The organism is Fictibacillus arsenicus, from assembly GCF_001999465.1.
GTDB classification, from domain to species: Bacteria; Bacillota; Bacilli; order Bacillales; family Fictibacillaceae; genus Fictibacillus; species Fictibacillus arsenicus.
Genome location: NZ_MQMF01000007.1, coordinates 1 through 57,010 on the forward strand (window position 1 = coordinate 1; position 57,010 = coordinate 57,010).

At 40.4% G+C, this 57,010-nt stretch carries 58 protein-coding genes and 1 tRNA gene; 58 read left to right on the plus strand and 1 reads right to left on the minus strand.

The features are described from left to right. The first annotated feature begins 757 nt into the window (after positions 1 to 757). The 11 genes from UN64_RS18470 (at position 758) to rsmI (ending at position 8,351) form a co-directional block, all read left to right on the plus strand. Positions 758 to 952 carry a sigma factor G inhibitor Gin gene (locus UN64_RS18470; protein WP_066285362.1) on the plus strand — a complete coding sequence of 65 codons (195 nt, stop codon included), beginning with the start codon at positions 758 to 760 and terminating at the stop codon, positions 950 to 952. 114 nt (positions 953 to 1,066) lie between these two features. Continuing rightward, on the plus strand, positions 1,067 to 2,512 hold the full coding sequence (locus UN64_RS18475; RefSeq protein WP_425590131.1) for an aminotransferase class I/II-fold pyridoxal phosphate-dependent enzyme: 1,446 nt from the start codon (positions 1,067 to 1,069) through the stop codon (positions 2,510 to 2,512). Further along, positions 2,509 to 3,153, plus strand: coding sequence for a dTMP kinase (tmk, locus tag UN64_RS18480; protein ID WP_077365560.1), 645 nt, complete (start codon positions 2,509 to 2,511; stop codon positions 3,151 to 3,153). Before UN64_RS18475 ends, tmk begins: the two co-directional genes overlap by 4 nt. A 15-nt stretch (positions 3,154 to 3,168) precedes the next feature. Further along, the gene (locus UN64_RS18485; protein WP_077365562.1) at positions 3,169 to 3,498 is read left to right on the plus strand and encodes a cyclic-di-AMP receptor; all 330 of its coding nucleotides are present in this window, start codon (positions 3,169 to 3,171) and stop codon (positions 3,496 to 3,498) included. A gap of 31 nt (positions 3,499 to 3,529) precedes the next feature. Continuing rightward, positions 3,530 to 3,970, plus strand: a complete 441-nt coding sequence (locus tag UN64_RS18490) for a YaaR family protein (RefSeq protein WP_066285370.1) — start codon at positions 3,530 to 3,532, stop codon at positions 3,968 to 3,970. Between the two features lie 15 nt (positions 3,971 to 3,985). Next, positions 3,986 to 4,972 (plus strand): DNA polymerase III subunit delta', encoded by a 987-nt coding sequence (gene holB / locus UN64_RS18495; protein ID WP_077365564.1) that lies wholly within the window; start codon positions 3,986 to 3,988, stop codon positions 4,970 to 4,972. A gap of 4 nt (positions 4,973 to 4,976) precedes the next feature. Next, a complete protein-coding gene (locus tag UN64_RS18500; RefSeq protein ID WP_066285372.1) occupies positions 4,977 to 5,810 on the plus strand; it encodes a PSP1 domain-containing protein in 834 nt (277 codons plus the stop codon). A 14-nt stretch (positions 5,811 to 5,824) separates the two neighbouring features. After that, positions 5,825 to 6,181: a DNA replication initiation control protein YabA gene (gene yabA / locus UN64_RS18505; RefSeq protein ID WP_077365566.1), complete on the plus strand. Its 357-nt coding sequence runs from the start codon at positions 5,825 to 5,827 to the stop codon at positions 6,179 to 6,181. 287 nt (positions 6,182 to 6,468) lie between these two features. After that, entirely contained in the window at positions 6,469 to 7,218 is a 750-nt protein-coding gene (locus UN64_RS18510) for a tRNA1(Val) (adenine(37)-N6)-methyltransferase (protein ID WP_077365568.1), read from the plus strand. Next, the gene (locus UN64_RS18515) at positions 7,202 to 7,492 is read left to right on the plus strand and encodes a GIY-YIG nuclease family protein (RefSeq protein ID WP_077365570.1); all 291 of its coding nucleotides are present in this window, start codon (positions 7,202 to 7,204) and stop codon (positions 7,490 to 7,492) included. The genes UN64_RS18510 and UN64_RS18515 overlap by 17 nt, the downstream gene beginning before the upstream one ends. Then, positions 7,467 to 8,351, plus strand: coding sequence for a 16S rRNA (cytidine(1402)-2'-O)-methyltransferase (gene rsmI / locus UN64_RS18520; RefSeq protein WP_077365572.1), 885 nt, complete (start codon positions 7,467 to 7,469; stop codon positions 8,349 to 8,351). The genes UN64_RS18515 and rsmI overlap by 26 nt, the downstream gene beginning before the upstream one ends. A 56-nt stretch (positions 8,352 to 8,407) precedes the next feature. Here rsmI and abrB read toward each other — a convergent pair whose 3' ends face one another. After that, positions 8,408 to 8,692, minus strand: coding sequence for a transition state genes transcriptional regulator AbrB (gene abrB / locus UN64_RS18525; RefSeq protein WP_066285380.1), 285 nt, complete (start codon positions 8,690 to 8,692; stop codon positions 8,408 to 8,410). Positions 8,693 to 9,587: 895 nt separating this feature from the next. On the opposite strand from abrB, the gene metG reads away from it, so the two are divergent. From metG to lysS, 47 genes are all read left to right on the plus strand, one after another. Beyond that, complete coding sequence (gene metG, locus UN64_RS18530) at positions 9,588 to 11,558, plus strand: methionine--tRNA ligase (protein WP_245802084.1); 1,971 nt, start codon at positions 9,588 to 9,590, stop codon at positions 11,556 to 11,558. A 177-nt stretch (positions 11,559 to 11,735) separates the two neighbouring features. Then, entirely contained in the window at positions 11,736 to 12,503 is a 768-nt protein-coding gene (locus UN64_RS18535; RefSeq protein ID WP_077365576.1) for a TatD family hydrolase, read from the plus strand. 215 nt (positions 12,504 to 12,718) lie between these two features. Further along, positions 12,719 to 13,921, plus strand: coding sequence for a resuscitation-promoting factor (locus UN64_RS21425; RefSeq protein ID WP_077365578.1), 1,203 nt, complete (start codon positions 12,719 to 12,721; stop codon positions 13,919 to 13,921). 189 nt (positions 13,922 to 14,110) lie between these two features. Next, positions 14,111 to 14,677 (plus strand): ribonuclease M5, encoded by a 567-nt coding sequence (gene rnmV, locus UN64_RS18545; protein WP_077365580.1) that lies wholly within the window; start codon positions 14,111 to 14,113, stop codon positions 14,675 to 14,677. A 6-nt stretch (positions 14,678 to 14,683) separates the two neighbouring features. Continuing rightward, positions 14,684 to 15,559, plus strand: a complete 876-nt coding sequence (rsmA, locus tag UN64_RS18550) for a 16S rRNA (adenine(1518)-N(6)/adenine(1519)-N(6))-dimethyltransferase RsmA (RefSeq protein ID WP_077365582.1) — start codon at positions 14,684 to 14,686, stop codon at positions 15,557 to 15,559. An 87-nt stretch (positions 15,560 to 15,646) separates the two neighbouring features. Then, positions 15,647 to 16,513: a sporulation peptidase YabG gene (gene yabG, locus UN64_RS18555; protein WP_077365584.1), complete on the plus strand. Its 867-nt coding sequence runs from the start codon at positions 15,647 to 15,649 to the stop codon at positions 16,511 to 16,513. Between the two features lie 533 nt (positions 16,514 to 17,046). Then, complete coding sequence (veg, locus tag UN64_RS18560; RefSeq protein ID WP_066238125.1) at positions 17,047 to 17,307, plus strand: biofilm formation stimulator Veg; 261 nt, start codon at positions 17,047 to 17,049, stop codon at positions 17,305 to 17,307. 128 nt (positions 17,308 to 17,435) lie between these two features. Then, positions 17,436 to 17,609, plus strand: coding sequence for a small, acid-soluble spore protein, alpha/beta type (locus tag UN64_RS18565; RefSeq protein ID WP_077365586.1), 174 nt, complete (start codon positions 17,436 to 17,438; stop codon positions 17,607 to 17,609). 145 nt (positions 17,610 to 17,754) lie between these two features. Continuing rightward, positions 17,755 to 18,618: a 4-(cytidine 5'-diphospho)-2-C-methyl-D-erythritol kinase gene (gene ispE, locus UN64_RS18570; protein ID WP_077365588.1), complete on the plus strand. Its 864-nt coding sequence runs from the start codon at positions 17,755 to 17,757 to the stop codon at positions 18,616 to 18,618. Between the two features lie 60 nt (positions 18,619 to 18,678). Next, entirely contained in the window at positions 18,679 to 19,509 is an 831-nt protein-coding gene (gene purR, locus UN64_RS18575) for a pur operon repressor (RefSeq protein ID WP_066285396.1), read from the plus strand. Further along, positions 19,506 to 19,883, plus strand: a complete 378-nt coding sequence (locus UN64_RS18580; protein ID WP_171978971.1) for a RidA family protein — start codon at positions 19,506 to 19,508, stop codon at positions 19,881 to 19,883. The genes purR and UN64_RS18580 overlap by 4 nt, the downstream gene beginning before the upstream one ends. A 281-nt stretch (positions 19,884 to 20,164) precedes the next feature. Continuing rightward, on the plus strand, positions 20,165 to 20,455 hold the full coding sequence (spoVG, locus tag UN64_RS18585) for a septation regulator SpoVG (protein WP_066238133.1): 291 nt from the start codon (positions 20,165 to 20,167) through the stop codon (positions 20,453 to 20,455). A 228-nt stretch (positions 20,456 to 20,683) separates the two neighbouring features. Continuing rightward, positions 20,684 to 22,063 carry a bifunctional UDP-N-acetylglucosamine diphosphorylase/glucosamine-1-phosphate N-acetyltransferase GlmU gene (glmU, locus tag UN64_RS18590; RefSeq protein WP_077365592.1) on the plus strand — a complete coding sequence of 460 codons (1,380 nt, stop codon included), beginning with the start codon at positions 20,684 to 20,686 and terminating at the stop codon, positions 22,061 to 22,063. A 31-nt stretch (positions 22,064 to 22,094) separates the two neighbouring features. Continuing rightward, positions 22,095 to 23,045 carry a ribose-phosphate diphosphokinase gene (locus UN64_RS18595; RefSeq protein WP_077365594.1) on the plus strand — a complete coding sequence of 317 codons (951 nt, stop codon included), beginning with the start codon at positions 22,095 to 22,097 and terminating at the stop codon, positions 23,043 to 23,045. Between the two features lie 370 nt (positions 23,046 to 23,415). Further along, a complete protein-coding gene (locus tag UN64_RS18600) occupies positions 23,416 to 24,069 on the plus strand; it encodes a 50S ribosomal protein L25/general stress protein Ctc (RefSeq protein ID WP_077365596.1) in 654 nt (217 codons plus the stop codon). A gap of 105 nt (positions 24,070 to 24,174) precedes the next feature. After that, positions 24,175 to 24,735, plus strand: a complete 561-nt coding sequence (pth, locus tag UN64_RS18605) for an aminoacyl-tRNA hydrolase (RefSeq protein ID WP_077365598.1) — start codon at positions 24,175 to 24,177, stop codon at positions 24,733 to 24,735. Between the two features lie 64 nt (positions 24,736 to 24,799). Beyond that, positions 24,800 to 25,030 (plus strand): anti-sigma-F factor Fin, encoded by a 231-nt coding sequence (fin, locus tag UN64_RS18610; RefSeq protein WP_077365600.1) that lies wholly within the window; start codon positions 24,800 to 24,802, stop codon positions 25,028 to 25,030. A gap of 102 nt (positions 25,031 to 25,132) precedes the next feature. Then, complete coding sequence (gene mfd / locus UN64_RS18615; RefSeq protein ID WP_077365602.1) at positions 25,133 to 28,672, plus strand: transcription-repair coupling factor; 3,540 nt, start codon at positions 25,133 to 25,135, stop codon at positions 28,670 to 28,672. 145 nt (positions 28,673 to 28,817) lie between these two features. Next, positions 28,818 to 29,354: a stage V sporulation protein T gene (spoVT, locus tag UN64_RS18620; protein WP_077365604.1), complete on the plus strand. Its 537-nt coding sequence runs from the start codon at positions 28,818 to 28,820 to the stop codon at positions 29,352 to 29,354. Between the two features lie 455 nt (positions 29,355 to 29,809). Further along, the gene (locus tag UN64_RS18625) at positions 29,810 to 31,396 is read left to right on the plus strand and encodes a putative polysaccharide biosynthesis protein (protein WP_077365606.1); all 1,587 of its coding nucleotides are present in this window, start codon (positions 29,810 to 29,812) and stop codon (positions 31,394 to 31,396) included. Continuing rightward, a complete protein-coding gene (gene yabN / locus UN64_RS18630) occupies positions 31,393 to 32,835 on the plus strand; it encodes a bifunctional methyltransferase/pyrophosphohydrolase YabN (protein WP_077365608.1) in 1,443 nt (480 codons plus the stop codon). Before UN64_RS18625 ends, yabN begins: the two co-directional genes overlap by 4 nt. 126 nt (positions 32,836 to 32,961) lie before the next feature. Then, positions 32,962 to 33,234 carry an HU family DNA-binding protein gene (locus UN64_RS18635; protein WP_066285421.1) on the plus strand — a complete coding sequence of 91 codons (273 nt, stop codon included), beginning with the start codon at positions 32,962 to 32,964 and terminating at the stop codon, positions 33,232 to 33,234. A 2-nt stretch (positions 33,235 to 33,236) separates the two neighbouring features. Further along, the gene (locus UN64_RS18640; RefSeq protein ID WP_077365610.1) at positions 33,237 to 33,503 is read left to right on the plus strand and encodes an RNA-binding S4 domain-containing protein; all 267 of its coding nucleotides are present in this window, start codon (positions 33,237 to 33,239) and stop codon (positions 33,501 to 33,503) included. Positions 33,504 to 33,830: 327 nt separating this feature from the next. Continuing rightward, positions 33,831 to 34,142, plus strand: a complete 312-nt coding sequence (yabP, locus tag UN64_RS18645) for a sporulation protein YabP (protein ID WP_066285426.1) — start codon at positions 33,831 to 33,833, stop codon at positions 34,140 to 34,142. Beyond that, positions 34,139 to 34,738, plus strand: a complete 600-nt coding sequence (gene yabQ / locus UN64_RS18650) for a spore cortex biosynthesis protein YabQ (RefSeq protein ID WP_077365612.1) — start codon at positions 34,139 to 34,141, stop codon at positions 34,736 to 34,738. The genes yabP and yabQ overlap by 4 nt, the downstream gene beginning before the upstream one ends. Positions 34,739 to 34,758: 20 nt before the next feature. Next, positions 34,759 to 35,118, plus strand: a complete 360-nt coding sequence (locus tag UN64_RS18655) for an FtsB family cell division protein (RefSeq protein WP_077365614.1) — start codon at positions 34,759 to 34,761, stop codon at positions 35,116 to 35,118. Positions 35,119 to 35,209: 91 nt separating this feature from the next. Further along, positions 35,210 to 35,650, plus strand: coding sequence for a S1 domain-containing RNA-binding protein (locus tag UN64_RS18660; protein ID WP_066285431.1), 441 nt, complete (start codon positions 35,210 to 35,212; stop codon positions 35,648 to 35,650). Positions 35,651 to 36,023: 373 nt separating this feature from the next. Continuing rightward, positions 36,024 to 36,100: transfer RNA gene (locus UN64_RS18665), tRNA-Met, on the plus strand. A 323-nt stretch (positions 36,101 to 36,423) separates the two neighbouring features. Then, complete coding sequence (gene spoIIE, locus UN64_RS18670; RefSeq protein WP_077365616.1) at positions 36,424 to 38,919, plus strand: stage II sporulation protein E; 2,496 nt, start codon at positions 36,424 to 36,426, stop codon at positions 38,917 to 38,919. Between the two features lie 291 nt (positions 38,920 to 39,210). Further along, positions 39,211 to 39,963, plus strand: a complete 753-nt coding sequence (locus UN64_RS18675; protein ID WP_077365619.1) for a vWA domain-containing protein — start codon at positions 39,211 to 39,213, stop codon at positions 39,961 to 39,963. Further along, a complete protein-coding gene (locus UN64_RS18680; RefSeq protein ID WP_077365621.1) occupies positions 39,926 to 40,909 on the plus strand; it encodes a serine/threonine protein kinase in 984 nt (327 codons plus the stop codon). The genes UN64_RS18675 and UN64_RS18680 overlap by 38 nt, the downstream gene beginning before the upstream one ends. Positions 40,910 to 40,975: 66 nt before the next feature. Continuing rightward, entirely contained in the window at positions 40,976 to 42,370 is a 1,395-nt protein-coding gene (gene tilS, locus UN64_RS18685; protein WP_245802085.1) for a tRNA lysidine(34) synthetase TilS, read from the plus strand. Between the two features lie 15 nt (positions 42,371 to 42,385). Continuing rightward, entirely contained in the window at positions 42,386 to 42,925 is a 540-nt protein-coding gene (gene hpt, locus UN64_RS18690; RefSeq protein ID WP_066285441.1) for a hypoxanthine phosphoribosyltransferase, read from the plus strand. Between the two features lie 50 nt (positions 42,926 to 42,975). Then, a complete protein-coding gene (ftsH, locus tag UN64_RS18695; RefSeq protein WP_077365625.1) occupies positions 42,976 to 44,883 on the plus strand; it encodes an ATP-dependent zinc metalloprotease FtsH in 1,908 nt (635 codons plus the stop codon). Positions 44,884 to 45,566: 683 nt separating this feature from the next. After that, positions 45,567 to 46,337 (plus strand): type III pantothenate kinase, encoded by a 771-nt coding sequence (locus tag UN64_RS18700; protein ID WP_077365627.1) that lies wholly within the window; start codon positions 45,567 to 45,569, stop codon positions 46,335 to 46,337. Between the two features lie 14 nt (positions 46,338 to 46,351). Further along, positions 46,352 to 47,236 (plus strand): Hsp33 family molecular chaperone HslO, encoded by an 885-nt coding sequence (gene hslO / locus UN64_RS18705; RefSeq protein WP_077365629.1) that lies wholly within the window; start codon positions 46,352 to 46,354, stop codon positions 47,234 to 47,236. Between the two features lie 157 nt (positions 47,237 to 47,393). After that, entirely contained in the window at positions 47,394 to 48,320 is a 927-nt protein-coding gene (cysK, locus tag UN64_RS18710) for a cysteine synthase A (RefSeq protein WP_077365631.1), read from the plus strand. A 432-nt stretch (positions 48,321 to 48,752) separates the two neighbouring features. After that, positions 48,753 to 50,183, plus strand: a complete 1,431-nt coding sequence (locus tag UN64_RS18715; protein ID WP_077365633.1) for an anthranilate synthase component I family protein — start codon at positions 48,753 to 48,755, stop codon at positions 50,181 to 50,183. Between the two features lie 28 nt (positions 50,184 to 50,211). Then, entirely contained in the window at positions 50,212 to 50,805 is a 594-nt protein-coding gene (gene pabA, locus UN64_RS18720) for an aminodeoxychorismate/anthranilate synthase component II (RefSeq protein ID WP_077365635.1), read from the plus strand. Further along, positions 50,790 to 51,638 carry an aminodeoxychorismate lyase gene (gene pabC, locus UN64_RS18725; RefSeq protein ID WP_077365637.1) on the plus strand — a complete coding sequence of 283 codons (849 nt, stop codon included), beginning with the start codon at positions 50,790 to 50,792 and terminating at the stop codon, positions 51,636 to 51,638. The genes pabA and pabC overlap by 16 nt, the downstream gene beginning before the upstream one ends. A 25-nt stretch (positions 51,639 to 51,663) precedes the next feature. After that, entirely contained in the window at positions 51,664 to 52,518 is an 855-nt protein-coding gene (folP, locus tag UN64_RS18730; protein WP_425590130.1) for a dihydropteroate synthase, read from the plus strand. Beyond that, positions 52,511 to 52,873 (plus strand): dihydroneopterin aldolase, encoded by a 363-nt coding sequence (gene folB, locus UN64_RS18735; protein ID WP_077365639.1) that lies wholly within the window; start codon positions 52,511 to 52,513, stop codon positions 52,871 to 52,873. Before folP ends, folB begins: the two co-directional genes overlap by 8 nt. A gap of 9 nt (positions 52,874 to 52,882) precedes the next feature. Further along, positions 52,883 to 53,407 (plus strand): 2-amino-4-hydroxy-6-hydroxymethyldihydropteridine diphosphokinase, encoded by a 525-nt coding sequence (folK, locus tag UN64_RS18740; protein ID WP_077365647.1) that lies wholly within the window; start codon positions 52,883 to 52,885, stop codon positions 53,405 to 53,407. Beyond that, positions 53,359 to 53,556 (plus strand): helix-turn-helix domain-containing protein, encoded by a 198-nt coding sequence (locus UN64_RS18745; protein ID WP_066238222.1) that lies wholly within the window; start codon positions 53,359 to 53,361, stop codon positions 53,554 to 53,556. Before folK ends, UN64_RS18745 begins: the two co-directional genes overlap by 49 nt. Before the next feature lie 47 nt (positions 53,557 to 53,603). After that, entirely contained in the window at positions 53,604 to 54,593 is a 990-nt protein-coding gene (dusB, locus tag UN64_RS18750) for a tRNA dihydrouridine synthase DusB (RefSeq protein WP_281249490.1), read from the plus strand. A 107-nt stretch (positions 54,594 to 54,700) separates the two neighbouring features. Beyond that, entirely contained in the window at positions 54,701 to 55,114 is a 414-nt protein-coding gene (locus UN64_RS18755) for a GreA/GreB family elongation factor (RefSeq protein ID WP_077365641.1), read from the plus strand. A 16-nt stretch (positions 55,115 to 55,130) separates the two neighbouring features. After that, positions 55,131 to 56,624, plus strand: a complete 1,494-nt coding sequence (gene lysS / locus UN64_RS18760; protein WP_077365643.1) for a lysine--tRNA ligase — start codon at positions 55,131 to 55,133, stop codon at positions 56,622 to 56,624. Positions 56,625 to 57,010: the final 386 nt, after the last annotated feature.

A 57,010-nucleotide genomic window follows, 5' to 3' on the forward strand; every position in this document is an offset into this window, starting at 1 on the left:
AAAAAGAAAGAAAAGTGCCTTTTTCAAGATTAAAACAATAAAGATTAGCTGCTGTCTGTAGATTTCAAGCTGGTTGTTCTAAGAATTACTGCATATAGACCTATTTTTGTTATAAATGAAGAGCGTGGCGTGACATGGATATGCAAGTTTGAGCGAACAGGTATCATTCTGAGCGTAGGTAAGGAATCTTGAGCGTAAAACGAGGATTCTCAGCGTAACTTGAAGGTTTTGAGCGAAGAGAGGGTAAACTTGAGCGAACGTGTAACAAATAAAAGAACACGTACCGTAAAAGTATTTTGTCGAAAAGTCAATAAATGAAAATTCATAGCATAAAAAGCAAGAATTACAGCTTATAAATATAAATTACAGTCTAGAAATCCAAATTATAGCTTAGAAAATAAAATTACAGCTTAAAACCCATTTCACCTCAAAAAAACCACTAGCAAAAACCCCATGAAACACCTTATTCAGTCCACAAACCAATCATCCACACCAACTAAAATCTAATCACTGTCCACCCAATCTTCAGATAAAAACTTTAACTCTTAAAAGCAGCACATTGAACTGTTTTAAATCCTGCTGTAGCGGGGATTTAAGGAAACATGAGGACGCATACTCGGTTTATTTTACCGAATGGAATAAAGACAGACACAACGAGAGCCAGAGTCTCATACATTTTAAAAGAACATTTAAATAATCTGAAAAAACGTATATGAATAAACAATTCTGGCAACAATGGCATTATGGAGGTGGAAGAATGAAAAACACACGACAGTACGGGGAAACGTGTATGGTTTGTGAGGAACAAAAGGATCGGGGATTACACATTCTTCATCAATTTATTTGCCGGGAATGTGAGCAGAAAATCCTTACTGCCAAAACAAATGATGACTATTATAAACATTACTTATCCCAATTAAGAAAATTAAAATTAGTAAATGCGTCTTCATAAAAACAGGCTGATTAAACAGTCTGTTTTTTTATTTGAAAAATTCTTTGGGGAAGAAACATGTGATAGAATAGATGTATACGAAAAGATGAAAAACGTTTGAAAACAAAAGGGTTTTTGACTATGAAACATGCACCGCTATATGAAGCGTTAATTAAACATACAAAGAATAATAAATGGTCTTTTCACGTGCCTGGACACAAAAATGGTCATATTTTTGAAAAGACTGCAGAACCTTTTTTTCAATCTGTCTTGCCCTTAGATGCAACTGAACTTACAGGGCTTGATGATCTTCATCATCCAGAAGGGGCAATCTTGGAAGCGCAGGAGTTGCTGGCTTCATTTTATAAAGTGAAGAGAAGTTATTTCCTTATTGGAGGGAGTACTTCTGGGAATCTCGCTATGATTCTTTCTTCATTTATTCAGGGTGATATCGTTCTTGTTCAGAGGAACTGCCATAAATCAGTTCTGAACGGACTTGAGCTTGCTGGGGTGGAACCTGTATTTTTATCACCAGAAATAGATGAAGACGGAGGATTTCCTTTAGGTGTCAGCCTCGACACAGTAAAGGAAGCAATAAAATGTTATCCCGAATCTAAAGGAATTATTTTAACAAATCCTACTTACTACGGCATACAGCAGGGTATAGAAGATATAGCAGAAATAATTCACGCTCATAACGGCATCGTTTTGGTCGATGAAGCACATGGAGCACATTTCGGGCTTAAGAATATGCCCCATAGTGCGATACATAGAGGAGCAGATATTGTTGTGCAATCTGCCCATAAAACACTTCCGGCTTTAACGATGGGTGCTTTTTTACATGTAAACAGTGATCAAGTTGATGAGTATCGCTTATCACAATCTCTTCAGATGGTTCAATCTTCTTCTCCTTCTTATCTGATTATGGCTTCACTGGATTTGAGCCGTTTGTATATGGAGAACTTATCTCAAGCGGATTTAGAAAAGATTATTCTTCAAGCTGAAGAGTTTAGAGTATTTATCAATTCGCTGAATCATCTTCATACTGTTAAAACTCCTGCAGGTTACATTTTAGATCCTCTCAAGATAACACTTCAGTCAGATAAAGATATATCAGGGTTTGAACTGCAGCATCTTTTTGAAGATGAAGGTTTGTTTACAGAGCTTGCCGATGACAGGAATGTACTTTTTATTTTGCCGCTCGGAGCAATTAATGGACTGAGTGAGCTTAAGAAAGTTTTTTATAAAATTTCAGATATACTTTCGTCATATAAAAATAGTATAGAAGAAGTTCAAACGATATCTGAGTTTCCTCTAATCAGTAAGTTAGAACTTTCTTATCAAGACATGAAGAGAATTCGCGTCAAACATGTTCAAATTGAGAAAGCTGAGGGATATGCGGCAGCAGAAGCTGTAATTCCGTATCCTCCAGGTATTCCTTTGATTGCAAAGGGAGAAAAAATCACATCAGAATCCATCCGTCATTATTTATACCTTAAGGAGAAGGGTGCTCGATTCCAGGGAATTAATGAGCAGAATAAGATGCATGTATTTGATATTAGTAAGGAGCAGCAATTGTGAAAGGCTTATTTATTACACTAGAGGGTCCAGACGGATCAGGCAAAACCACACAGGTCGCAAGGATTGCCGAATACTTAACACAAAATAAAATCGACTTCATTCAAACACGGGAACCAGGCGGTACTCGTATCAGTGATAAGATCCGCGCACTGATTTTAGATCCGGAGCATAAAGAAATGCACGACCTAACTGAAGTTCTTCTTTATGCTGCATCAAGGGCACAGCATGTCCATGAAAAAATCCTGCCTGCCCTTGAAAGTGGCAAGGTTGTATTATGTGACCGTTTTGTTGATGCCTCACTCGCTTATCAAGGCTTTGGACTCGGTGTGGGAGAAGAGCCAGTGCTTCTGGTAAACCGGATTGCAACTAGCGGACTGGTTCCTGACCGCAGTTATTTTATTGATGTCTCTCCAGAAGTGGGACGAGAGCGACTGACAGCGCGATACGGAACAGGCAATCTCGACCGCATTGAGCAAAAAGATCTTTCGTATCATGAGCGCGTAAGGGAAGGATTCCAGCATATATTTAGTAAACAGGAAAAACGTATTCATCGCGTTAACGGTGAGCAGGATCCTAAGACGGTGTTTGCAGAGATCGTAAAGGATTTAGATAGGCTTTTAGCGAATCATAAGGAAAAGTAAAAGGAGGCATTTGCCATGAAAATGATTATAGCCGTTGTTCAAGATAAAGACAGCAGCCGGTTGCAGGATGCGCTTGTTGAAAAGAATTACCGTGCCACAAAACTCGCAACAACAGGCGGTTTTCTCAAAGCTGGAAATACAACGTTTATGATTGGTGTGGAAGATGCTCAGATTGATGAAGTCATGGATATTATCCGGGAGAACTGCAAAAGCCGTAATCAGATGGTTGCTCCGGTTTCTCCGATGGGCGGAAACGCGGATGCTTATGTGCCGTATCCTGTTGAAGTAGAAGTTGGCGGTGCAACGGTATTCGTACTGCCTGTTGAAAGCTTCCAGCAATTTTAATAAATTTAAGCTTCAAAATTGAGGGGTTATTATGAAAATCGGACAGGACATAAGACCAGTTCTTGATACAAAGCAAAATGAGGGGAAAATGGGAAAGAAAACATCCCTTTCATTTGGTGAGACGGTATCCAAGCAGAGTGAGAAACTTCACTCTGAACAGCTGACAAGGCTGTTAGGAGATATCGAGACACAAGGAAAAAGATTGCTGCAGTCCCAAACTGTACGAGACCTGCAGTTATATAAAAATTTGGTTCAGCGCTTCGTAAAAGAAGCCGTTAACTTCGGTATGCAGTTAAAACAAAACAAAAGCTGGAATGAACAAGGACGATCACGTACACTCAAACTTGTTAAAGAAATTGATGAACAGCTGATCCAAATTACAGAGGCAGTATTAAGCCAGGAAAAAGACTCTATATCCTTATTAGATAAGATTGGTGAAATCAAAGGATTATTAGTGAATTTATATACGTAGCAGGTGAAATGTATGATGAGCTGGGAAATAAGCAGCCAGACGCAGCCTCGTGTTGTGAAACTATTAAAAAACAGTATAAAAAAGCAGCGCCTTGCTCATGCATATATTTTCGAAGGTGCACACGGTACAGGAAAGATGGCAGTTGCAACAGCACTTGCTAAAACCTTTCTATGCCGAAATGCTGAGGATGGGAATCCGTGCGAGAACTGTACCAACTGCAAAAGAATCACTTCAGGCAATCATCCGGATGTGCATATCATCTCACCCGATGGGCAGTCGATAAAAATCGACCAGATCAGAGGGCTGCAAAAGGAATTTGCATACAGCGGAATGGAGTCCTCTAAAAAGGTTTATATTGTGGAGCACGCTGATAAGATGACCGTTCAAGCAGCAAACAGTCTGCTGAAGTTTTTAGAAGAGCCAGGTTCAGATACGATTGCTATTTTATTAACCGAACAGGTTCATAGTTTGCTTGATACCATCCGTTCGCGTGCGCAGACTCTTTCTTTCTCGCCTCTTGCTCCTGAAGGAATTTTACAAAAGCTATTAGAGGAAGATATACCAAAGCCGATTGCAGCTTTGGCTTCCTCTCTCACGTCAGATTATGCAGAAGCACTCGAAATTTGTAGGGAAGAGTGGTTTGCACAAGCAAGAGCCAAAGTGATACAATTGACGGAGGAACTGCGGCTGCGGCCTGATTATTGCCTTGTTGTTCTGCAAGACCAATATTTAAGCTTTTTTAAAGAGAAAGAACAGCTGCGTTTAGCTTTAAACTTACTTTTGATCTGGTATCGGGATCTTTTATCTATACATTTATCACAGTCGGAAAAAGTTGTGTTTTTCGACCAGCTTCAAGCATTAGAGCAGCAGGCGCTTCAAACGTCTCAAAAGAAAGCAGGAGAAGCTCTGCAAGCTATACTGACTGCTCAAGCCAGATTAAGGAGCAACGTCAGCCCCCTTATGGTGATGGAGCAGTTGGTTTTACGATTACGGGAGGGATAAAACCTTGTATGAGGTAGTGGGCATCCGCTTTAAGAAAGCGGGTAAAGTATATTATTTCGACCCCGGCGACCTTGAAGTGAAAAAAGACGCGTTCGTTATTGTGGAAACAGCGCGTGGAATAGAATATGGCAAGGTAGTTATCGATAAGAAACTAGTCGGGGAGAACGATGTAGTTCTTCCTTTAAAAAAAGTCGTTCGGCTCGCGACACAGAAAGATATCCTATCTGTTGATGAAAACAAAGCGGCCGCTAAGGAAGCGTTTCAAAGTTGTGAGGAAAAAATCATTGAACACCAGCTGGACATGAAGCTGGTCGATGTTGAATATACGTTTGACAGAAATAAAATCATTTTCTATTTTACAGCAGACGGAAGAATAGATTTCCGTGAACTGGTTAAAGATCTTGCTTCTATTTTTAGGACAAGGATAGAACTAAGACAGATTGGTGTCAGAGATGAAGCGAAAATGCTCGGGGGAATTGGACCATGCGGCCGTATGCTTTGCTGTTCAACATTCTTAGGAGACTTTGAGCCCGTTTCAATCAAAATGGCAAAAGATCAGAACCTCTCATTAAACCCAGCTAAGATTTCAGGATTATGCGGACGTTTAATGTGCTGTCTAAAATACGAAAATGACTATTACGAAGAAGCAAAAGAAGAAATGCCTGATGTTGGTGAAGAAATTATGACCCCTCATGGTGTTGGTCGCGTTGTCGGCTTGAACTTGCTTGAAAAGCTCATTCAAGTAAACATTCCTTCAATGGAAAGAACGACAGAGTTTACATTGGACGAGCTGGCAGAAGGCAAGAAAGAGGAATTATTCAGTCAGGCCACAGAGTAAAAGAGGTGGAATTCGTGGAAAAGAAGACTATATTTTCCCGCGTGGTGCAGATGGAAGAACAAATCACGGAGTTGTCACAGCAACTAGAAGATTTCAAGACCCATTTGGCTGCATTAATTGAAGAAAACCACCATCTCGTGATGGAAAATGAAAATCTTCGAAACAAGCTGAACTCTGAGGGGACACGAGTTTCTGCTAAAAAATCTCCAGCTTCTAAAGGGAAAAAAGAGCCTGCAGTCGATATCGGCGAGGGCTATGATAACCTGGCACGTCTCTACCAAGAAGGATTCCACATTTGCAACCTTCATTATGGCAGCGTACGTTCAGAGGGAGATTGTTTGTTTTGTCTTTCATTCTTAAATAAGAAATAAACGCCTTTCCTGAGGGGAAGGCTTCTTTTTATATGGTTGATTTTGTGATCTAAACATCTAGTAGAAGAGGTTGATTTCCGCTACAGGTGCTCCCTTTCCGCGGGGCGTGCGGTGAGCCTCCTCAGCACTATGTGCCCTTAGGAGTCTCACCTGTCCCGCTGATCCCGCAGGAGTCTCGCACCTTTCGCTCCAATCAACTTGTCCACGAAGGTTATTCACAAAAACTGTTCGAAACAAAAATCTTTTAGAAAAGAGCTTTTTATATAGAAGAAAGTGAGGGAATTACAATGACTGAGCTTCTGCCAGATGAGCGAATTGATTACTTAGTCCATGAAGACTTAAAAATAATCCAAAGTCCCTCTGTATTCTCGTTTTCACTTGATGCGGTTCTTTTAAGCCGTTTCGCTTGGGTTCCTATCCAAAAAGGAAAAATTATTGATTTGTGCAGCGGTAACGGAGCAGTAGCTCTTTTACTGAGCAAAAGGTCCAAAGCCCGTATAACCGGGGTTGAAATTCAAGAAAGACTCTACAGTATGGCAAATAGAAGTGTTGTGCTCAACAATCTAGATGATCAAATACATATGGATCTCGCAGATTTAAAAGATGCCCCTTCAAAATACGGTCATGGCACATTTGATGCTTTAACGTGTAATCCCCCGTATTTTGCTTCAATTCATGAAGAAGATTTCAATCAGAATGAACATCTCGCCATTGCACGCCATGAAATTCATTGTTCTTTAGAAGATGTGATTCGTGTAAGCAGCCAGCTTGTAAAGCAAGGCGGAAAGGTTGCGATGGTACATCGTCCGAACCGTCTAATGGAGATCTTAGCATTTATGCGCCAGTATAAGCTTGAACCTAAAAAACTGCAGCTGATTTATCCAAAAGCCGGAAGTGAAGCTAACATGCTTTTAATAGAAGGAATGAAAAACGGAAAGCCTGATCTGCATATTCTTCCACCGCTTACGGTTTATGGAGAGAATGGAGAATATACGGCTGAGCTAAAAAGGATGTTCTACGGTGAACAAGAGCAATAGCCATTTTGTGTATATTTTGGAATGCGGTGACGGAACTTACTATACAGGCTATACAAATGAGATCTGTCAGAGACTGCGTAAACATGAAGAAGGAAAAGGGGCTAAGTATACGAGAGGAAGAGGACCTCTTAAGCTTGTATTTCAGCAGTCTTTTTCTACGAAACAAGAAGCAATGCGCTTAGAATTTGCCATTAAGAAACTGAACAGAGCCGCAAAAGAGAGAATAATAAAAGAAGGAAGTGTTTCATATGTGGCAGCAAAAGAGCTACCATGACGAGAGAGGGACTGGTGCATTATATCTGGTTCCTACACCGATTGGAAACTTAGAAGATATGACGTTCCGTGCTGTTCGCATCTTAAAAGAGGCTGATATGATAGCAGCAGAAGATACGCGGCAAACGAAGAAGTTATGCAGCCATTTTGAGATTAGTGCACCATTGACGAGTTATCATGATCATAATAAAATGCAAAGAGGACAAAAGCTGATAGAAGCATTAAAAGAAGGAAAACAAATAGCATTAGTAACTGATGCGGGGATGCCGGGGATTTCAGATCCTGGGTATGAGCTGGTCGTCCAATGTGTAGAAGAAAAAATACCTGTCATACCTCTGCCTGGAGCAAATGCTGCTTTGCCTGCACTGGTTGCTTCCGGATTAAATACGGAGCTTTTCACATTTTATGGTTTTCTTCCACGAGGTAAAAAAGAAAAGAAAGCTGAATTAGAAAGGTTAAAGCTCTTTCCATCAACGCTTTTATTTTATGAAGCCCCTCATCGTCTAAAAGAAACACTACAGGCTATGAATGGAATATTTGAAAACCGGAGAATAGCAGTGGTCAGGGAGTTAACAAAGAAATATGAAGAAATTATACGCGGTACACTTAATGAAGTAACTGATTACATAAATCAAGGAGATGCTGAGATCAGGGGAGAATTTTGCTTAGTCGTTGAGGGGAGCGGGAATGCAGATTTCGAAACTGAACCAGCAGAGCAATGGTGGGAACCTCTTTCGGTGACTGAACATGTGGATCATTATGTAAATCAAGGTGAGAAGCCAAAAGAAGCGATTAAGTTAGCTGCTGTTGACCGGAATGTTCCAAAGCGTTCCGTTTATCAGGAATATCATGGTCTGTAATTTTTCAATACAAAGGGAAAGAGCCTTCTAAATGAAGGCTCTTATTGTTTATGTTCTTATTTTGATGTTTGAAGCTGCTTTTGAAGCTCGTCCATAACTTCTTTAGCACCTTCACGGCTAAGAATAATTTTTCCGCCTGCTACAGTATAGTTATCATCTGAAACTTCCCCAGTTACTGCACAAGTCATGTTTGGCTTGTATTTCTTAAGAATGATGCGGTCGTCATCAACGTAGATTTCTAAAGCATCCTTCTCTGCAATTCCTAAAGTACGGCGTAGTTCGATTGGAATAACCACACGTCCTAGTTCATCAACCTTACGTACAATTCCTGTAGATTTCATAATAAAATCTCTCCTCCCGAATATATAAAAAAATTTCCCTATCTATTTAAATCGTCAGAATTCGACAAAATCCTACGAGAACATCTTACCAAGATTTCCAATTGTCGTCAATAGTTTTGACTTAAACATTTTAATTTCTTTTACCAATTGAATTCTCTAGTATATACCCGTTTTATAATACTTTTGAAACCGGTAAATGGAAGATATATTCATATATTGTCATAAAAAATTCAAATAAGTGTAAAAGATGAAAAAAATTAACTGGAAATATGGTTTAGATTAATCGTCAAATTTCGACAAAACTAACAATGAAAAAATACTATCCATGTTCTCCTCTTAAACCTTTAGCTTCTACACCTTGACACACTTTCAATGGATTAGGTATATTTTGAAGGAAGAAAAGAGAATAATGAAAGTATTTACATAGAAATCTTTCGCTTGCATTTTTACTTTTATGTCCTAGAGTAAACAGTTTTTTATAGTTTTTGTAAAAAAGATACATTTTCCGGAACAGTTAAATGTTCCCTTTAATTTAAAAAGGCTGTTTTCGTTTAAACTTTGTTGTTTTTGGAAGATGTTGATTTCCGTTTCAGGTTGCTCGCTTTCCGCGGGGCAGGCGGTGAGCCACATTCGCACGTTTCACTTTTAAGTTTCTCACCTGACCGCCAGTCCCGCAGGACAAGGAAGGCTTCGGCAGCGATACATCGCACGAAGAAAATGTAATTTTCATTTTCGAGGAGTCTCGCACCTTCCACTGAAATCAACTAATCAATGAAGAACTTCAAAGCCCACTGAGGAAACAATCTTTTAGAAAAGAGCCATTTAAAAAGACAAACAGTCCCTAAATGGAGGGGCTTTTTTCCTTATTACAGAATACTTTGAGGAGGCGGTATTAGTGGCAAAACCAACATTTTATATTACAACACCAATTTATTATCCAAGCGGAAAGCTTCACATCGGCCATGCGTATACAACGACAGCTGGGGATGCGATGGCAAGATACAAGCGTTTAAAAGGATTCGATGTTATGTATCTCACTGGATCTGATGAGCATGGGGAGAAAATACAAAAGAAAGCAAACGAACAAGGTCTTCATCCGCAAGAGTATGTAGACGGAATCGTTGATGATATTAAAGCTCTTTGGAAGAAGATGGACATATCTTATGATGACTATATTCGTACAACTGATGATCGTCATAAAAATTCTGTCGAAAAAATCTTTCAGCAGCTTTTAGACCAGGATGATATTTACTTAAGTGAATACGAAGGCTGGTACTGCACGGACTGTGAATCATTTTTTACAGAGCGACAGCTAGAAGACGGTAAGTGCCCAGATTGTGGACGTGAAGTGAAAAAGGTGAAAGAAGAAAGCTACTTCTTCCGCATGAGTAAATATGCTGACCGCTTACTTGCTTATTATGAAGAAAATCCATCCTTTATCTATCCAGAGTCTAGAAAACGTGAAATGATCAATAACTTTATTAAGCCTGGCTTAGAGGATCTTGCGGTTTCCCGTACATCTTTCGACTGGGGTGTGAAAGTTCCAGGAAATCCAAAACATGTGATCTATGTTTGGATTGATGCGCTTTCAAACTATATTACGGCACTTGGCTATGGCAGTGATAACGATGAGAAGTATAAAAAATACTGGCCAGCAGATGTTCATCTAATGAGTAAAGAGATTGTACGTTTTCATACGATTTATTGGCCGATTATGCTTATGGCACTGGGGCTTCCTTTACCGAAACAAGTTATAGCGCACGGCTGGCTTTTAATGAAAGACGGAAAAATGTCTAAATCTAAAGGAAATGTAGTAGATCCTAATGTGCTGATCGACCGCTATGGCCTAGATCCGCTTCGTTACTACTTACTTCGTGAAGTGCCATTTGGCTCTGATGGTGTGTTTACACCTGAAAGCTTCGTTGACAGAGTAAATGCTGATCTCGCAAATGACTTAGGAAATCTTTTAAACCGTACGATTGCCATGATCGGCAAATACTTTGACGGCAAGATTCCAGCTTATGAAGGCCGTGTTACAGAGTTTGATGGAACACTTGAAGATTTTGCGATAGAAACAGTAAGAAAAACAGAAGAAGCGATGGAGAACCTTGAGTTTTCAATCGCGCTTTCAACAATTTGGCAGCTTGTCAGCCGCACAAATAAATACATTGATGAAACCCAGCCATGGGTACTTGCGAAAGATGAAGCAAAACAAGCTGAACTTGCAAGCGTTATGTATCACCTTGCAGAGTCAATCCGCATTGTATCTGTGCTGATTCAGCCGTTCATGACAGAAACTCCAGCAAAAATCTGGAGCCAGCTTGGATTGAATGACTCTAAACTGACAGACTGGAATTCTTTAAAAGAGTTCGGTACCATACCGGGAGATACATCAGTTTTAAAAGGGGATCCGATCTTCCCGCGACTTGAAACAGAAGTTGAAGTGCAGTTCATCAAAGATTCTATGGGAAGCACTTCTGCACCAGCAGAAGCCCCAAAAGAAGAAGTGAAGCAAGAAGCCCCATCTGCAGATGATCAAAAACCTGAGATCACTATTGATGACTTCATGAAGGTAGACTTAAGGGTCGCTACGGTTATAGCAGCTGAACCAGTAAAAAAAGCTGATAAACTGTTAAAGCTTCAATTGGATCTTGGATATGAAAAACGCCAAGTCGTTTCTGGAATTGCCCAGTATTATAAGCCGGACGACCTTGTTGGGCAAAAAGTGATTTGCGTAACGAATCTGAAACCTGTGAAATTGCGCGGAGAGCTTTCAGAGGGAATGATTTTAGCAGGTTCTTCTGATGGTCAATTAACATTGGCGACAGTTGATCAATCACTTCCAAATGGTTCAAAAGTTAAATAATGAGAAAAAGCGGGGAAGATATCCCTGCTTTTTTAGTGCCTAAGATAGAGGAAAAACTTGTAAATACCCAATAAATATAGGTCTTATTACCCACAATGTAATTATATTGTAATGCTACTGTTACCCGAATGAATGGAAAATGTGATAAGATTTGTAAAGTTGAAAGGATTGTACACTATGTTTGATACACATGCACATCTGAATGCAGCACAATTTGAAGAAGACCGTCAGGAAGTTATCCAGCGGGCTTTAGATGAAGGAGTTCATCACATCGTGGTTGTCGGCTTTGACCGGGAAACGATCAAAGGTGCTATGGAACTTGCTGAAGAATATGACTTCATTTATGCTTGCGTAGGCTGGCATCCAGTCGATGCAATCGACATGACGGAAGAAGATTTGGCCTGGATTGAAGAACTTGCAGCGCATCCAAAAGTTGTCGCTCTTGGCGAAATGGGATTGGATTATCATTGGGATAAGTCGCCTGCTGATGTTCAGAAAGAAGTATTCAGACGCCAGATACGCCTTGCGAAAAAAGTGAAGCTCCCTATCGTTATTCATAACCGGGAAGCGACACAAGACGTTGTTGACATACTTAGGGAAGAAGAAGCCCATGAAGTTGGCGGCATCATGCATTGCTACAGCGGTAGTATAGAGGTAGCCCGCCAATGTATGGAAATGAATTTCTACATAAGTTTTGGTGGACCAGTAACATTTAAGAATGCAAAAAAGGTTAAGGAAGTTGCGAAAGAGATTCCTATGGACCGGCTTTTGATTGAAACTGACTGTCCTTATCTTAGCCCTCATCCGTTAAGAGGCAAAAGAAACGAACCATCTTATGTAAAGTATGTAGCAGAATCTTTATCAGAGATAAAAGATCTTCCACTTGAAGACATCATAAAGAAAACTTCCGACAATGCATTTCGAATTTTTAACATATCTCGATAGGATATGTTGTCGGAAACATACGAAGCATGAAGAATATCGCGTTAATCTTTCAAGAAATGACAAAAGGGACAGGAAAATTGTCAAACGTTTTTTCTTCCCTTTTTCCTTCTTATCCGTTCATAATTAGCCTTGGGTCAATTAATGACGAAAAAGGAGGGATTTGACAGAGAGAAAAAAGATATTTATAATGCAGTCCTTGTAGGGGAGGAAATTGGATGTATAAGAATATTACAGCTTTGTTCTCGAGTTTTACGAGAAAGAAACTTTATCTTTCTTTAGCCGCTCTTTTCGTTTTAGCGGTAACTACTGGATTCGTAGGTTATGAAACTACGAAAGCAGAAGTAACACTGATGTTTGACGGAAAGAAAACGGAAGTCAAAACACATGCTAGCACTGTAAGAGAATTTTTAAGCGAACAAAATATAAAACCTAACCAGCATGACGTTGTAAAACCTGGGCTTTCTGCAAAGGTTGAAGATAACATGCAGGTTGATTATTTAAAGGCTAAGGAAATTGTCCTTACCGTAAATGGCAAAGACCAAAAAGTATGGACGACAGCAAAAACTGTTGAGCAATTCGTAAAAGAACAGCAGCTTTCGCTGAAAGAGCATGATGTCATTAAGCCAAATCTGACTGCTGATATTCAAGATCAAGGCAAGATTAAGATCGAATCAGCATTTCCGGTAAAGCTTGTTGTAGGCGGAAAAGCACAGCAAGTTTGGACCACTTCGACTACCGTCGCTGACCTTTTGAAGCAACAAAAGGTATCATTAGGTGAAATAGACCGAGTATCACCTGCCAAAACAGAAAAAATTACTGGCAAAACGCAGGTTGAAGTCATCAGAGTAGAAAAGGTCACCGATGTAGTGGAAGAAGAAACACCATTTGCTGTTGTTAACCGTAAAGACGGCGGATTAACAAAAGGCAAAGAGCGTGTCGTGCAAGATGGCAAGAAAGGCAAGCTTGAAAAACGCTATGAAGTTGTAATGGAAAACGGAAAAGAAGTTTCCAGAAAACTTGTAGGCGAAAAAACATTAAGCGATAGCACAGATAAAATTGTTGCCATCGGTACAAAAGCAAAACCGCAGCCTGTAGTATCACGTAGCAAAGCGCCGAGTAATTCTGGCGGAAGAGAGCTGACTGTAACAAGTACGGCTTATACTGCTAACTGCTCAGGATGTTCCGGGATCACGGCTTCAGGCTACAATTTAAAAGCTAATCCGAATGCGAAAGTAATCGCAGTCGATCCTAGTGTTATTCCTCTTGGCACAAAAGTATATGTTGAAGGGTATGGATATGCCATTGCATCAGATACTGGAGGAGCTATAAAGGGTAACAAGATTGATGTATTCTTTGCTTCTCAATCACAGGCAGAGGCTTGGGGAAGAAAAACAGTTAAGATTCGCATCATAAACTAATTTGTTCTAATAAAGCATGGGGATGATTCCCTGTGCTTTTTTTGCGCCTAGAACCGAATCACTTAGAAGTTAAGGCTAGCCAATCCTAGACTTTCTTGACGCCTGGGGTATACTAGTAAAAGATGTTTTTTCGTTCAAATTATTAGACGCTGCAATGCCTAAAAAGGTTTCACCGTTTTGGAGGAAATCATGAAAAAAATAAAAGAAATTATTATTGTTGAAGGAAAGAGCGATACACTCGCAATAAAACGCTCGGTTGAAGCGGATACGATTGAAACAAATGGTTCAGAAATAAGTATAGATACGTTGAATCGGATCAAGAGAGCGCATGACATCCGGGGGATTATTGTATTCACGGATCCTGATTTTCCTGGAAAGAGAATTCGGCAAATCATTTCTGAGTTTGTTCCTGGCTGTAAGCATGCATATTTAGCAAAACAAGACGCCATTGCTAAAGGTGATAAAGGTGTAGGAGTAGAGCATGCATCTAAGGAAGCTATCATTGAAGCTCTTTCACATGTGAGAGAAGAAATGCTCGAATCAGAAGAGAGTGAATTAATAGCATGGGAAGATCTCATAGCAGCGGGTTTAACCGGAGGACCAGATTCAAAAAGAAGACGTGAAATAATCGGTGCAGAACTCCGTTTAGGCTATATGAATGCAAAGCAATTATATAAACGTTTAAATATGTTTCGCGTCACTCAGGAAGAATTTCAGAAAGCTCTGCAGGCGCTCTACAGAAATGAGGAGGACTAGATAGTAATGAGAAAAGATATCTCAACCCCGCAATCCACAAAGGCCATACTTGAAAAACATGGTTTTACGTTTAAGAAAAGTCTGGGACAAAATTTTTTAATCGATCGCAACATACTTAATAACATTGTTAATGCTGCTGATTTAACGGAGGACTCAGGAGTTATTGAAATCGGACCAGGAATTGGTGCGTTAACAGAGTTTATCGCGAGGGCTTCTAAGAAAGCTGTAGCTTTTGAGATCGATCAGAGGCTGCTGCCTATTTTACAAGAAACACTGGCTCCGTACCCGCATGTGGAAGTTATTCATTCTGATGTGTTAAAAGCTGATATCCATCAAGTGATCAAGGAACATTTTGAAGAAGGCCAAGACTTAATGGTAGTTGCAAACCTGCCTTATTATGTAACAACACCTATCATTATGAAGCTTCTTCAAGACAAACTTCCTATACGCGGTATCGTTTGTATGATTCAGAAAGAGGTTGCCGACCGCCTGGCTGCATCCCCAGGTACAAAAGATTATAATTCCCTGTCTATAGCCATTCAATATTATGCAACAGCTGAGACGATGATTAAAGTGCCTAAAACTGTTTTTGTTCCAGCACCTAATGTGGATTCGTCCGTTATTAAACTTACGATTCGTAAAGAACCTGCGGTAAAAGTAAAAGATGAAGTGTTCTTTTTTGAGGTAGTCAGATCTTCTTTTGCACAAAGAAGAAAGACGCTATGGAACAACCTGACAAGCCAGCTTGTTTCTAAAGAAAAGAAAGATGAACTGCTAGCTATTTTAGAGAAGTTGGATATCGATCCTAAACGCCGTGGAGAAACACTGACAATTGAAGAATTCGGCAAATTGGCAGATTCTCTTCTGCCGCTTGTAAAATAAACCTCATTTTTCCCCCTATCCTCTCATACTCTTATAAAAGGAACATTGGGAGCAGTGGAGCTTGTTACTCCAAATAGGGGGAGTAAAATGAAACTAGAGATTGGATCAATTGTAACCAGGAACTCTTACAAACGGGATCTACTTTTTCGTATTGTAGGATTTAGTGAAGATCGTACCATTGCAGAACTTGCAGGAGAAGAGCTCAGACTCTGGGCTGATGCTCCGGTGGACGATTTATTTGTCGTGGACGACAAGCAAATGTCTGAACACAGGCAAGTAGTAAAGGAAAAGGAAGATTCCTCACTAAAATTATTCAGACAGGATTACTATCTGCTAAGACAAAAAAGGGAATACCTCTCAACAAACGGCTATCAATACGATCAATCGTATTTTGAACTGCCTGGAAGAGTGCTTCATATTGACGGAGATCCCTTATATTTAAATAAATGCCTTGAGCTTTATAAAAAGCTGGGTGTACCTGTTTATGGCATTCATATGAAAGAAACCGAGATGCCTGAAAAAGTTCCAGCACTTGTAGATGAAGTTAGACCAGACATTCTGGTTATTACAGGTCATGATGCTTACATGAAATCAAAAGGCGATGTGTCAGATGTGAATGCATATCGCCATACAAAATACTTCATCAGGACGGTCCGTGAAGTGAGAAGGAAGTATACGAATCTTGATCATCTGATGATCTTTGCCGGTGCTTGCCAGTCTCATTTTGAATCGCTTATTAAGGTTGGTTCAAACTTTGCGAGTTCTCCTGCCAGAATAAACATTCATGCTCTCGATCCTGTCTATATCGTGTCAAAGATCAGTTTAACGTCATTTATGGACCGTGTGAATGTTATGGATGTTTTAAGAAACACTTTGACTGGAAAAGAAGGATTAGGCGGTGTAGAGACGAGAGGGTTTCTCCGGACAGGAATGCCCATCAAAACCAAGCCTTAAAATAGAACTCCGGACTGCCGGAGTTTTTTTGTTTTTAGTTGATTTAAGGCGATATTCTAAAAAACAAAGACTCTTTTCTAAAAGATTTGAGTTATTTTGTTACTTTTCTTCATTGATAAGTTGATTGGAGTGCAAGGTTCGAGACTCCTCGAAAATGAAAACCACATTTTCTTCGTGCGATGTCAAGCTGTCGAAGCCTTCCTTGTCCTACGGGATCAGTGGGACAGGTGAGACCCCTAAGGACGCAAAGCGTAAGGAGGCTCACCGCCCACCCCGTGGAAAGCGAGAATCCTGGAGCGGAAATCAACCACTTTCAAGAGCACAAAATTTACGAAAACGGCCAAAACAAAAGATTATTTGTATCATTTACTCACTTTATAAATATCTTCCAGAAAAAAAGGCATACTAAAAAAAGCAAAAAAAGGATATTTGGTCATTGACATGAAAATGCTTTGCTTGCTATAATGAAAATTTTAATTTGACAAAAAAGCACGATTTGTGTTATAATTTGTCTAAGTGAGGTGGAGCCTAAAATGGGTAAAACAATAGTGGACATTAGACGCTCTTTAGAGTCCAACGTGGGTAGAAGACTTTCTTTACGTGCAAATGGCGGTCGACGCAAAACGATCGAACGTTTAGGAACACTGGAAGAAACATACCCAGCAGTTTTTATTATCAAATTAGATCAGGACACCAACGCTTTCGAACGTGTTTCTTATAGTTACGCGGATGTACTCACAGAAACAGTAGAACTTACATTCTTAGAAGATACACAAGCAGCAATCGGGCAGTAAGAACTTTTTACTGCTATTTTTTTTACCCTCTGGGGCTGGATTTAAACATACATATACGATATACAGCAAGAATTGACCCCTTTTGGAGATACTATAACGTATCGCATATGAAAGGGGTTTTCATCATTATGGGAAGAAGCAAGCATGGAATGATGTCTGAAGGATTAAAGACTGAAATTGCCAAAGAGCTGGGTTTTTACGATAAAGTTCAGCGTGATGGATGGGGCGGTATTTCTTCAAAAGACGCAGGGAATATGGTTAAGCGCGCACTTGAATTAGCTGAGCAAAGATTAAACAAATAAATATGCGATAGAAATAAAGCCGGAGGTGTTAAGTCTCCGGTTTTCTCCTACCCTGAGATGAACGATTTTAACTATATTTAAGTGTTCATACTGTGTTACTATTAAAAATATCAAAATTGTGTAAGATTTTTAGGCAGGGATAAAGATGATTAATAATAAAGTATCCATTAAAGCACCGGCTAAAATCAATCTGTCTCTTGATGCATTGAGGAAAAGAGAAGACGGCTTTCATGAAGTAGCCATGGTCATGACCACGGTTGATTTAGCTGACCGCATCGAACTGACTTTATTAGAAAAAGATGAAATTAGAATAGAAAGCTCAGGCGGCTTCGTGCCTTTGGATGAACGGAACTTGGCATATCAGGCTGCATTGCTTCTTAAGAAGACGTACGGAATTAAACACGGTGTTTTTATACATATTTCAAAACATATTCCTGTCGCTGCAGGACTTGCTGGAGGAAGCAGTGACGCTGCAGCAGCATTAAAAGGGCTGAATCAGCTTTGGAACTTAGGCTTGTCACTGGACGAACTCGCAGAACTCGGAGCAAAGATCGGGTCCGATGTCTCGTTTTGTGTATACGGCGGAACTGCACTGGCAACAGGCCGCGGTGAAAAAATCCATCACATTTCTTCTCCGCCTCCATGCTGGGTGCTTTTGGCCAAGCCTCCAATCGGAGTTTCGACAGGTGAAGTATACCGGAACTTAAAGCTTTCAGGAATCGAACATCCTGATGTAGAAGGAATGGTTAAAGCTATTGAAGATAAAGACTACGACCAGATCTGCAGCCTTCTCGGCAACGTGTTAGAAACCGTGACCCTTAAAATGTATCCTGAAGTAAAACATATTAAGGAACAGATGATGAAACTTGGGGCTGATGCTGTTTTAATGAGTGGAAGCGGACCGACAGTTTTTGGACTATTTCAGCATGAATCGAGGCTACAGCGGGTTTATAACGGTTTAAGAGGTTTTTGCAATGAAGTCTATGCAGTAAGACTATTAGGGGAATGATTGATAAAATCCGTATAAAAATGTTATATTAACTTCAAACATTCGGTTTTGGAGGAAAATATGAAATTAAAAAGAAGCGGAAGAATGGTGGATTTGACAGCCTACCTACTTCATCACCCCCATCAGCTTATTCCTTTATCTTATTTTGTAGAACGCTATGAATCGGCTAAATCATCTATTAGTGAAGACCTTGCTATCATCAAGGAACATTTTGAACAGCACGGATTAGGACAAGTTCAAACCGTTCCAGGGGCAGCGGGCGGTGTAAAATACATCCCGGGCATCGATCAGGCAGAAGCGGAAGCAACAGTTGAAGAACTTGTTCAGCTTCTCGAAGACCCAAGCCGCATATTGCCTGGAGGCTATCTGTACGTTACGGATGTGATCGGCAACCCAAGGCTGGTTAATCAGATCGGCAGATTATTTGCTTCTATCTTCTCTAAACGAAAAATAGATGTTGTTATGACGATCGCAACTAAAGGTATACCGCTTGCTTACGCGGTAGCTACTCATTTGAACGTTCCTGTAGTGGTTGTTAGGAGTAACAGCAGGGTAACTGAAGGGTCCACCGTAAGTATCAATTATGTTTCCGGATCCACAAAGCGAATTCAAACGATGGCTCTTGCAAGACGAAGCATCAAACAAGGATCCCGTGTACTAATCATTGATGATTTTATGAAAGCTGGCGGTACGATTAAAGGCATGATCAGTTTAATCGAAGAGTTTCAGGCACACATCGAAGGAATCGGCGTACTCGTGGAAGCGCAGGAAGTATCCGAACGCCTTGTAGATGATTATGTTTCGATCGCACGCCTTTCTCAAGTAAACGAAAAAGAAAACCGTATTGAAGTAGAAAAAGGCAATTATTCTCTAAACGGAGGTCATTCATAATGAAAAAGGTTCATACTACAGAAGCTCCAGCAGCAATCGGGCCGTACTCCCAAGGAATCGTCTACAACAATCTGTTTTTCAGTTCTGGCCAGATTCCTTTAACAAAAGAAGGCGAAATGGTCGATGGAGATGTGAAAGAACAGACACATCAAGTATTCAGCAACTTAAAAGCAGTTCTAAATGAAGCGGGCTCATCTCTTGAGCAAGTAATCAAAGCAACTGTTTTTATTAAAGATATGAATGAATTCGCTGATATCAATGAAGTTTATGGCCAGTATTTTTCAGATCATAAGCCAGCACGCTCTTGTGTAGAAGTAGCACGTCTTCCTAAAGATGCTAAAGTTGAAATCGAAGTTATTGCAGTTGTTAAATAAGCTCCTTATGGGGGCTTATTTTTTTACCTCATTTATTAAGGAGCGGCTCAAAAAAATTAGCTTATAGACTATTCGACAAAAACGAGCTGGAACCCAGTAATCGATAAGTTATCATTTTATTTTACTCATACACAATATATAGCCAAAAAACCCAAAAACACTTCTAGAAATGCATTTTTATAAATTTTTTAAAAATTTTTATTTTTCAAAGAAGGATTTTGTAAAATGTTGAAGAATTGTAGTATTACGTTCTTATTATTGGAAAAAGGTGGTGTTTGTAAGTGGAAGTGACTGACGTAAGATTACGCCGTGTAAATACAGAAGGCCGTATGAAAGCGATTGCCTCCATTACAATCGATCATGAATTTGTTATTCATGATATCAGAGTAATTGATGGCAATAATGGAATGTTCGTAGCTATGCCAAGCAAACGAACACCAGATGGGGAATTCCGAGATATCGCACATCCGATTACTTCAAGTACTCGGGAAAAAATTCAAAATGCGGTATTAACAGAATATCACCGTATGGGAGAAATGGAGTCTGCTTTGGAAGAAGCAGGAGCTTCTTAATATCCTAATAAGAATCAAGAGCCTGGTCGCAAATGATTAGGTTCTTTTTATTTGCCTATTTTTATAATAATCTGAAACTTATGCAGAAAAATCAGCTCTTTTCCCCCATATTTTTCTCTATTTATATCAAACCATTGACAATCCCGCGTCACTTCTTGAAATGCCCCCGCGTTTAAGATATATTCGTAATGGTATATTAAGAATTAGGAAAATGGATGGAGGTTCACTATGACAAATCGCTATGCGGTCATTCTTGCTGCGGGTCAAGGAACAAGGATGAAATCCAAATTATATAAAGTATTACATCCTGTATGCGGTAAGCCGATGGTTCAGCATGTTGTTGACCAAATCAGCTCACTTCAAATGAAGCAAATGGTGGCTGTAGTTGGCCATGGAGCAGAAAAAGTTCAGGAACAACTGGGCGATCACATTCAGTATGTCCTTCAAGAAGAACAACTTGGAACTGCTCATGCTGTTATGCAGGCAGAAGAGGTTCTGGCTAACGAAGAAGGAGTTACTCTTGTGGTGTGTGGTGACACTCCGCTTATTACATCTGAAACAATGGAAAAGCTTATTGCTGAACATGAATCACTTGGGGCAAAGGCTACTATCCTTACAGCTCAGGCAGATGATCCAACAGGCTATGGCCGTATCATTCGCAACAGTGAAGGTACGGTTGAGAGAAATGTTGAGCACAAGGATGCATCTGAGGAAGAGCGTAAAGTTACTGAGATTAATACAGGAACATACTGTTTTGATAATAAAGCGTTGTTTGAAGCTTTAAAGAAAGTAAGCAATGACAATGTACAGGGCGAATATTATTTGCCTGACGTAATCGAAATCTTGAAAAAAGCCGGCGAGGTAGTAGCGGCATATCAAACTCCTGATTTCAATGAAACGCTCGGTGTAAATGACCGAGTTGCCCTTTCAAAAGCGGAAAGCTTTATGAAAAAGAGAATTAATGAGCGTCATATGAGAAATGGCGTTACATTAATTGATCCAGAACAAACGTATATTTCCGATGATGCGGAAATCGGAAGTGATACAGTTATCTACCCTGGGACTGTTATTTTAGGGAACACGAAGATTGGTGAAGAGAATATCATTGGTCCTCAATCTGAAATCAAAGACAGTGTGGTGGGGAATGGGAACACAATCCGGCAGTCTGTTATCCATGACAGTGAAGTTGGCAATGAAACAGCAATCGGGCCATTTGCTCACATTCGTCCTAAGTCTGTTCTTGAGAATAATGTGAAGATCGGAAATTTTGTCGAAATTAAAAAATCTGTTATGAGTACAGGAAGCAAAGCTTCACATTTAAGCTACATTGGAGATGCCGAAATTGGCAAAGATGTTAACTTGGGCTGTGGATCTATTACTGTGAATTATGATGGTAAGAATAAGTTTCTGACAAAAGTAGAAGATGGTGCATTCATCGGCTGTAATTCCAACTTAGTAGCACCTGTTACAGTTGGGAAAAACGCTTATGTTGCAGCAGGTTCTACCATTACGAATGATGTTCCGGCTGAGTCACTGTCCATCGCAAGATCGCGCCAGACCGTTAAAGAAAACTACGTTCAAAAGCTTAACGAAAAACAAAACCAATAATTATTAAGAGTGGGGAAGGATGAAGCCATCAATGAGTACGTATGTAGATCCTACATTAAAAGTTTTCACTTTAAATTCCAATAAGGAACTTTCAAAAGAGATTGCCGAGCATATTGGAATTGAGCTTGGAGAAAGTTCAGTAACAAAATTCAGTGACGGGGAAATTCAAATTAACATTGAAGAAAGTATCCGCGGATGTGAAGTATATGTTATTCAATCCACTAGCGACCCTGTCAACCAGCATTTAATGGAACTTTTAATTATGATTGATGCTTTAAAACGTGCATCTGCTAAAACGATTAATGTCGTTATTCCTTACTATGGCTATGCACGCCAAGACCGAAAAGCGCGTGCACGTGAGCCGATTACTGCAAAGCTTGTTGCAAACTTGCTTGAAACTGCAGGAGCTACTCGTGTCATTGCAATCGATCTTCATGCAACTCAAATTCAAGGCTTTTTCGACATTCCTGTAGACCAGCTGCTTGGTGTGCCGATTCTTGCTAACTATTTCTCAAATAAAAATTTAGACGACATCGTTATCGTATCACCAGATCATGGTGGTGTAACAAGAGCACGTAAAATGGCTGACCGTCTTAAAGCACCGATCGCCATTATTGATAAGCGCCGTCCTCGTCCGAATGTTTCAGAAGTAATGAACATCGTAGGGAACATTGAAGGCAAAACAGCAATTTTAATCGATGACATTATTGATACAGCGGGTACGATTACACTGGCTGCTAATGCGCTTATTGAAAACGGAGCGAAAGAAGTATACGCATGCTGTACGCATCCAGTACTTTCTGGGCCAGCTATGGACCGAATCCAAAACTCTTCTATTAAAGAACTAGTTGTGACAAACACGATCGTTCTTCCTGAAGAAAAGAAAATAGACAAAGTTACACAGCTATCAGTAGCGCCATTATTAGGTGAAGCGATCATCCGTGTTCACGAGCAGTTATCTGTTTCTAAATTGTTTGATTAAAATTTTTGCAGCTCTTCTATAAAATTGTCGCTTTTGCGTTTGTTCATTTCTCTTCATTGAAGAATTGATTGTAGTGTAAGGTGCGAGACTCCTGGGGGATCAGTGGGACAGGTGAGACTCTTAAAGGCACAATGTGCCAAGAGGCTCACCGCCCACCCCCCGGAAAGCGAGCAACCTGAAACGGAAATCAACGCTTTATGCAACAAGTATTGCTAAGACAGTTTTTTAGAAGATGCTAAAGTTAATATCTTAATCAAATCATTTTCGCTAAAGAAGAGCTTGCTAAACCGATTTCTAACTTCACGTTTTAAAATCTTCCACTTCGGGTAATCCTTTTAAGAGACTCGAAATAGGAAAGGTGGATCTCAATATGGCAACGAATCTAACAGTCGAAAAACGAGATACTGAAAAACGTTCATTTTTGACGGAGTTAAGAAATAAAGGACATGTTCCGGCAAACCTTTATGGTTATGGAACAGAGTCTGTTGCACTGTCCGTTGATGAACCTGAATTTATTAAAGCTTATAGAGAAGTAGGTAGAAACGGCGTACTCAAACTTAAAGTGGATGGAAAAGATTATTCTGTCATGGTGCAGGAAATGCAAGTACATCCATTAAAGAATGCTGTTACTCATATTGATTTTATTGCGATTGATCTAAATAAAGAAACAGAAGCTGAAGTGCCAGTTGTATTAACAGGCGATTCTGCCGGAGTTAAGGAAGGCGGAGTTCTGCAGCGAGTACATGCAACTGTAAACGTAAAAGCACTTCCGTCAGACTTCCCGGAGCAATTGGAAGCTTCTGTAGAAGACTTAAACATTGGTGATTCCTTGTATGTTAAGGACTTGCCGACTGGCAGCAAATACGAAATTCTTCATGAAGAAGATGAAGTAATAGCAAGTGTTGTACCACCTAAACTTCAAGACGAAGAAACTGACCCAGAAACAGAAGAAGCGGATGAAGCTGGAGATGCTCCAGAGTCCTCTGAATCTGTAGCTGACGATGGTCAAGAAGATCAGAAGTAAGACGAATAGGTATATATAAAACGCAGCCTCCGCTGCGTTTTATTCTGTTTATAAGAATTGATGTATAATGGTCATATGATATTTTAAAGGTTAGGTGAACCAAAAGTGAAATTGTTTATAGGACTCGGGAATCCTGGATCAAGATTTGATGGAACCCGACATAACATTGGGTTTGAAGTAATCGACAGACTTTCCGATTCTTTGAACATTCAAATGCAGCAGACAAAATTTAAGGGAATATACGGCACAGTCAACGTTGGCGGAGAAAAAATTTATTTACTTAAACCCCTGACGTATATGAATTTGTCTGGTCAATGTATACGTCCATTCATGGATTATTTTCAAATACCTGTTGAGGACATTCTTGTGATTTATGATGATCTCGATACTCAGCCAGGCAAACTGAGACTGCGAACGAAAGGCAGTGCTGGCGGTCATAATGGAATTAAGTCTATGATTGCCCATCTTGGAACACAGGAATTCAAGCGGATCCGCTTCGGAATCGGCCGTCCGCAAAATCAGCAGCCTGTTCCTGATTTTGTGCTTAACCGTTTTACTAAAGAAGAACAGCCTGATGTGGAGAGTGGAATTGAACGTGCTGTTAAAGCCAGTGAGGCTTTTATCGATACATCATTTGATAAGGTGATGAATAAGTTTAATGGGTAAAGAATAGATTACACATGTTCCGCTCATAATGGTTAGTAGAATGCTAACCGAAAGGGGAACGTATATGGCTATTCATTACCGGTGCAGGCATTGTAAAACACATGTTGGCACCATTGATCACCATACTGTAAACTCAGCGAACCTTGGATTTGAAACACTAACTGCAGAAGAACGGCAGGATTTACTCTCCTACAAAGAGAATGGAGATATAGAAGTAACGACTACTTGTGAAGATTGTCAGGATACACTAGAACGGTATCCTGAATTTCATACACTGAAATCTTTTATTCAATAAGGTATTGCTTTGGCCGCAGGCTATTAATGCGGTCCAAAGCCTTTTTCTGTTTACATGTCATAGTCTACAGCTATGAACGGCGTTTGAGAGGGGGAGAAAGAATTGCTCGGATTAAAGAGATATTTTAGTCAGGGAGAAGATTTTGATTCTATTTTAAATGGTATAAATGTCGGACTGAAAGAACAATTAGTTGCGGGTCTTTCAGGTTCTGCACGGACAATGCTGATCAGCAGCCTGCATGAAAAAACGGGTAAGCCTCAACTGGTTGTCACACATAACTTATTTCAGGCACAAAAGTTGTATGAAGATTTAATTTCTCTTTTACCTGAAGATGAAGTTTATTTATATCCGGTTAACGACTTAATCTCTTCAGAAATGGCAATATCAAGTCCGGAATTAAAAAGTCAGCGCATAGATGCTCTGAACTATTTAAGCAAGTCTGCTTCGGGTGTCATCATTACACCGATTGCGGGGTTAAGAAGATATTTGCCGCCTATTGAAACTTGGAAACAAGCAGGACTTTCTTTTCGTATGGGAGATGAGATCGATCCTGATCAAATATTAAATAAGCTTGTTGCCATGGGGTATGAAAGGACATCAATGGTTCAAACTCCTGGCGAATTTAGTGTGCGCGGGGGAATTATTGATATTTTCCCTTTAACTCTTAAGAACCCTGTTCGTATTGAACTATTTGATACAGAAATCGATTCAATCAGGTACTTCGAAGCAGAAACGCAGCGTTCAAAAGATAAAGTACAAGAGATTTCCATCGTTCCTGCAGAAGAACTCATTTTGTTTAATGAGCATTACGAACAAGCTGCCGAGCGGATTGATGCGAGGCTAGCAGACACACTAAAAAATATTAAAGATGATTCACTAAAAGAGATGCTTGTTGAAAATATCAGCTATGAAACAGGACGATTAAGAGAGCATCAACAGTTCCAAAGTATGTATAAGTACGCTTCTTTGTTTTATGATAATCCGGCAAGCCTTTTGGATTATGTTTCTCCTGACTGCTTAATCATTATGGATGAGATCGGACGGATACAGGAAACGAGCCAGCAGCTGGATAAGGAAGAAGCAGAGTGGCAGACAGCTCTATTGGAACATGGTGAGCTTGTCCGGGGTCTCACGATATCGCCTGATACAAACGTAATCCTAGGTGACAAAAAGAGTTTCCCGATTATTTATCTATCTCTTTTCTTAAGACATGTTCCTCATACCCAGCCGCAGAACATTTTAAATGTAGAATGCAAAAGTATGCAAAACTTCCATGGGCAGATGAATGTACTAAAAGGAGAAATGGATCGCTGGAAAAAACTTGGATTTGCGATCGTTTTTGTTGCGCTGAACAAAGAACGTGCAAACCGTCTGGAAAGAGTTCTGGCTGACTATGAGATGGATGCCGGAATTATAGATGACAATAAAGATATTCACCCCAAGACAAGCCAGATATTGCTTGGAGACCTTGCAAGTGGTTTCGAGTCCACAAAACAAAAGCTTGTTGTCATAACAGAAGAGGAAGTTTTTACGAAAAAAGCGAAGCGTCCTGCCCGCAAGCAGAAGATGACAAATGCTGAACGAATAAAAAGCTATTCAGAACTAAAGGTGGGCGACTATGTTGTTCACGTTAACCACGGGATCGGAAAATATTTAGGCATTGAGACGCTCGAAATCAAAGGTGTGCATAAGGATTATCTGCACATTAAGTATTCTGGCAATGACACGCTTTACGTACCTGTAGATCAGATCGACCAAGTGCAAAAATATGTCGGCTCTGAAGGTAAAGAGCCGAAGATCTACTCATTAGGCGGAAGTGACTGGAAAAAAGTAAAAAGCAGAGTTAAGTCTTCTGTACAGGATATCGCAGATGATTTAATTAAGCTTTATGCGGAACGTGAAGCAAGTAAAGGATATGCGTTCTCAGAGGATGGCGCTGAACAGAGTGAATTCGAAGGAAGCTTTCCGTATCAAGAGACAGAAGACCAGCTTCGTACGATCGAAGAGATTAAAAAAGACATGGAAAGCATTCGTCCTATGGACCGGCTGCTCTGCGGAGATGTTGGCTATGGAAAAACAGAAGTGGCGATCCGTGCTGCTTTTAAAGCGATTATGGATGGAAAGCAGGTAGCTTTTCTCGTGCCGACAACCATTCTTGCTCAGCAGCACTTCGAAACGTTCCGTGAGCGGTTTTCAGAGTTTCCAATTACGATTGGCAGCTTAAGCCGTTTCCGTTCAAAAAAAGAACAGAACGAAGTAATAAAAGGCTTAAAAGCAGGCACTGTAGATATTGCGATCGGTACGCACCGTCTTCTTTCAAAAGATGTTCAATATAAGGACCTCGGATTATTGATTATCGATGAAGAGCAGCGTTTTGGAGTCACCCATAAAGAAAAGATTAAAACGCTCAAATCGAATGTGGATGTACTTACATTAACTGCAACACCAATACCGCGCACACTGCACATGTCCATGCTTGGAGTGCGTGATCTGTCGGTTATAGAAACACCTCCTGAAAACCGTTTTCCAATCCAGACGTATGTCATGGAGTACAACGGTTCCCTTGTCCGTGAAGCCATTGAAAGAGAGATGGGACGCGGCGGCCAAGTATATTTTCTGTACAACCGGGTCGATTCCATAGAGAGGATGGCTGAACAGATCTCTATGCTTGTTCCTGATTGCCGGGTGGCGTATGCACATGGTCAAATGTCAGAGAACGAGCTAGAAACAGTCATGCTTGAGTTTTTAGAAGGAAACTATGATGTGTTAGTATCCACGACGATTATTGAAACAGGTGTCGATATACCGAATGTAAATACCCTTATCGTCTATGATGCGGATAAAATGGGATTATCTCAGCTTTATCAGCTTCGCGGACGTGTAGGACGATCCAATCGTGTTGCTTATGCGTATTTTACGTATCAGCGTGACAAAGTTTTAACAGAAGTCGCTGAGAAACGACTGCAGGCAATAAAAGAATTCACAGAGTTAGGTTCAGGCTTTAAGATTGCAATGCGCGACCTGTCTATCCGAGGTGCTGGAAACCTTCTTGGTGCTCAGCAGCATGGATTTATTGATTCTGTAGGTTTTGACCTTTATTCGCAGATGCTTGAAGAAGCTATCGAGGAACGCAAAGGAACGAAACCAAAAGAAGTGGAAGAGGAAATGGACTTCAACATAGAAGTGGATGCTTATATTCCTTCCAGTTACATTGGTGATGAGAAACAAAAGATCGAAATGTATAAGCATGTACGAGCTGCTAAGTCACTAAAAGATATTTCTGATTTGCAGGAGGAATTCATCGATCGTTTTGGCGATTATCCTGTTGAAGTCGAATGTTTGCTGCTGGCTGCAGGAATAAAGCTGCGTGCTAAGCGTGAAGGCATTCAATCGATCGAACAAAAGCAAGACACGATTAATATGCTTCTCACCGAAAGTTCGACGGCTTCAGTTGATGGAGGAAAAATGTTTGAGATCGCAAACAAGATCGGAAGACATGTGAACCTTGGGATGCAAAATAACTTTATGAAAGTGGTTATTAACCGAAAACGCCTAAAAGACTTAGAGCTCTTAAAACAAATTGATCTTTTCCTAAAAGAAATAAAGCATGCAAGGAAAGAAAAGACAACAAATACACGCTAAAATTTAATAAGCCCTCTCATTCGTGAATAGAACAGGAGATGTAACAAATAATAAACCTAGAAAATGGAACATTCTTTCTGAGAAGGAACCATTTTGTTGTTACATCAGTGCACTATCATCATCCGAAAGAGAGGGCATTATTTATATGAAAGCGACTGGTATCGTTCGACGTATTGATGACCTTGGGCGCGTTGTTATTCCTAAAGAAATCCGCAGAACACTGCGAATTCGAGAGGGAGACCCGCTTGAGATTTTTGTAGACAGAGATGGAGAAGTCATCTTAAAAAAATATTCTCCGATTAATGAGCTTGGCGACTTTGCGAAAGAATATGCAGAAAGCCTTGCAGACAGTACAGGTCATGTAGTTTTAATTGCTGACCGCGATACATATATTGCGGTAGCTGGCGGATCCAAAAAAGACTATCACAATAAAGCCATAGGCAAAGTAGTGGAATCTTCTATGAGTGACCGGAAGACACTGGTTGAATCAAACGGAACAGAAGCCGAGCTTATTGATGGTATTAAAGAAAATACATCTCATGTGATCGCTCCAATCATAGCGGGCGGCGATCCAATTGGAGCGGTCGTTATGATCGGAAAAGAAGGAAAGAAGCTTACTGAACTGGAGCAGAAACTTGCTGAAACTGCTGCAGGATTTTTAGCCAGACAGATGGAGCAATAAGAAAGGGCTATCTTCGCCCTTTCTTTTTTTGTTTTTGCAACACATGTATATCGCCGGGCGATACGTTACCACAAAGGCACGAGCGTTACTTTCAATTGTGGTATAATACGTTGAATTAAAAAGAATTATAAAAAGATGTGTCGACATGTGTCGTCCCGGGAAATATTAATCTGAATGGGTTCTTTTAAAGAGAGTCTCTTCTCTTAAAGAATGATGCCCTTCAGCTCTTTTCATTCTCTCCATTGCAAGTTGATTGGAGAGCAAGGTGCGAGACTCCTATGGGACAAGTGGGACAGGTGAGACTCCTACGGGTGCAAAGCGATAGGAGGCTCACCGCCCGCCCCAAGGAAAGCGAACAACTGGAGCGGAAATCAACCACTTTCAAGAGCTACAAGGTTTACGAAAACAGTATTTGAAAATTGATGGAAAACGTTAAGGATTTTTGAGGTACTAGAATGAACACAAAAAAGTCTTCTGTTTGGGAAGGTGCTTTGCTGCTTACTGCAGCAGCCCTTGCTGTAAAATTATTAAGTGCCGTCTACCGGATTCCCTATCAAAACATGACAGGTGATTTCGGTTTTTATGTATTTCAGCAAGCCTATCCTTTTTATGCGATAGCCGCTGCTGTTGCTTTTACAGGATTTCCGATGGCTCTTTCTAAAATGATCGCATCTGAAAAAAGCAACAATGACCATCTTATAAAGACGTCAATTTGGACATCCTTTTTGTTAGGGATTATTTCTTTTCTATCTTTGTTTATAACTGCACCATACATAGCAAATTTGATGGGTGACAGCCATCTTGTACTGCCTATCCGTGTTATTTCCGCACTGTTCTTATTTATACCGCTGTCTGCATTTCTCAGAGGTACCTATCAAGGATATGGTGATATGCAGCTTACTGCTGTTTCACAGCTGCTCGAACAAACCGTTCGGGTTTCAGGTATATTATTAATTTCATTTTATTTTGTTAAAGAAGGCTATTCCAGTTATGAGACAGGAGCAGGCGCATTATCAGGGTCGGTTTTAGGAGCTGCAGCTTCAGGATTGTTTCTTTTGTTCTTCTGGAGAAAAGGAATTACTCCCGCCTATCATCCTCAAGCCAAAATAAGGATTGCATATGGAACGGAACTTCTGAAGTCGAGTATTTATCTTTCTTTAAGTGCACTTGTTCTAGCATTGATGCAGCTGGTTGATGCTTTCCTTTTTGTAAATGTGTGGGTGAATAGCGGTATGCAGGCGTATGACGCTAAACTGTTAAAAGGGGTATTTGATCGAGGTCAGCCTCTTCTTCAATTGGGAACTGTAGCCGCAGCATCTGTAGCCCTTGCTGTCGTTCCAGAAATGGCTCATTTAGTACAGCAAAAAAGAAATGCTGATATTCAGTCACTTACAAAGCTGTCAGTAAAAATTTCTGTTGTTTTTGGCGGTGCAGCAGCAGTCGGGCTCATCTGTATTATGGAACCGCTAAATACTATGCTTTTTAGGAATGCAGAGGGATCATCTGCACTTGCTGTATTGTGTTTGTCCATTGTTTCAGTATCTATTATTTATACTTCTACAGGCCTTTTGCAGGGAATCGGTCATGGAAGATATGCAGCGTTATCCATCCTGGCTGCAATGCTCGTAAAAGTAGCAGGAAACCTGATATTGATACCGCACTTCGGAATGGAAGGAGCAGCACTTTCAACTGTTATTGCTACAAGTATTTCTGCAGTGCTCCAATTAATAAAACTCCAAATGGCTACGAAATTTTTGAGCAATGTAAGGGCAGTTAACCTATTCTCTTATCTATTTTCATTAGGTGTTATGGCTGCCAGTGTTATGTTGTGGGTAATGATTGCCGAAAATATTTTTGAAGGTGTTTCTAGGTTAGATGCTATGTTTATCAGCTTAACTTCTTCGGTGCTTGGCGGAATGATCTACCTTACAGTCATTATAAAATTTAAAATATTTTCTCAAGGTGAGTGGGAATCAGTATTCCACTCTATCGACACAGTTAAAAAGCTAGTAGAACGGCTGAAAAAAAGGAGGCCAAAATGAATAAAAAAATTACGATTATAGGCTTAGGAGCAGGGAACTTAGATCAAATGACGATCGGTATATATCGGTTGCTCGAATCAGCAGAAACAATATATGCGAGAACGATCCATCACCCTGCTGTAGAAGAGCTGATCTCACAAGGTAAAACATTTAAAACATTTGATGATATCTATGAAAAGCATGATCAGTTCGAGCCTGTATATGAGGAAATTGCAGAACTTTTATTTAAGGCTGCTGAAGAAAAAGGACATGTCATTTATGCCGTGCCAGGCCATCCTTTAGTTGCTGAGCAGGCAGTTCAGCTTTTACTGCATAATGCTGATCAAAATAATACAGAAGTCTCTGTAGCTGGCGGTAAAAGTTTTCTCGATGAAATGTATACGGCGTTAAAGATTGACCCGATTGAAGGGTGCCAAATACTTGATGGGACATCATTAAAAAAAGAAGAGATCCAAATTCGTCATCATCTTGTTATCGTTCAAGTGTACGATTCTTTTATCGCATCGGAAGTAAAGTTGACACTCATGGAGAAGTACCCAGATGATTATGAAGTGGCTGTTGTAACAGCAGCTGGAAGCTCAAGTGAGACAATCAAAAGAGTTCCGCTATATGAATTGGATCAGTCTGTAACATTAAACAATCTAACCGCTGTATACGTACCTCCTGTCAAAGAAGAAACGTTGATGTACAGAGATTTTGCATTTTTAAAGAGTGTTATTGAAAGATTGAGAGGTCCTGGAGGCTGTCCGTGGGATCAAAAGCAAACACACGTCAGTCTGAAGAAATACTTAATTGAAGAAGCGTACGAAGTACTGGAAGCGATCGATGAGGAAGATGATGAGACTTTAGCTGAAGAGCTTGGCGATATTTTGCTGCAAGTGCTTCTGCACGCTCAGATTGGCGAGGAAGAAGGTTTTTTTGCGATAGATGATGTAATCTTTGTCTTAACCGAGAAGATGATCCGCCGCCACCCTCACGTGTTTAGTGATGTGAATGCAGAAGATGCCGATGAAGTCGTTGCAAACTGGGAAGCTATAAAAGCACAGGAAGCGGGTAAGGAAAAAAGGGAGTCTCTATTGGACGGGGTGCCTAAAGGTATGCCGGCTATTCAAAAAGCCTTTCAATTTCAGAAAAAGGCCGCCAAGGTTGGATTTGACTGGAAAGATACAGAGCCGGTTTATGATAAGATTCTAGAAGAACTAAAAGAATTTCAAGAAGCTGAAGGTGAAGAACAGCTGAAAGAGCTTGGTGATCTGCTGTTTTCTGTAGTGAATTTAGCCCGTTTCTACAAAATAGATCCTGAAGAAGCTCTTAATGCAACGAACAGAAAGTTCTATAAGCGTTTCCGTTATATTGAGACTGCACTAAAAGAGAAGAATCTATCTTTTGAAGATGTAACAATGGAAGAAATGGACAGGCTTTGGGTCGAAGCAAAATAATTTTTTTTTCAACAAAGAAGGATTATAGTGAGAAATAGAGAATATTTTCTCGAGAAATATCATGAACCCTTAATTATAAAGGGTTTCTAGCGAATTCTTTGAAAGAAACTTTAGGAGGTAATAAAAATGAACAAAAATGAATTGGTAACAAATATCTCAGAAAAGTCAGGTCTTACTAAGAAAGATGTAGAAACAGTCGTTAATGGCGTAATCGATGAAATCACTTCTGCTCTTAAAGGCGGAGAAAAAGTACAGTTTGTTGGATTTGGAACTTTTGAAACTCGCGAGCGTTCTAGCCGTACTGGCCGCAACCCTCAAACAGGTAAAGAAATTCAAATCCCAGCTGCTACTGTTCCAGCATTTAAAGCAGGAAACAAGCTGAAAGAAGCTGTTAAGTAAGCATGCGCTTAGACAAATTTCTGAAAGTCTCCCGTCTTATTAAACGGAGAACCGTGGCGAAGGAGATTTCAGATCAAGGCCGTATCACGATAAACGGATTGCAGGCGAAAGCTTCTTCTGATGTAAAAGTTGGGGACGAGCTTACAATTCGTTTTGGCCAAAAGCTTGTAAAGGTGAAAATCAACGAGCTTAAGGATACGACCAAAAAAGAGGACGCTGACAACATGTATACCGTCCTCGAAGAAAACCGCATCGAAACGACTGAGTAAAGAACCTGAATTCTTCAGGTTCTTTTCCTTTTGTTGTTTTAGCATGGTTGTTCTATATGAGTTGTTGATTTACGCTCCAGGTCCTCGCTTTCCATGGGGCGTGCGGTGAGCCTCCTGCCGCTTTGCGCCATTAGGAGTCTCCACCTGACCGCTCGTCCCATAGGAGTCTCGGACCTTGCGCTTCAATCAACTTACATGGAGGATAAAAAGAAAACATCCAAAACAAAAATACTACTGACTCAAAAAACAACTCTTTTGATTCATCATAGCTTGTTCTATTCCCCCAGCTTGTTTCATACATTTGTATAGAATAGAGGAGGGGAATGTATGGACCAACGATATGATTTTAATAACAACTATAATCAAAAAGTAAGCACTCCAAATCATGATGTAAGAATGATAGGCCGTAAGAATCTGGAGATCACAGGTGTTAAGCAGGTTGAAAGTTTTGATAATGAAGAATTTCTTCTTGAAACAACGATGGGCTTCCTGGCGATACGCGGGACAAACTTGAAGATGAAAAACCTTGATGTCGAATCTGGTGTAGTGAATATCGAAGGGAAAGTATTCGATCTTGTCTACCTTGACCAGCAAACCGGTGAAAAGAATAAAGGTTTCTTCGGCAAATTGTTCAAATGACGTTAACCGTACAGTTTCAAACAATGCTGGCTATGGTTTTCATGGGGATATGGATCGGCATGGCTGTTGATACTTACAGCCGGTTCATTCATGAAAAGCGAAAGTGGCACTGGCTTCATTTCTTAAATGACCTTCTTTTTTGGCTGGTACAGGCTTTGCTGGTTTTTTATGTTCTTCTTCATGTTAATCACGCGGAGATTCGCTTTTATATTTTTATAGCTTTAATTTGCGGTTATGCTGCTTATCGTGCACTTTTAGAAAACCTATATAAAAAGGTACTAGAATGGTTTGTTTCAGCAGCTGCAGCAATTTTCCGCTTTTTATACAATCTGTTTAACAGTTTACTTGTGGTGCCGATAAAATGGTTGATTATGATTATTACGGGTATTCTTTTATATGTATTAAAGCTTTTACAAAGAATAGCCGTTGTTTTATTAAAAATTCTTTTTTCTCCTTTTAGATGGATCGGAAGGCTTGTATGGCGTTTCATTCCAAAACAAAAATGGTATAATTTAAAAGAGAAATATTTAAAAGTTGCAGGGTTTTTTAATTCGATGAAGAATAAAGTCAGCAATTGGAAGGGAAAAAAGAAGTAAAGGAGGGGAAGAGCGAACAAATGCGCCAAAAGAAGATAACAGAGATTCACTCACAATACATCCAGAATAAAGAACGCCATGAGAAGGTGATCGCTAAACGTAAACGCGGACTATACAGGCGTTTAACGGGGGCTTTTATCGTATTTTCCTTTTTTGCTTTTTTAATTATTACGGGTATTGCAGAGCAACTCTCCCTTTTAAATGAAAAACAGACGGAACAAAAAGAGCTGACTGAAGAATATAAAGCTCTTTTACAAGAAAAGTCACAACTTAAAGATGAAGTGAATAAACTAAAAGACGAAGAATACATTGGGGAAATCGCCAGACGCGACTTTTTTATGTCAAAGCCTGGTGAAACAATCTTTAAACTTCCAGAATAAAGCAAGAAGCGTTCATTGACACGCAGATTTTTTCGAATGTATAATAAGTATTGATATCTTTTGAGATTTTTTAAGGAGGAGCATTTTTTGCATGTCAATTGAAGTAGGCAGCAAGTTGCAAGGGAAAGTTACTGGGATTACTCATTTTGGAGCGTTTGTTGAGCTGCCAGGGGGTACTACAGGACTCGTGCATATTAGCGAAGTTGCGGATAATTACGTAAAGGACATCAACGAATTTCTTAAAGTTGGTGATCAAGTCGAAGTAAAGGTTATGAGCATCGAGAAGGACGGAAAGATCGGTCTATCTATTAAGAAAGCAAAGGAAAATGTTGCTTCCACTAGACCTGCACCATCCAGAGGCGGATTCAACAAATCTCGCAAAGGTCCAAATCGCGGCGGAAATAATCATCCTACTGCATTATCTTTTGAGGATAAGATGAGTAAGTTCCTTAAGGATAGTGAAGACCGACTCACTACTTTAAAGCGTAGTACTGAATCAAAAAGAGGGGGCCGCGGCGGCCGAAGAGGATAATTGATGCATTTTTAATGCTCATTCATCTATATATGGCTAGCATCCTATTCATTAGGGTGCTTTTATTTTTTACATTTTTTTCTAGAGGTTGTGCATTTGAATCGTTTTTTAACTTCGTTGACAAGTTGATTGGAGCGTAAGGTGCGAGACTCCTACGGGATCAGCGGGACAGGTGAGACCACGGCAGGCTTGTTTAGCCTAGGGGGCTCACCGCACGCCCCGTGGAAAGCGAGCATCCTGAAGCGGAAATCAACTACCTTCTTTGTTTTTGTTTAAACTACAAGAATAAAAAAACTTTTTCGACAAAAATTGAAAAGAACCGTTGACAGTTATATAGGATTCTTGTAATATACTACTTGTGTCTTTTACAAATGGCGGTGTAGCTCAGCTGGCTAGAGCGTACGGTTCATACCCGTGAGGTCGTGGGTTCGACTCCCTCCGCCGCTACCATTTTTTGACACTTACATATAAAATATTCAAGAGCGCCCGCATGTGGCGCTCTTTTTTTATGCCTAAAAAATATATTCAAATAAAATCCCCGTTTTATTTAATAATTAACCATTTATTTTTCATCATAATTCTTCTTAATCTCTTTTAATTCAAGATTTAAGCTTTTATTTTTATACGAATGCTGTCCTCTTTTGCTTTTCTTTCGTGAAATGGTGGGGAAGACCGTCGAGAAGTTTTTCTAGCAAACATTGTTCTTTTGACAAAATCTTTGTTCTAAACCTGTTTATAATGGTTACACAAATTGGAAACGGGTGGTGTATGGGATGTGGCAGAAGGTAGAACAAGAAGTACTCGAACCGATTAGAGGCATGGTGTGGGTAGAAAAAGGTCAGCAGGCGGTTTATAAGACAAGTAAGAGGTGGCTTCAGATTTTGAACCAGAGCATTTTTAATTGGAGAATGCTGTTGTTTGGAATTGGCTTTTTGTTAGGACGAGCTATGATTTTAGCTGAAATGGCTCCATTTGCATTGCCTTTTGCAGCGAGTGTATTTGTCTTAAGAAAAGAAAGGACAGGCATTGCCGTATTTGCCGTACTGGCCGGCGCGATGACACATCAGCCGATCAATGCCTTGTTTTTCATAAGTGCCCTGCTTGTATATGCGTGTCTGCAAAGAGGAACAGATCTATTTATAAAAAATAGAATTCAAAGTTTGCCGCTATTGGTATTCGGATCAAGCTTGATATCCCGAACGTTATTTTCTTTATTTGGGGAAGGGGGACTTGAACGGGTCGACACCATGCTTGCTCTTGTCGAGGGAGGACTGAGCTTAGTCCTCACATTAATCTTCCTTCAATCCATTCCTTTGTTAACGTATAAGAAGATTCCTCAGTCACTGAAGAATGAAGAGATCGTATGTTTGATGATCCTTCTCGCCTCGGTAATGACAGGAACAATCGGCTGGCAAATTAATGATGTCTCTGTTGAACATGTCGTATCCCGTTATCTCGTACTTTTGTTTGCTTTTGTTGGCGGCGCAGCTATTGGTTCTACCGTTGGTGTAGTGACTGGTTTAATTCTTAGTCTTGCTCAAGTAGCTAGTCTGTCTCAAATGAGCTTGCTGGCGTTTTCCGGTTTGCTGGGAGGACTTTTAAGAGAAGGGAAGAGATTCGGGGTAAGCTTAGGGCTTATCATCGGAACTGTATTGATCGGATTGTATGGTGAAGGCAGGGCAGAAATTACGTCTACTTTGATGGAATCTGGTTTTGCGATTCTTCTATTTCTATTAACACCAAAAACAGCGATAAGCAATATTTCAAAATATGTTCCGGGTACAAGAGAGCATTCCATGCAGCAGCAGCAATACTTAAAAAAGATTCGTGATGTGACAGCAAGCCGTGTTGAAAGATTTTCTTCTCTATTCCAGGCGCTGTCCCATTCATTCGGTTCAGTTGGCTTATCTTTGAATGAAGAAGAAAGCTCGCGAGAAGTAGATTTATTTTTAAGTAATATTACAGAAAAAACATGCCAAACATGCTTTAAGAAAGAACAATGCTGGGCTCAAAACTTCACATCCACCTATGATTTAATGACAAAGATCATGGTCGAACAAGAAGATTACGGAGATATAAGAGACCGGAAATTAAAACGTGATTGGGAAAAGCATTGTATTAAACCACAAAAAGTAACAGATTTAATGAAACAAGAACTATCACAATATAAAGCAAGCCAAAAATTAAAAATTCAAGTTCAAGAAAGCCGCAGACTTGTCGCGGATCAGCTTATGGGTGTTTCTCAAGTCATGGGGAACTTCGCAAAAGAAATTCAGCGGGAACAGGAAAATCATCAAATTCAAGAAGAACAGATTAAAGACTCTTTATTCCAAGCAGGAATTGATGTTGGACATGTTGATATTTACAGCTTGGAAGCTTCTAACGTTGATATCGAGATGACGATTCCTTTTTGCAACCATTCTGGAATTGCAGAGAAACTTATCGCTCCGATTTTATCCGATATTTTGGAAGAGACGATTCTTGTAACTCATGAGGAATGTGCCAATTATGCAACTGGATTCTGTCACCTGTCATTCCATTCAGCAAGAGAATATGTGGTGGAAACAGGAATTGCTTCAGCGGCAAAAGGGGGAGCGTGGCTTTCTGGAGACAGCCACTCGACAATTGAAATTGGCGCAGGTAAATTTGCTGTAGCTATAGCTGACGGAATGGGTAACGGCGAACGTGCATTCATAGAAAGCAACGAAACCCTTCAGCTGCTGCAAAAAATTCTTCAATCAGGTATTGAAGAAGAGGTCGCGATCAAATCGGTAAATTCCGTTTTATCATTAAGAACAACAGACGAGATCTTCTCAACGCTTGATCTGGCTATGATCGACCTGCAAGATGCATCTGCTAAGTTTTTGAAAATCGGTTCGACTCCAAGTTTTATTAAACGCGGTGACCAAGTAAAAACAGTGGAAGCAAGCAACCTGCCGATGGGCATCATTCAGGATTTTGACGTAGATGTTGTGGACGAGCAGTTAAAAGCCGGAGATATTCTGATTATGATGAGTGACGGAATCTATGAAGCACCTCGTCACATTGAAAATATTGATGCATGGTTAAAACGGAAAATAAGAGAAATCGATACAGACGATCCTCAGGAAATAGCAGATCTTATTATGGAGGAGGTTATCCGGTCAGGAAATAACGGGATCGAGGACGACATGACAGTAGCGGTTACGAAGATCGAAAAAAATATTCCGAAATGGGCAACAGTTCCTCATTACCCGAAAGTAAACTTAAACAGAAAGAAAGCTCAATAGTTTATTAGAATAAGAGGCTGCCTCGAAAATAAGTATATTTACTTTCTGAAGAAAGGCAGGAGGCTCACCGCCCGCCCCGCGGAAAGCGAGCATCCTGGAACGGAAATCAACATCTTCTTAAGCAACAATATTTACTTAATAGCTAATCAAAAGAGGCTTGGCTTTAAACGTTTTTCGTTTTGAGTCATTCCTCTTTTTTATGTGCATAAAGTCCTTCTAAACGTATATTCCGAGACCTTTTTGACGATGATGGTAATACGTTAAAAATCGTACTTGAGAGGTGTTAGAGATATGCGTAAAAAAGGAACGTTAAGGCAGATTCTGCTGATTACAGACGGGTGTTCAAATCAAGGTGAAGATCCAGTAGCGATGGCGGCACTTGCTCATGAACAAGGCATTGCAGTAAATGTAATCGGTGTATTGAATGAAAATGCGCCTGAGTATCACAGACAAGGATTAAAAGAAGTAGAAGACATAGCGATGGCTGGAGGCGGAATCAGTCAGGTCGTTTATACGAAGCAGCTGGCACAAACGGTAAAGATGGTAACGCAAAAAGCGATGGCCCAAACGATTAAAGGTGTCGTAAACGCTGAGCTGCAGCAAATCCTCGGGAACAAATCTACGATGGATGATCTTCCTCCGGATAAACGCGGAGAGGTGATTGAAGTAGTCGACGAAATGGGAGAAACTATGAACCTCGAAGTATTGGTATTAATAGATGCATCCGGTTCAATGGAAGATAAGATGCTGACAGTTCAGGAATCATTGCTCGATCTATCTATCTCGCTAAATTCGAGAATTGGTGAAAATGAGTTTTCGATTTTTGCCTTCCCCGGAAAAAAGAAAGAAGTGGAAGAATTATTAAGCTGGTCTTCGAAATTAGATTCGATCGGCAAAATCTTTTCAAAGCTTACATTAGGCGGAATTACACCAACAGGCCCGGCAATAAAAGAAGGGATCGCTGCTTTCACTCGTAAACGATCCTCGAAAAGGAGCTTCTTGTCCGATGATGCCCCAGGATATATCGAAGAGTCCGGTATGTAACTTAGCTGCAGGAGAAGAAATTCGCGGAAAATGGAATCATTTAATTTATCGTATACGCCGCCGTTTAGGTTATGGTGCAACGGGCGCGGTGTATCTCGCTGATTCTATTAACGGCACGGTTGCTTTAAAGATTGGTCATGACCAGATGTCAATTACATCAGAAGTGAATGTGCTGAAGCGTTTTTCTAAGGTCCAGGGGAAAGTCCTTGGACCTTCTTTAATCGATGTTGATGATTGGCAGACTAGAAGCGGAACATATCCGTTTTATGCGATGGAATATCTAAAAGGTGAGACGCTTTTTGATTTTATGAGGCCGAAATCTTCCGAATGGGCGGGAATTTTGCTCGTTCAGCTCTTAACGGATTTGCACACGCTTCATCAGGCGGGCTGGGCTTTTGGTGATTTAAAGCCTGATAACCTGCTTGTTACCGGTCCCCCATACCGGATAAGATGGATTGATGTTGGCGGCACAACTGTCATGGACCGGTCAATAAAAGAATACACAGAATTCTTTGATCGGGGGTATTGGGGGAAGGGTTCACGAAAAGCGGAGCCTGCTTATGATTTGTTTTCAGCTGGAATGGTGATGGTTAACCTGGCTTATCCAGCACGTTTTACGAAAAAAAGTGATCCTGACAGACAGATGCAGGATTTAAGAAAAAACAGTCCCATGCTTAGACCTTACACACATATTCTTGAGAAGGCATGGAACGGCAAGTATCGATATGCTGAAGAAATGAGAAATGAACTTGTGCTTTTATTAAATGAAAAAGATAAACGTACGGTTCAGCAGAATAAAAATCCTGCAGTTCAAAAGTCAGTTGTACAAAAGCAGACAAGGCAGTCACAAAAAAAGAAACAGAAAAGTTTTATAGCCGAAACTTTTTTAGTATTTACTTTTGTCTTTGTCGTTTATTTATTTTATATGCTTGGTCAGACGATGTAAGAGTGTAAGTCAGCAGCATTCTTTGATATGATTTTAAGGAGAATCGGTGTGAAGGAGCGGGTTAGGTTGCAGCAAGTTGAAAATTTCATTAAAAAGCACCAGCTTCTTTCATCTGCGAAAACAGTTGTTGTTGGCGTTTCCGGAGGACCAGATTCATTAGCTTTGCTTCATTTTCTATGGAAAAGGTCAGCCGTGTACAGTATTGAGGTGATTGCAGCATCCTTTGATCATAAGCTTAGAGGAGAAGAATCCGCTCGTGAACTTGCAAATACCGCAAAGTTTTGCACGGAAAGAAACATCCCGTTTGAAGGCGGAGAAGCAGATGTAGCAGAATATCAAAAAGAGAATCATCTCTCACTTCAGACAGCGGCCAGAACATGCAGGTATGATTTTTTTGAGCGGGTGATGAAGAAGCACGGAGCAAATGTTCTTGCACTCGCTCACCATGGTGATGATCAAATAGAGACGATGCTGATGAGGATGACTAGAGGAAGCGAAGGGTACAGTCTTGCAGGAATACCCGTGAAACGTCCTTTTGCAGAAGGAGAAATTATTCGGCCCTTTTTAGGAATAACGAAAGCCGAAATCGAGCATTATTGTAAAGTAGAAAATCTTTATCCTGTTTATGATCCGTCGAACGAAAGCGAAAAATATGTACGGAACAGATTCAGAAAAAAAGTGCTGCCTTTTTTAAAGCAGGAAAATCCAAATGTTCATGAAAGATTTCAGCATTTAAGTGAAACCATTACAGAAGATGAAGCGTATATATTACATCAGGCTGAAATAGAGTTAGAAAAGGTTTTAATAGTTAAAACAGAGGGGAAAATAGAGTTATCTGTATCTGCATTTAACAAGATGCCTATTCCTTTACAAAAAAGAGGGATTACACTAATATTGAACTATCTGTATAAATTAAATCCTTCATCTCTTTCCTCTGTACATAAGGAAAACTTTCTTAGTTTGCTCGGAAGTGAGCATCCATCCGGATTTTTGCATTTTCCGTCAGGTCTTTTTGTCAGCCGAACTTATGACAGATGTACGTTAAGTTTTGAGCCGGTAAAAAATGAAGAACCATCATATGAGTTTTCTATGGATCTGCCTGGCATAGCAAAAGTGCCGATTGGAATTTTAACTGCTGAAATAACGGATTGTGAACCAGCTTCAATTAGAGGGAAAGATGTTTATGTGTTCTCAACGAATGATGTAAGTCTCCCTTTACGAGTTCGAAACCGCAGACCAGGTGACCGGATGGCGATTGCCGGCGTCGGTACGCGAAAATTAAAAGATATATTTATTGATGCTAAAGTGGCACAGGAAGAACGGAAAGTTTGGCCAGTCGTTGTTAATGCAAACGGCGAAATAATTTGGCTTCCCGGACTGAAACACACTGGACGCAAATCTTTAAATCATTCTGAACAGTGGGTTATCTTACGCTTTCAAAAAAATCGCCATGACGTCTAGGAGGCTTGTTGAACTATGCATGATGAAATTTTAGAAACACTTATATCTGAAGAAGCCATTCAAGGGAAAATTAAAGAACTTGGAAAAGAGCTTTCAGAGGAATATAAGGACAGTTTTCCATTAGTAATTGGAGTTTTAAAAGGTGCATTACCTTTTATGGCAGACCTGATTAAACGAATGGATATCCACCTTGAGATCGATTTAATGGCTGTTTCCAGCTATGGAGCTTCTACCGTTTCTTCCGGTCAAGTGAAAATCGTTAAAGATTTAGATACTTCATTAGAAGGTCGAGACGTAATCATTGTAGAAGATATTATTGACAGTGGATTGACACTTAGCTATTTGGTTAACTTGTTTAAAGCACGCAAGGCCAAAACGGTTAAGATTGTAACATTGTTAGATAAGCCAACAGGACGAAAAGTAGATATTACACCGGATTTAGCTGGCTTTATCGTTCCTGATGCTTTTGTTGTCGGCTACGGCTTGGATTATATCGAGAAGTACCGCAACTTGCCTTACATTGGCGTATTAAAGCCAGAGATCTACGAAAAGTAAGAATAACAAAAACCGCATAAGATTTGATTGTTCGCCTAAGGAGGTAAGGAATGAATCGCATCTTCCGTAATACTATATTTTATTTATTAATCTTTTTAGTTGTAGTTGGAGTTGTCAGCTTTTTCAACGGCAACAACAATGAAGTAAAAGAAATCCGTTATGATCAGCTGACAAAGTACATTGAAGACGGTAAAGTAGAAAGCATTGTTTACCAGCCAGAGGGTGGCGTTTATGTTGTCCGAGGAAAGCTGGAGGGAGCGAAAGAAGGAGAAGTATTCCAGACGAATGCTCCGTTAACCGGCAATACACTAGCTGAAATTGAACAGCTTGCAGATAGTGCAAATGTTGAATTCAAACAGCAGGAACAGACGAGCGGCTGGGTTACGTTCTTTACATCAATTATCCCGTTTGTCATTATCTTTATTTTATTTTTCTTCTTGCTTAATCAAGCCCAGGGTGGCGGAAGCCGTGTAATGAACTTTGGGAAAAGCAAAGCGAAACTTTATAACGAAGAAAAGAAAAAAGTTACGTTTAAAGATGTAGCTGGAGCGGATGAAGAGAAGCAAGAACTTGTAGAAGTTGTTGAATTCTTGAAAGATCCGCGCAAATTCTCTGCACTTGGTGCGCGTATTCCTAAGGGTGTTCTTTTAGTCGGACCTCCGGGTACCGGTAAAACACTTCTTGCACGTGCTGTAGCAGGTGAAGCAGGCGTTCCGTTCTTCTCGATCTCAGGTTCTGATTTCGTTGAAATGTTCGTCGGTGTCGGTGCTTCACGTGTCCGTGATTTGTTTGAGAACGCAAAGAAAAACGCTCCTTGTATCATTTTCATTGATGAGATTGATGCTGTAGGACGTCAGCGTGGTGCCGGTCTTGGCGGCGGTCACGATGAACGTGAACAGACGCTGAACCAATTGCTAGTTGAGATGGATGGTTTCGGTGCGAATGAAGGAATCATCATCATTGCAGCAACAAACCGTGCTGATATTCTTGACCCGGCACTTCTTCGTCCGGGACGTTTTGACCGTCAGATTCCGGTTAACCGCCCAGATGTAAAAGGCCGTGAAGAAGTTCTTCAAGTGCATGCGCGCAATAAGCCGCTTGCAGAAGATGTTAATTTAAAAACGATCGCGATGCGTACACCAGGTTTCTCTGGTGCGGATCTTGAAAACTTATTAAACGAAGCGGCATTAGTTGCTGCTCGTTCTGACAAGAAAAAGATCGATATGGACGATGTAGATGAAGCGATTGACCGTGTAATCGCAGGTCCTGCCAAGAAGAGCCGTGTTATTTCTGAAAAAGAAAAGAACATCGTGGCTTACCATGAAGCTGGTCACACAGTAATTGGTCTCGTTCTTGAAGGTGCCGATACCGTTCATAAAGTAACAGTTGTTCCTCGTGGCCAAGCCGGAGGATATACGGTTATGCTCCCTAAAGAAGATCGCTATTTCATGACTAAACCAGAATTAGAAGATAAGATCGTTGGATTGCTTGGAGGCCGTGTTGCCGAAGAGATTACATTCAAGGAAGTAAGTACAGGTGCTCATAATGACTTCCAGCGTGCAACGGGCATCGCTCGCCGCATGGTAACAGAGTTTGGTATGAGTGAACGTCTTGGACCAATGCAGTTTGGTTCTTCTCAAGGAGGCCAAGTGTTCTTAGGCAGAGACTTCAACAATGAGCAAAACTACAGTGATGCAATTGCGCATGAGATTGATTTAGAAGTACAGCGCATCATTAAAGAATCTTATGAGCGCTGCCGTCAGATTCTTACAGAACACAATTCTAAGTTAGAAATCATTGCTCAGACATTGCTTACTGTTGAAACGCTTGATGAAGAACAAATCAAAGAACTTGTTAAAACAGGTCAGCTTCCTGACAAAAAGACGATTTCTAAACCATCTGATGATGTTAAGGTTACTCTTAACAAAAAGGATGAAGAAGAACCAAAACAAGATTAATTTTTACAAAAGGATGCCTCAAATCTTGAGGTGTCCTTTTTTTTGTAAGTCTGTTTGATTTCATAGTGGTGGGTCTTGAAAGCAGTCGATTTCCGTTACAGGTACTCGCTTTCCGCGGGGCAGGCGGTGAGCCCCTTTGCCGCTACGCGCCTTAAAGTGTCTCACCTGACCGCTTGTCCCGCAGGAGTCTCGCACCTTTCACTTCAATCAACTTGTCAGTGGAGGGAAAGAATGAAACACCAACCATTAAGAGGAGAGTCTATTTATCAAAGATCTTTCGTTATTACTGAAGTTATTTAGCTTAGTAACTTCGCTTAGAAGGATGTTTTAAGGGGTTATTGCTGTTGATGTTTCTCTTTTTCTTCATTGAAAAGTTGATTGTAACGGAAGGTTGCCGACTCCTCGAAAATTGAACTTCAAATTTTCTTCGTGCGATGTATCGCTGCCGAACCCTTCCTTGTCCTACGGGACGAGCGGTCAGGTGGAGACTCCTATTGGCGCAACGCGGCAGGAGGCTCACCGTTCGCCCCGTGGAAAGCGCGCAACCTGGAGTGGAAATCAACGACATTCAAGAGCACCAATGAATACTCTACAAATACTTCAATAAGCCGCGTTACTTTACTCCTATACGTTTTATGTTATAACTATTATAGAAACTTAAGATAAGAAGCGGGGACAAATTCATGATTTTTGTGTTTGATGTCGGAAATACGAATATTGTTTTAGGGCTATATGAGAACGATGAACTTATGCACCATTGGAGAATTCATACATCACGTGAAAAAACAGAAGACGAATACGGCATGCTGATACTCGATCTGTTCCGGCATGTGAATATTAATAAAGAACAAATAGAAGGAATCATTATTTCCTCTGTTGTTCCTCCAATCATGTTCGCATTAGAGCGTATGTGCTTAAAATATTTTAATCAGCGTCCGCTGATTGTTGGTCCTGGTATTAAAACAGGACTGAATATAAAGTATGAAAATCCAAGAGAAGTTGGAGCTGACCGTATTGTGAATGCAGTTGCTGCCATTCATGAATACGATTCTCCATTGATCATTGTCGACTTTGGAACAGCCACAACCTACTGCTACATTAATGAAAATAAACAATACATGGGTGGTGCAATTGCCCCAGGAATTAATATTTCTACAGAAGCGCTTTACACGAAAGCAGCTAAGCTTCCGCGTATCGAGATCGCAAAACCTGAAGGTGTGATTGGGAAAAATACAGTTAATGCTATGCAAGCTGGCATTCTTTATGGATATGTAGGACAAGTAGAGGGTATTGTAAAAAGAATGAAGGAACAATCAACGGTTGAGCCAACTGTAATCGCAACAGGCGGTCTTGCGAATTTGATCGCAGCCGAAAGCAGTGTTATTGACCATGTAGATCCTTTCTTAACATTAAAAGGTCTATTGCTTATTTACGATAAAAACAAGAACGGCTAAAAGGATGAGTTATAATGAATGACTATTTAATTAAGGCCCTTGCATTCGACGGGCAAATTCGAGCTTATGCTATTTCTACAACAGAGATGGTAAGTGAAGCGCAGCAAAGGCATAATACATGGCCGACCGCATCAGCAGCACTAGGGAGAGCAATGACTGCTACTACCATGATGGGTATGATGCTAAAAGGCGAAGATAATAAAATTACAGTTAAAATTGAAGGCGGAGGTCCAATCGGTGTTATCATTGTTGACAGCAACACAAAGGGTGAAACACGCGGTTATGTTACGAATCCTCAGACTCATTTTGATTTAAACAGCAAAGGGAAACTTGATGTGGCAAGAGCTGTAGGAAAGAATGGATATCTATCTGTTTTAAAGGATATTGGTATGCGTGAAAAATTCACAGGACAAGTACCAATGGTTTCAGGTGAACTAGGCGAAGACTTTACGTATTATTTTGCTTCTTCTGAACAAGTTCCTTCTGCAGTAGGTGTTGGAGTGCTTGTAAATCCGGACAATTCCATCAAAGCAGCTGGCGGTTTTATCATTCAGGTAATGCCGAATGCTTCTGATAGTATTGTTGATCTTTTAGAAGAACGTATAAATGCAATACCTCCTATTTCTCGTTTAATCGAAAAAGGAATGTCACCGGAGGAAATTTTATTTGAGCTATTAGGAGAAGATCAGGTTCAAATTTTAGAAAAGTCGCCTGTACGCTTCCAATGTACATGTTCACACGAACGTTTCGGCCAAGCGATTGTAAGTCTTGGAGAACAAGAAATCAAAGATATTATTGAAGAAGACGGGCAAGCGGAGACAAATTGCCAATTTTGTAACGCAACCTATGTTTTTTCAAAAGAAGAACTTCAAACTTTGCTTGAACAAGCAAAATCCTAAACCCGGAATCTTTCCGGGTTTTGATTTACACATGAAAATGATTTTATAGCGTACGATTGTAATAGGACGGAAATCACAGGCTTTTAAATTGACACTTTATTTCCAAAGTTGATACAATTAATCCAATAAAAATACTCGGTTTTAGGAGTGATGTCAAATGGCACGTGTGGCACAGTCGATTACAGATTTAATCGGTCAAACCCCTGTTGTGAAATTAAATCGCTTAACAACAGATGATATGGCAGATGTGTACTTGAAATTAGAATTTATGAATCCAGGAAGCAGTGTAAAAGATCGTATTGCATTAGCAATGATCGAAGACGCTGAGGAGAGCGGCAAATTAAAAGCAGGTGACACGATCGTTGAGCCTACAAGCGGAAACACGGGAATTGGATTAGCGATGGTGGCAGCTGCAAAAGGATACAAAACCGTTCTTGTTATGCCTGAAACAATGAGTATGGAAAGACGGAACTTGTTAAGAGCATACGGAGCAGAACTTATATTGACTCCTGGTCCTGAAGGAATGGGAGGAGCGATCCGGAAGGCCGAAGAACTATCAAAAGAAAAAGGCTATTTTATGCCGCAGCAATTTAAAAACGAGGCAAATCCAAAAGTTCATAAAAATACGACCGGAAAAGAAATCATTGCACAATTTCCTGATGGTCTTGATGCATTTGTGTCAGGCATCGGCACAGGCGGGACGATTACGGGTGCAGGTGAGGTAATAAAGGAAAAATATCCGGATGCGAAAATTTACGCTGTAGAGCCGACTGATTCTCCTGTTCTTTCAGGTGGAAAACCAGGACCGCATAAGATTCAAGGAATTGGAGCAGGTTTTGTTCCTGACATTTTAAAAACAGATATTTACGATGAAGTTTTGACGATCTCAAATGATGAAGCATTTGAATGGGCAAGAAGAGCAGCACGTGAAGAAGGGTTATTAGGAGGCATCTCCTCAGGTGCCGCAATCGCCGCTGCATTAAAAGTAGCCAAAAAACTCGGAAAAGGAAAAAAGGTACTCGCTGTTATACCAAGTAACGGTGAAAGATACTTAAGTACACCGCTTTACCAATTCGAAGACTAGCATGACCGCTCCCTTAAGGGGGCTTTTTTTATATATAAGTCGTTGTTTATTTACTAATGATTGTTGCTAATGTTTTTTTTCGAAGATACTTCATTGAAAGTTGATTGGAGCGGAAGGTGCGTGCCTACCACATGAGAAGCTTCTCGCTAGGCATGCGACGAGGAAGCTCACATCCTTAGCAATTAATTGTAGACGCAGGAGCAAGGATACTTCCATGAAGCGGGACAGGTGAGACCATTCAGTGGGCAAAGCGACGAGTGGGCTCACCGCACGCCCCGCGGAAAGAGAGCAACCTGAGCGGAAATCAACCACTCCTATGGCAGTAAATCATTCACAAGCCCATTTGAAAATGCAGGAAATTGACAGAAAGGTGTGCCAAACTGAAACACCTCATGTACAATGTAAGCAGAAGATTTTTGGGAGAGTGACCTTATGGGGAAGAACAAGAAATGGCATGTGCTGCATACTAATATTCCGCTTTCAAAAGAAGAGTGGTTTTTTAAATATAAAACGTTGTCAGCAACCGAACCGCGTCATGTTTTATTGGAGAGCGGAAGAACAGGAAAGTACAGAATTATCGGATTTTCTCCATTCGCTGAGGTTTCTGGAAAAGAAAATGTTTTAACGGTAAAAACAGACGATGGGATCTCAATAAAGAAGGGACCCGTTTACAAAGAGTTTCAGCAATGGTTTAAGCATTTTGAGATCGAACCAATTCTTGATCTGCCGGACTTTACAGGAGGGGCAATCGGATATTTAAGTTATGACCTGACTCGTGAATTCGAGAAACTACCAGCACGATCAGAAGATGACCTCGGACTGCCTGATTTATACTTTTTATTATTTAAAGATGTATTCGTTTATGATCATGAGACGAACAAGCTTTGGATTATCGTCTTAAGTGAAGAAAAAGAAGATCCTTATCATTTGGACAAGCTGCGTGCTTTTAAGGAAATGTGGCAAACGCCTAGTTCTCCGCAGTCTGCAATAGTTCTTGACCAGAGTTTTTCAAACGATGAAGACTTTAAGCACGTATCTATGACCGAGGATGTTTTTGTTGAAGCGGTCAAAAAGATTCAGTCTTATATCTCTGATGGAGACGTATTTCAAGTAAATCTGTCTGTGCGCCAATCCAAAGCATTGCAAACGGAGCCTTTTAGCATATATGAGGAATTAAGAAGAATTAATCCTTCACCTTATATGGGGTATTTACAAACACCTGATTTCCAGCTGGTAAGTGCTTCTCCAGAGCTATTAGTAAAGAAAAAAGGTGATGAGATCAGCACTAGGCCCATAGCAGGTACACGACCGCGCGGAAGAACGGAAGAGGAAGATCTGGAGCTCGCGAATACGCTCATCGAAAACGAAAAAGAACGTGCAGAACATGTGATGCTCGTTGATCTTGAGAGAAACGATCTTGGAAAGGTTTCAGCATACGGATCAGTTAAAGTGGACGAGTTCATGGTGATTGAAAGGTATTCACATGTCATGCATATCGTCTCAAATGTAGTTGGTAAACTGCGTCCGGAATGTGATGCGTTCGATTGCATCAAAGCGACATTCCCCGGTGGAACGATTACGGGTGCGCCAAAAGTGAGAACGATGGAGATCATTGAAGAGCTTGAGCCAGTCAGAAGAGGCGTTTATACAGGAAGCATCGGATGGATCGGGTTTAATGGCGATACAGAAATGAATATCGCCATACGCACGATGGTTTGTCAAAATGGAACTGCGCACGTTCAAGCAGGCGCGGGTATTGTCATTGACTCGGTACCGGAAAGTGAATATGAAGAGAGTTTGAAAAAAGCAGAGGCGCTGTGGCGTGCCAAAGAGCAAAGTGAGCTCGGGTCAATTTTGGTATAACACAGCACATGAGAGGAGAAGAGACGAGATGATTTTAATGATTGATAACTATGATTCTTTTACGTACAACCTGGTTCAATATTTAGGTGAGATGGGTGAGGAGCTAGTCGTAAAACGAAATGATGAAATTACGATTAAAGAGATCGAACAGTTAAATCCGGAATTCCTGATGATATCACCTGGACCATGCTCACCAAATGAAGCGGGCATCAGTTTAGAAGCGATTGAGTATTTTGCAGGGAAGATTCCTGTTTTCGGCGTATGTCTTGGACACCAAGCAATCGCCCAAGTTTTTGGCGGAGACGTAATACGTGCAGACAGATTGATGCATGGCAAAGTTTCTCCAGTTCTTCATGACGGAAAAACAGTATATGAAGGCTTAGAGCAGGAATTTCCTGCAACGCGCTATCACTCACTCATTGTTAAAAGAGAAACACTGCCCGATTGCTTTGAGATTTCCTCTTGGACAGAAGAAGGCGAAATTATGGGAATCCGCCATAAAGAACTTCCGATAGAAGGAGTGCAATATCATCCTGAATCCATTTTAACGGAGGACGGAAAGAAACTTTTAAGAAATTTCATTGATTTTTATAAAGGCAAAAATGTATGTACATCTATATAAATGGAAAAGTTCTACCGATGGAAGAGGCTGTAATTTCACCTTTTGACCACGGTTTTATGTATGGTCTTGGAGCATTTGAAACGTTTAGAACGTATAATAGCTTCCCTTATTTGATTGATGAGCATATGAAAAGGCTTCACGAAGCACTAGATGAATTAAATATTAATGCAGTAATAAATACAGATCATGTTATAAAAATGGTTCGAACCCTTCTGCAAAAAAACAAACTGGATGATGCGTATTTTCGTTTAAACATCTCAGCTGGCAACGGAGATATAGGTTTGCAAACTGATCCGTATGAAAATCCTGCGGTTATTCTTTTTACGAAGCCGCTTCCGCAATCTATAATTTCAGCGAAAGAACTGGTCCTGCTCAAGACCGTCCGCAACACTCCAGAGGGCAAACAAAGGCTGAAATCACATCACTACTTAAACAGCATACTTGGTAAAAGGGAGCTTAAGGATCCAGCAGGACAAGAAGGTGTTTTTTTGACAGAACAAGGGTTCATCAGCGAAGGCACAGTCTCTAACCTCTTTTGGTATAAAGATGGAACATTGTTTACTCCGGGATTATCAACAGGGATTCTAAACGGCATTACAAGAAAATGGGTATTAAATGCTTCAGAGAAATTGAACATTCCTTCTGAAACGGGGAATTATAAAATAAATGAACTTCATGATGCGGATGAAGTCTTTCTGACAAATTCAATTCAGGAGCTTGTCCCGGTAAACCGGTTCGAACAAAAGCACTTTCCTGGTGCGAACGGGCAGCTTTTTCAAAGACTAAAAGCAAAATACACGGAAGATACGAATAATAGACGCCGAACGATTTAAGGGTTTAAGAAAGGGTAGATAGTCTATGCATGAAATGATCATGAACCAGCCTAAACTGATGTGCGGAGAATACGTACTCGATTTTTCGAAAAAAACATATGTGATGGGGATTTTGAACGTAACTCCTGATTCTTTCTCAGATGGCGGACATCATAACCGGATTGAGCAAGCCATCGTCCATGCAAAAGAGATGGTGAGAGACGGGGCTGACATTATCGATGTTGGCGGTGAATCCACTAGACCTGGAGCAGCAGCAGTAACGCTCGAAGAAGAACTGGAGCGTGTCATCCCAGTCATTGAAGCGTTGAAAAAGGAAGTTGATGTGCCGATTTCAATCGATACGTATAAGGCAGAAACAGCAAAACAAGCTGTTCAAGCTGGTGCTCATCTCATCAACGATGTATGGGGTGCTAAACTGGATCCTGAGATGCCGCGTGTCATGGTCGAAACAAATGTCCCTGTGATCTTAATGCATAACCGATTCGACACCAACTATCTGGAGTTCATGGCTGATGTGATTGCTGATTTGGAGCACAGTATAGCAATAACTGTAAATGCAGGCGTAAAGCCGGAGAATATTATACTAGATCCAGGTATCGGGTTCGTAAAATCCTTTCAGCAAAATCTTGAAACAATGAGAAGGCTGAATGAAATCACAAACATGGGCTATCCAGTATTGCTAGGCACTTCCCGAAAATCGATGATCGGAAAAGCACTTGATCTTCCAGTTGATGAACGTATGGAAGGAACAGGGGCTACAGTCTGCCTTGGAATTGAACGAGGCTGTTCGATCGTACGTGTGCATGATGTTAAAGAAATGAGCAGAATGGCTAAAATGATGGATATTATGCTTGGGAAAGGTGCTGAGAGCCATGGATAAAATGTATGTGACCGGCATGAAATTTTATGGCTATCACGGCGTTTTTGCTGAGGAGCAAAAGCTCGGTCAGCGGTTCAACGTAGATGTAACGCTGTCGATGGATCTTTCAAGAGCGGGAATTACTGATGAACTAGATCAAACGGTTAACTATAAAGAAGTTTATGATGCAGTAAAGGAGATCGTTGAGGGGGACCCGGTCAAACTTTTAGAGTCTTTAGCTGAAAGCATTGCAGCCTCTCTACTCGGAAAGTTCACTTCTGTCGATGAAACAACGGTTAAAGTAATAAAACCAGACCCTCCGATCCCGGGGCATTATGACTCGGTTGCTGTTGAAATTACAAGAGGGCGCAGTTAAATGGAGCAAATGAATACAGCTTTCTTGTCTGTCGGTTCAAACATGGGAGACAGGGAAGGGCTGCTAAAAAAGTCAATACAGCTTCTTGGCAGATATCCAGAAGTTTTAATAGAGAGTGTATCTTCTATATATGAAACAGATCCAGTAGGATTTACTGATCAGCCACTCTTTTTGAATTTAGCCATAAAACTCAAAACCAGTCTTTCTCCACAGGCATTATTGAGTAAAATGCAACAGGTAGAGAACGATTTGGATAGAAAAAGAGTTCAAAAATGGGGACCTCGAACAATAGACCTTGACATTTTATTGTATAATAGTGTAAGTATACAGACGGAAGATATAGAAATTCCGCATCCACGTATGCTTGAAAGGGCATTTGTTCTGATACCTCTTAGCGAAATTGCTCCTGATGACGTTTATCCGGATAAAACAATTTCTTTACATCAAGTCCTTTGCGAACAAAGAGATAAAGAAGGTGTACGCATATGGAAGAAGACCGACTGGGAAGACGCATCCGTGCGTTCAGAAAATTAAAAGGCTATACGCAAGAGCAGCTTGCTAAAGATATTGGTATTTCGGTATCGGTACTTGGCGAGGTGGAAAGGGGCAGCCGAAAGCCCAAAGTAGATTTGCTCCATAAAATAGCGAATCAATTCAGCATTAACGTTGAAGAGTTACAGTAAGCAGATAGATTTTATAAATAAATGATTGAAACGAGGTGATATGTACGTTGAAAATTGGTGATATTACTTTGAAAAACCCTGTTGTCCTTGCCCCTATGGCTGGTGTGTGCAACCCTGCATTCCGTCTGATCGCAAAAGAATTCGGAGCAGGCCTTGTGTGTGCAGAGATGGTAAGTGACAAAGGAATTCTTTATGAAAATGAAAGGTCGCTGAAGATGCTATATGTAGATGAACGTGAAAAACCGTTAAGCCTTCAAATTTTCGGTGGAGAACGTGAATCATTAGTAGCCGCGGCTAAATATGTAGATAAGCATACAAATGCCGATATTATTGATATCAATATGGGATGCCCGGTTCCTAAAATTACAAAGTGTGATGCAGGAGCAAAGTGGCTGCTTGATCCAGACAAGATTTATGAGATGGTAGCAGCAACAGTAGATGCTGTTCAGAAGCCGGTTACAGTAAAGATGCGTGTCGGATGGGATGAAGATCACATTTATGCCGTGAAAAACGCACAGGCAGTTGAACGTGCAGGTGGCGCAGCAGTAGCGGTTCATGGCCGTACACGTGTTCAGATGTATGAAGGAACAGCTAACTGGGACATCATCAAAGAAGTAAAACAAAATGTTTCGATTCCTGTAATCGGAAATGGTGATATCTCAACGCCTCAAGAAGCTAAAGAACGTCTTGATAAATATGGCGTTGACGGTGTAATGATCGGCAGAGCGGCTCTCGGAAATCCTTGGATGCTGTACCGCACCGTTCAGTACCTGGAAACAGGAGAGATTCTTCCTGAACCGAATGCCCGTGAAAAAATGAATATCTGCATGCTCCACATGGATCGTTTGATCGAGCTTAAAGGCGAAGATGTTGCAGTTCGAGAAATGAGAAAACATGCAGCTTGGTACCTTAAAGGATTACCGAAGACTGGATCTGTTCGAAATGAAATTAACCAGATGACAACACGTGACAACATGAACAAGTTATTGTTCAATTACGTAGATCAAGTGGAAGAAATACAGCAAAAAATTAGCTGATTCATAGTGACATACAGCCAGATCATCAGATGACTGGCTGTTGTTTGCTTAATTGGTCAAAACAGCAGCCGGTGTTTTCTTTTATTAAAAAACTGGGGGAATAGCATATGAAAATGCTAAAACTCACACAAGAAGGCACCAGGAAGCTTGAGAAAGAACTGCAATCCCTGAAAAAGCGTAAAAAGGAATTCCGGAATTCACCGGAAAAAGAATTCATAATGAACCGGATGGAAGAGATAGAAAGTGTATTATCATCTTCTGCTACTTGGCCAGTTGTAAGAGAAGCGGGAGATTTTGTAGAAGCCGGTTCAACCATTACAATAGAGGAAACCGTCTATAAAGAGAGATACACATATACGATTGTTCATCCTTATGAAGCGGATCCCCGTGACAATATGATTTCTCTTCATTCCCCAATTGCAAAAGCCGCCATCGGTAAAACTTTAAATACATTAATTTGTATTCAAGTACCGGCGGGAGAAAATTTAACTTATAACATAATAGATATCCAAAACTGCTAAAGGTAGGAGTGTTCCCATGAGTCAAGAAGTAGAATTAAATGATTTGCTGCGTGTGCGGCGCGAAAAGTTAGCTTCTCTAACAGAAAAAGGATTGGATCCGTTTGGTACAAAGTTCAGCCGCACTCATACAGCTTCTGATCTTGTAACTGAATACGGAGAAGTTGAAAAAGAAGAACTGGACAGTCAGGAGATCGAAGTAACTCTTGCTGGACGTATTATGACTAAGCGCGGAAAAGGTAAAGCTGGCTTTGCTCATATTCAGGACTTAACTGGAAAAATCCAGATTTACGTAAGACAGGATGCAGTTGGCGAAGATCAATATGATTTATTTAATACTATTGATATCGGTGACTGGGTAGGGGTTACAGGATTAGTATTCAAAACAAAAGTCGGAGAACTTTCTATTAAAGCAAAAGATTTTCAGCTTTTAACTAAATCTCTGCGTCCTCTTCCAGATAAGTTCCACGGATTAAAAGATGTTGAACAGCGTTACCGCCAGCGTTATGTCGATCTAATCATGAACCCGGAAGTAAAAGAAACTTTTATCTCTCGTTCAAAGATTATTCGTTCTATGCGCCGTTACTTAGATGACCATGGTTACTTGGAAGTTGAAACACCAACGATGCATTCTATTCCTGGAGGCGCATCTGCCCGTCCGTTTATTACACACCACAATGCGTTGGACATGGAGCTTTACATGCGTATCGCGATCGAGCTTCACTTAAAGCGTCTGATTGTCGGCGGTCTTGAAAAGGTTTATGAAATCGGCCGTGTATTCCGTAATGAAGGTGTATCTACTCGCCATAACCCGGAATTCACAATGATCGAATTGTATGAAGCTTATGCAGATTACCTTGATATTATGGAACTGACTGAAAACCTGATCGCTCATATTGCTGAAGATGTGCTTGGTTCAACCACTGTAAAGTATGGAGATTACGAAGTAGATCTTAAGCCTCGCTGGAAGAGAGTTCATATGGTCGATGCTATTAAGGAAGCAGCGGGTGTAGATTTCTGGCCGGAAATGTCAGATGAAGAAGCACGCGAACTAGCTAAAAAGCATAACGTACCAGTAAAAGATAATATGTCTTATGGACATGTTGTAAATGAATTCTTTGAGCATTTTGTTGAAGAAAAGCTCATTCAGCCAACATTTGTATACGGACATCCAGTTGCGATTTCTCCTCTTGCTAAAAAGAATCCAGAGGATCCGCGCTTTACTGACCGTTTCGAACTATTTATCGTAGGGCGCGAACATGCGAACGCGTTCTCGGAGCTTAATGATCCGATCGATCAGCGTGAACGTTTTGAAGAGCAATTAAAGGAACGTGCTGAAGGAAACGATGAAGCTCATATGATGGATGAAGATTTCGTAGAGGCGCTTGAATATGGTATGCCTCCAACAGGCGGACTTGGAATCGGTATTGATCGCTTAGTTATGTTATTAACGAATTCACCATCTATACGTGACGTATTGTTATTCCCGCAAATGCGCCATTCAGAGAAATAATATCTTAAAAACCAGCCTAGCAGTCTAGTGCTGGTTTTTTTGTTTAAACAGGAATGAATTGTTTTTATTTTGAGAAAGATAAATGAGGTGCTGACAGCGCAATTGCCATTTCACAATATCTTGTGTTTAAAAGTTAATGGTTTAGCCTATATTGTAATTAGCTCTAAGCCGGTTTTGTTTGATAAAAAAATGTTTAATTATTTTAAGGAAAACTATTGTACAAGAGCGAAAATGGTGGTATATTATTCTTCGTCGCAAGGAATACTAACGTGTTAATTGCTTATCTAAAACGATTTAAAGTTTTTTGAGAAAGCTGTTGACAACAAGGGTTGCGGCATGATAACCTAATAAAGTCGCCAAAACGAGCGGCGTAAAAAAGTTCAAAA

Coding starts and splice junctions, on each gene's coding strand:
- folB (WP_077365639.1), top strand. CDS start 52,511: ATGGATAAAATGTATGTGACCGGCATGAAATTTTATGGCTATCACGGC.
- UN64_RS18680 (WP_077365621.1), top strand. CDS start 39,926: ATGATGCCCCAGGATATATCGAAGAGTCCGGTATGTAACTTAGCTGCA.
- yabN (WP_077365608.1), top strand. CDS start 31,393: ATGAATAAAAAAATTACGATTATAGGCTTAGGAGCAGGGAACTTAGAT.
- UN64_RS18600 (WP_077365596.1), top strand. CDS start 23,416: ATGGCAACGAATCTAACAGTCGAAAAACGAGATACTGAAAAACGTTCA.
- cysK (WP_077365631.1), top strand. CDS start 47,394: ATGGCACGTGTGGCACAGTCGATTACAGATTTAATCGGTCAAACCCCT.
- lysS (WP_077365643.1), top strand. CDS start 55,131: ATGAGTCAAGAAGTAGAATTAAATGATTTGCTGCGTGTGCGGCGCGAA.
- pabA (WP_077365635.1), top strand. CDS start 50,212: ATGATTTTAATGATTGATAACTATGATTCTTTTACGTACAACCTGGTT.
- fin (WP_077365600.1), top strand. CDS start 24,800: ATGGCTATTCATTACCGGTGCAGGCATTGTAAAACACATGTTGGCACC.
- glmU (WP_077365592.1), top strand. CDS start 20,684: ATGACAAATCGCTATGCGGTCATTCTTGCTGCGGGTCAAGGAACAAGG.
- UN64_RS18655 (WP_077365614.1), top strand. CDS start 34,759: ATGCGCCAAAAGAAGATAACAGAGATTCACTCACAATACATCCAGAAT.
- purR (WP_066285396.1), top strand. CDS start 18,679: ATGAAATTAAAAAGAAGCGGAAGAATGGTGGATTTGACAGCCTACCTA.
- spoVT (WP_077365604.1), top strand. CDS start 28,818: ATGAAAGCGACTGGTATCGTTCGACGTATTGATGACCTTGGGCGCGTT.
- UN64_RS18675 (WP_077365619.1), top strand. CDS start 39,211: ATGCGTAAAAAAGGAACGTTAAGGCAGATTCTGCTGATTACAGACGGG.
- UN64_RS18755 (WP_077365641.1), top strand. CDS start 54,701: ATGAAAATGCTAAAACTCACACAAGAAGGCACCAGGAAGCTTGAGAAA.
- yabQ (WP_077365612.1), top strand. CDS start 34,139: ATGACGTTAACCGTACAGTTTCAAACAATGCTGGCTATGGTTTTCATG.
- yabP (WP_066285426.1), top strand. CDS start 33,831: ATGGACCAACGATATGATTTTAATAACAACTATAATCAAAAAGTAAGC.
- folK (WP_077365647.1), top strand. CDS start 52,883: ATGAATACAGCTTTCTTGTCTGTCGGTTCAAACATGGGAGACAGGGAA.
- UN64_RS18470 (WP_066285362.1), top strand. CDS start 758: ATGAAAAACACACGACAGTACGGGGAAACGTGTATGGTTTGTGAGGAA.
- UN64_RS18490 (WP_066285370.1), top strand. CDS start 3,530: ATGAAAATCGGACAGGACATAAGACCAGTTCTTGATACAAAGCAAAAT.
- yabG (WP_077365584.1), top strand. CDS start 15,647: ATGAAACTAGAGATTGGATCAATTGTAACCAGGAACTCTTACAAACGG.
- spoIIE (WP_077365616.1), top strand. CDS start 36,424: ATGTGGCAGAAGGTAGAACAAGAAGTACTCGAACCGATTAGAGGCATG.
- abrB (WP_066285380.1), bottom strand. CDS start 8,692: ATGAAATCTACAGGAATTGTACGTAAGGTTGATGAACTAGGACGTGTG.
- UN64_RS18660 (WP_066285431.1), top strand. CDS start 35,210: ATGTCAATTGAAGTAGGCAGCAAGTTGCAAGGGAAAGTTACTGGGATT.
- rnmV (WP_077365580.1), top strand. CDS start 14,111: ATGAAAAAAATAAAAGAAATTATTATTGTTGAAGGAAAGAGCGATACA.
- folP (WP_425590130.1), top strand. CDS start 51,664: ATGCATGAAATGATCATGAACCAGCCTAAACTGATGTGCGGAGAATAC.
- UN64_RS18485 (WP_077365562.1), top strand. CDS start 3,169: ATGAAAATGATTATAGCCGTTGTTCAAGATAAAGACAGCAGCCGGTTG.
- veg (WP_066238125.1), top strand. CDS start 17,047: ATGGGTAAAACAATAGTGGACATTAGACGCTCTTTAGAGTCCAACGTG.
- hslO (WP_077365629.1), top strand. CDS start 46,352: ATGAATGACTATTTAATTAAGGCCCTTGCATTCGACGGGCAAATTCGA.
- UN64_RS18535 (WP_077365576.1), top strand. CDS start 11,736: ATGTTTGATACACATGCACATCTGAATGCAGCACAATTTGAAGAAGAC.
- UN64_RS18745 (WP_066238222.1), top strand. CDS start 53,359: ATGGAAGAAGACCGACTGGGAAGACGCATCCGTGCGTTCAGAAAATTA.
- ispE (WP_077365588.1), top strand. CDS start 17,755: ATGATTAATAATAAAGTATCCATTAAAGCACCGGCTAAAATCAATCTG.
- rsmI (WP_077365572.1), top strand. CDS start 7,467: ATGTGGCAGCAAAAGAGCTACCATGACGAGAGAGGGACTGGTGCATTA.
- holB (WP_077365564.1), top strand. CDS start 3,986: ATGAGCTGGGAAATAAGCAGCCAGACGCAGCCTCGTGTTGTGAAACTA.
- UN64_RS21425 (WP_077365578.1), top strand. CDS start 12,719: ATGTATAAGAATATTACAGCTTTGTTCTCGAGTTTTACGAGAAAGAAA.
- UN64_RS18565 (WP_077365586.1), top strand. CDS start 17,436: ATGGGAAGAAGCAAGCATGGAATGATGTCTGAAGGATTAAAGACTGAA.
- UN64_RS18700 (WP_077365627.1), top strand. CDS start 45,567: ATGATTTTTGTGTTTGATGTCGGAAATACGAATATTGTTTTAGGGCTA.
- UN64_RS18715 (WP_077365633.1), top strand. CDS start 48,753: ATGGGGAAGAACAAGAAATGGCATGTGCTGCATACTAATATTCCGCTT.
- hpt (WP_066285441.1), top strand. CDS start 42,386: ATGCATGATGAAATTTTAGAAACACTTATATCTGAAGAAGCCATTCAA.
- ftsH (WP_077365625.1), top strand. CDS start 42,976: ATGAATCGCATCTTCCGTAATACTATATTTTATTTATTAATCTTTTTA.
- rsmA (WP_077365582.1), top strand. CDS start 14,684: ATGAGAAAAGATATCTCAACCCCGCAATCCACAAAGGCCATACTTGAA.
- UN64_RS18595 (WP_077365594.1), top strand. CDS start 22,095: ATGAGTACGTATGTAGATCCTACATTAAAAGTTTTCACTTTAAATTCC.
- UN64_RS18640 (WP_077365610.1), top strand. CDS start 33,237: ATGCGCTTAGACAAATTTCTGAAAGTCTCCCGTCTTATTAAACGGAGA.
- UN64_RS18510 (WP_077365568.1), top strand. CDS start 6,469: ATGACTGAGCTTCTGCCAGATGAGCGAATTGATTACTTAGTCCATGAA.
- UN64_RS18625 (WP_077365606.1), top strand. CDS start 29,810: ATGAACACAAAAAAGTCTTCTGTTTGGGAAGGTGCTTTGCTGCTTACT.
- UN64_RS18635 (WP_066285421.1), top strand. CDS start 32,962: ATGAACAAAAATGAATTGGTAACAAATATCTCAGAAAAGTCAGGTCTT.
- pabC (WP_077365637.1), top strand. CDS start 50,790: ATGTACATCTATATAAATGGAAAAGTTCTACCGATGGAAGAGGCTGTA.